The organism is Rhizobium sp. P40RR-XXII, from assembly GCF_012641405.1.
Classification (GTDB): Bacteria; Pseudomonadota; Alphaproteobacteria; order Rhizobiales; family Rhizobiaceae; genus Rhizobium.
Genome location: NZ_JABAII010000016.1, coordinates 1 through 56,188 on the forward strand (window position 1 = coordinate 1; position 56,188 = coordinate 56,188).

Here is a 56,188-nt window from a genome sequence, read left to right on the forward strand (position 1 = left end):
AACAATCCTTCCCGCGCCCAAAAATACCCGCTGGACAAGCATCTCTACGCCCAGCGCCACCTGATCGAGTGCTGCTTCTCGAGACGCAAGCAGTTCCGCAGGGTCGCTACGCGCTTCGAAAAAACCGCCGAAAACTACCTCGCAGTCGTCACTATCGCAGCAATCGTCCTATGGATCAGATAACTGTCCACACTTCCTAGCCCTTCTTGCCCAGCGCACCATGATTGGTGATGGTGATGAAATCGGTCGCGTTGCCGGTTTCCGGTCCTACGCCGGTGTCGGAAATCGTCAGCGAAGAACCTGCCGTCAGCAGATCCTCGATGCGGTGGCGGGCATCGTCTGGAATGGTGATGCGGGCAAGCGCCTGTCCGGCGGCATCGAGCGACTGCGACTGTTCCTCGCTGGTGATGCCGTACCGTTTCTTCGTCTGCTTGCTGAGATCTTCTTCCAGTGTCATGCCGAACCAGTCGGCCTTGCCGCTGATCCGGTCGATCGCGTTGGCGGTGAAGAAATGCACGCCGAGTGCCTCTTGCGGCTCGGCGATGATGGCGGGGCCTTCGAGGAGCGGCTTGAAGTTCTGGCGGACCATGATTGCGCCATTCGGCGGTTCGCCCTTGCCGGCGGCGGCATAAACAGCCTTTATCAGCGAGGGGCTGACGAGGCTGTCCGTCGCCGTGATGCCATGCGCCTTCTTGAAATCTTCGATCGCCTGCACCGTTGCCGGCCCGAGCATGCCGTCGGGCGTTCCGGTAATGAAGCCCATTCCATTCAAAATGGCCTGGAGGTCGCGCACATTTTCGCGCAGGCCACGTCGGGTGATGAGGATGCTGAGCGGTGCCGGATCGGCAGGCGGGGCAATGGTTTCCTGTGCCTTCGGTATCCGGATCGAGGTCACGTCATTCGTCGCGACCTGCAGGGATTGCCCCTGCGGCAGAAAGCTTGCGGTCATCGGGCGCAGTTCGATACCGGAAAGCAGCGCCGGTGGAGGTGCTGCCGGTGGCTGGAACAGCATTGCGCTCGCGAAAGGCTGCGGCACCAGGGGTTGATTGGCGATGACGACATGCACGCCGCGCTCGGTCATCTGGTAGAGCATCTTGGCAAAGGCTTTCGGCATGCGCACGCAGCCGTGGGAAGCCGGATAATTCGGAACCGAGTTGGATTCGTGCAGCGCAATGCCCGACCAGGTCAGCCTTTGCATGTAGGGCATCGGCGCGGCCGAATAGAGATTTGACTCGTGATAGACCTTCTTTTCCAGAATGGAGAAGATGCCGCTCGGTGTCGTATGCCCCCGCTTGCCGGTCGAAACCTTCGAGGTCGCGATCACTTGGTCGCCATCATAGACGGCAAGCGACTGCCTGTCCTTCGACACCACGATCTGCAGGGTGCGGGCATCCGGCGCGGCAAGAGAAGGGTGTGAGAGGGCAGTGGCCGACAACAGCCCGAGCCCAAGCAACAAAAACGGCTTCATATAGACACAAACCAAAACGCAATACTCGTAGCGCCAAGATTAGACTTCGAAGTTTAAGGAAGGCTTGCCGAAAAGAACTGTCCTTTCGTTCCGGCGAAATCTTGGGGTTTATCCATTCGAAGCCAGATTCAGCAACGCCGAAGCGAGGTGCGGCCCCGCCTCGGCGTTAAATCATCAGCGGAGATCGAATGGACGGTTAGTGAGCGCTGGAAGCCACCCAGTTGTGCCAGTCTTGCTCGCTGCCGTGGAAGGCGTTGAGATCGATCTTGCCGTCGACTCCATGGGAGACGCCGGAGCCGGAATATTGCCAGAACAGCCATTTCCGGCCCGGATAGACCTTGGATGGATGTTGGGCCACGGCGCGCAGCCAGAAGGGATAGTCGAGCAGTTCGCCGCTGAGATTGTCGCGATAGAAATCCGGCGCGGTATAGACGATCGGACGCTGGCCGTAATGCCTCTCCAGCTTGTCCATGAAGACCTGCATCTTGGCAAGCACCTGCTCGCGCGAAGGCCGGCGCTTGCAGCTCGACTCGCCGTTCCATTCCACATCGATGACGGGCGGCAGGGCGCCTGCTTCCTTCGGCACGTTGCGGATGAACCAGTCGGCCTGCTCCCCGGCAGTCCGGCACCAATAGAAGAAGTGATAGGCACCATGCTTCAGGCCGGCCTGTTGGGCGGCTCGCCAGTTCTTCTTGAACATCGGATCGAGATGATCGCCCCCATCCGTCGCCTTGATGTAGACGAAGTTCGCGCCCTGGGTGCGCAGCGTATCCCAGTCGATCTCGCCTTGCCAGCGCGAGACGTCGACGCCATGCACGGCGAGCTTCCGGGGCGAGGTGGAAGAGCCGAAGTTGATCGGCTTGGCATCGCGGAAGCGGTGGCCGTAGATCTGCATCGGTTGCTGCCGCATGGCGCGAGGCATGGGATTCGACGGCGCGAGCATTGCGAGCGGCCGCTGCAGCGGGACGGGCGTATCGTCGTCGCTCTGGTCGGAAGGCATGAGCCCCTCCGGACGGAGATTCGTCGGCATTGCGACTGCGAGCGCCTGCTGCTGCTCGACGCGTGATACCGTTTCACCGATTTCGACCGATGGCATCGGCCGGCTACTCTTTGTGATGGAGCTAGTCATTTCCTTGGAAGGCGGGCTGGCTTGCGCGGCTTCGCGCTCACCTCGGGCAGCGCAGCCTGAGATCGTCAGGCAGGCGAGAAGAATGGTCGATACAGCCGATACACGCATAGGAACCCGTACGCAAAACACAATCGACGGCGGATCCGCGCCGTTCGGAAGTCACAGAATCCAAGTCCTAATGGAAATTTACCAAAAAAGTTTGAATCCGAGCTTTTCATCGCAAAGAATCGCGTGTGTGACGCGATTATTCGCGAGGCATTCATATGTCTCTTGTCGGTGACTTTTCTTTAAGTCATTGTTATTTATGGCGCTTGCCGCCGAATGTGTAACCGGTCTCGACCGTCCTGTTGCCGAATTTTTCTTTGAGCTTGTCCATGGCGGCTTCCGCGGCGGCGCGGCGTGTCGCCTGCACGTCGATGAGATCGGGCGGGTCCGCGCGCCCCGCGTCGCCAAGATCGGTGACGCCTATGCCGATGAGGCGGAACTTCGTGCCGTCGGTCTCATGTTCGAGCAGGCGCAGGCCGGTGCGGAAGATCCGGTCGGCAAGCTGGGTCGGATCTTCTAGACGGCGGTTGCGCGTGCGGGTCTTGAAGTCGGCGGTCTTCAGCTTGAGCACCACGGTCTGCCCGGCAATGCCGCTGCGCTTCAGGCGCCGCGACACCTTCTCCGAGAGATCGCGCAGGATCGGCACGAGATCGTCATGGCGCGAAATGTCGTCAAAGAAAGTCGTTTCGGAAGACACGCTCTTTGCTGCCTCGTTCGGATGCACCGTGCGGTCGTCGATGCCGCGGGCGAGACGGAAAAGCCGCTGCCCGATGACGCCGTAGCGACGCATCAGGTCACCTTCCTCCATGGCCTGTAATTGGCCGATCGTGCGAATGCCGTGGCTCTCCAGCGTCGCCGCAAAGGCCTTGCCGACGCCCCAGATGGTGGTGACAGGGCGTGGCTCCAGGAAGGAGAGTGCCTCTTGCCGCCCGATGACGGAGAAGCCGCGTGGCTTCTGCAGGTCGGAGGCGACCTTGGCGAGGAACTTGCAATAGGAAAGGCCGACCGAGACGGTGATGCCGATTTCCTGTTCCACCCGCCGGGCAAACTTGGCGAGAATGCGGGCCGGCGGATCGTGATGAAGCCGCTGCGTGCCGTCGAGCTCCAGAAAGGCTTCATCGATCGAAAGCGGCTGCACCAAGGGCGTCAGCTCCTGCATCATGCCTCGAACCTCGCGGCCGACACGGACGTATTTTTCCATGTTCGGGCGGATGACGACTGCGTTCGGACAGGCTTCCAGTGCCTTGAACATCGGCATGGCGGAGCGCACCCCATGGATGCGGGCGATATAGCAGGCGGTGGAAACGACGCCGCGTTTGCCGCCGCCGATGATGACTGGCTTGTCGGCCAGCTCCGGATTGTCGCGCTTCTCGATCGAGGCATAAAAGGCGTCGCAGTCGATATGCGCCAGCGTCAGTCCGTAGAGTTCGCGGTGATAGACGAGGCGAGGGCTGCCGCAGCTGCGACAGCGCGTCCGTGCGACCGATTGCTCGCTCAAGCAATCGCGACAGAAACCTGAGATCTTGTCGGGCGCACTGGTCATTGAACGAGAACAAAAATTGAACATCGCCACTTTATGTTTTAAGCTTGTGAGTCTCAAGCCGGAAAACTGTCGGGGAGCGGGGAGTGCAGACTTTAAGCGTGCAACCACTAACGCCTGACCGTTGGGGCGATTTCGAGGTGCTCTTCGGGCCAAGCGGCGCCTGCTACGGCTGCTGGTGTACCTATTTTCGCGTCCCGACGTCGCAACGCAAGACGATGGATGCTGCGGCCAAGAAACGCTTCATACAGGCGCGCGTCGCGGCTGGGCCGCCACCCGGGCTCCTTGGTTATGTGGATGGGCAGCCGATTGCCTGGGTGCAGGTCGGTCCGCGCGCCGAACTGCCGCAATGGAATTCCCCCAAAACCGTATCGCGCCCGCTCGATCCGGCGGATGCGGAGGATGGCTCGATCTGGGCCGTCAGTTGCTTTTTCATGAATGCGCGCGATCGCGGCCAGGGACACAGCCATCGCATGCTTTCGGAGGCGGTCAACTTTGCCAAGGCATCCGGGGCGCGGCTGCTGGAGGGCTGTCCGATCGAGCGCACCAAGCAATCGAAATCCGTCGGCCTTTATGTGGGTTCGCAACGCATATTCGAAGCGGCCGGCTTCTGGGAGATCGCCAAACGCAAGGATGGCCGGCCGCTGATGCGCCTTATTCTCTGATATTGGGCTCTCAAATCGGGTTGGAGGCGTCAGCGCACGATATGAGCCTGGATCAGTGGCGCTGCCTGGCTCCATTCGTTTGCTTCGGGGATCCCTGCCGCGACGGCTGGCGCCATGCGGTGAACGACGGAATCCGGTTTGAGGTTGATCAGGAGGCATTCCGGAACATGGTCGCTGACCGAATGCAGATTGTGGGCCATGTCGTCGACGAAGGCGACGGGCATAGTGCGCTGTCGATGCAGGGATCGCACGATCGGCCCCTTCGGCTGCAGCGATGCCAGCAGGGGATAGGCAAGTTCGAGCCTGTCGAGCAGACGGCGTCTCTGGACCCAGAACTGCGGCGGCATGGCCGTGAGGAAGACGATATCGGCGTCTTTCGAGAATTCGCCGAGCGTATCGACAACGCGCTCCAAAGGGGTCTGCCATTGTTCCTGCGCCTCGAAGAAGACTTCGATCAGCCGGTGAACATCCTTTTCTTCCAAGGCGGAGCCATTGTCTTTGGAGACGATGTTGCCCGTCAACCGGAAAGAGCGGGGCAGGAATTCATAGCCTTCGCCGTCGATGAAGGTCAGGAAAGGGGCAAAGAAATGCAAGACGACGTCGTCGACATCGCAGACGATCAGCGGCCGCTCCTGCAGCCGGATATGCGATACGTCGAATTCAAGCGGGGCATCCATGGTCAATATTCTCCAGAGGCAAGGCCGGGCGGCGAAAAATGCGCCGACGCGGCGGCGACGGCCTCCGGTGGAATGCCGCTTGCCTCGCAAAAGGCCAGCAATGTCGGTTCATGGTTCATGAGGAAGTCGAGCATGCCGGCGAGAAAGGCGGGCTCGTTGATGGCGTTGCGCACCTGTGCAGGCTCCACGCCGGTCAGCGCCAGGAAACGGCCGAACATATCCGGTTCGTTGGCCAGCCAGCCGAGTACGGCAATCGCGGTCTCTTGCGGGGCGGCCGCATTCTTCTTTGGGTTCTTGAAGTTACTTTGCATTTCGAAGGGTAAGTTACCTATTTTTCAACCAAATGCCGGTAGTTTGCGATTCAAGTATTTCTGGAATCGGTTCCTCGCGACCCTATATTTCGAGAGAATGGATGCAATACCGGATGCAGGGACAGCTTTCCATGCCTAAACAGGTAATGATTGTAGAAGACAATGAGCTCAATATGAAGCTCTTTCGCGATCTGATCGAGGCTTCCGGCTATACGACGATCCAGACCCGTAACGGTATGGAAGCGCTCGATCTCGCTCGCAAGCATCGTCCGGACCTGATTCTCATGGATATCCAGCTTCCGGAGGTTTCCGGCCTGGAAGTCACCAAATGGCTGAAGGAAGACGATGATCTCCACGTCATCCCCGTAATTGCGGTTACGGCCTTCGCCATGAAGGGCGACGAGGAGCGCATTCGCCAGGGCGGATGCGAGGCCTATGTCTCGAAGCCGATTTCGGTGCCGAAATTCATTGAGACCATTAAGACCTATCTGGGCGATGCCTGATGATGGGGAAGAGCTGATGACCGCGCGCATCCTGGTAGTCGACGATATCCCCGCCAACGTAAAGCTTTTGGAAGCGCGGCTGCTTGCCGAATATTTCGAAGTGCTGACGGCGGAAGACGGTTTGAAGGCGCTCGCGGTTTGTGCGAACGCTCAGGTCGATCTCATCCTTCTCGACATCATGATGCCCGGCATGGACGGATTTGAAGTATGCGAGCGCCTGAAGTCGGATCCGCGTACGGCGCATATTCCCGTCGTCATGGTCACCGCGCTCGACCAGCCGGCCGACCGTGTGCGCGGCTTGAAGGCCGGTGCCGACGACTTCCTGACGAAGCCGGTCAACGACCTGCAGCTTATTTCCCGCGTCAAGAGCCTTCTTCGCTTGAAGACGCTGAGTGACGAATTGAATATGCGCAGCGAGACCGCGCGCAATTTCGGCATCGACGATCTGCTTCGGGCCGGCGATGGTCGCGCCGACGAAGCCGGACAGGTGCTTCTGGTCGATGGCCGCGCCAATTCGCAGGAGCGTATCATCCGTACGCTCAAGCCGATCGCCCAGGTCGTCGCAATGTCCGATCCGCAGGCCGCCTTGTTCGAAGCGGCCGAGCGGCCTTTCGAACTCGTCATCGTGAATTCGAATTTCGAAGACTACGATCCGCTGCGGCTTTGCTCGCAGCTTCGCTCGCTGGAGCGCACGCGCTTCCTGCCGGTGCTGCTGGTGACGGAGCAGGGGGCCGACGAGATGATCGTCCGTGCGCTCGACCTCGGCGTCAACGACTATATTGTCCGTCCGATCGATCCGAACGAGCTCGTCGCCCGCTGTCTCACCCAGATACGGCGCAAGCGCTATAATGACCGGTTACGCGCCAGCGTGCAGCAGACCATCGAGCTTGCCGTCACCGACGCGCTCACCGGCCTGCACAACAGGCGATACCTGGACAATCACCTCAAGGTGCTTTTCGATCGTTCCCTGGCGCGGGGACGGCCGCTTTCCGTCCTGATCACCGACATAGATCGTTTCAAGACCGTCAACGACACCTACGGTCACGATGCCGGCGACGAGGTGTTGAAGGAATTCGCGGCGCGCATCCGCTCAACGGTGCGCGGCGCCGATCTGGCCTGCCGCTACGGCGGCGAGGAATTTGTTGTCGTCATGCCGGATACAACAGCCGATATTGCGGCTGCGATCGCCGAACGTCTGCGCGCAGCGGTAGAAAATATGCCGGTGAAGCTGCGGGACGGCGGTGTCGCGCTTAACATTACCGCATCCTTCGGCATTTCGTCTCGTTTGGACACAATCGAGGCGCCGGAGCAATTGATGAAACAGGCTGATCTTGCGCTTTATGAAGCAAAAAGAGCAGGCCGCAACAGGGTCGTCGCCTCGGCCGCTTGACGGTAGCGGATCATTAAAGCGGGCACCACCTCCCAATATTGAGGGTGTTTTTCAAGTTTTGAACAATGGTCAAAAAAAATTGTTCTGTGCTCCTCCATGATGTACCGCTTCTGCATTGCTGAAAGAAAAGGCTCGTACTTTTATCTCGTCTCGAGATGAATACATGCGTATTTGGAGAAAGATTGGAATTTCGTCACAATTTTATTATATATATGAGAATTGTTTGAAATTTTGCTGCTATATAAAAGTCGAGAGGTGCGACTTTAACTGAAAATAATTTATATATTCAGATATTCATTGAATATATGTATTCGGTTTTTTCCTTCTCCGCAGGAATTAGATCTTTATTCTTTAGTCCTTCTTGACCTCGATTTGTTAAAACTATCGGACATTCTTTTTCTCAAAGTCATGAATTTTAACCATCCGAGCAGGCAGGTATTTTTTATCATTAAGAATTTGTTGATTTCCTTTCGATTTCGCGCGAATTTAGTCTCGTACACAGACAGCCCGCAAGGGTTTCCAAGATACCCCATGATGCTCAGGTCCGCCGCATCTCCTGGGTCGTGGGGTCGGTCGGCTGGCAGGCAGAAAGATAACGGTTCCTCGTGCCGTTTTGCAGGCTAGCCGGCCCCCAATTCAAAAACGCCGCTCTTCGTTCGTCGAAGGCGGCGTTTTTTCTTTTCCGTGAGGGCGGTCAGCTCTCAGCCCTGATGATGCGGAAAAATTGGACTTTGTCCCGGAAATCCTCAGCAAAAACAAAAAAAGGCGCGAACCCGTAGGTTGCGCCTTTTTGTAACCTGAGGTTTAGGAAGCTTACTTGATCTTCGTTTCCTTGAACTCGACGTGCTTCTTCGCAACCGGGTCGTACTTCGTCTTCGTCATCTTGTCCGTCATCGTACGGCTGTTCTTCGTCGTGACGTAAAAGAAACCAGTGTCGGCCGTCGACAGCAGCTTGATCTTGATGGTGGTAGCCTTGGCCATAGTCGTCCTGCCTTTAATAAAAATGAACGCCGTGGACGGCCAGTGCGGAGGTCCACGGCGAATTCTGGCGCGAAACTACAAATCGCGCCCGAAAAGTCAACCCCTGTTGCCCATGAAAAGCAGCCGTATCCCCGAAAGCAGGACATAAAGGCCGAAGAAAAAGGCCACGGCCCAGGCAAAGCCGCTGGGATTGGCGAAATCCATTGCCGTGCCGATCGTCGGCGGCCCGAGAACCATGCCGATGGCATAGCAGAAGACGAAGGCGGCATTGGCTGCCACAAGGTCCGCGCCGGTCAGCCGCGTGCCGAGATGGCTGAGTCCGACCGTATACATGCCCGAAACGCAGCCGCCCCAGAAGAGCAGGATGGTGGCCAGAATAATCCAGTTTGACGACAGCGACGGCAGCAGAAGCGCGCCGACAAAGCCGATCGTAGCCATGATCGACAACAGCGGCCGCTTGTCGCGCATGCGGTCGGCAAGCAGCCCGAGCGGAATTTGGAAGACGAAATTGCCCACGCCCATGACGGTCAGCAGCAATGCGGCCTGCGATTCGTTGAAGCCGAGGCGCGTCGCATAGCTGGTGAACAGCGAACCGCCGCCGACGGTTACCGCGCCGAACACGAAGACAGCCGCCGTCGCCGTCGGCACCAGGAAGATGTAACGGACGAAATGCAGTTCGGGCTTCTCGTCGACGATCGGGCTCTCATTGCGCGCAATGAAGATCGGAATGGCGGCGGCCAGGATGATGCAGGCGCCGACAACGAAGGGCATCAAGCCCTCGCTGCCGACCACGGAGAAGAGCAGGGGGCCGGCCGCAAAGCCGAGGGAGAACACCGTGGAGTAAAGGCCGAGCACGAAGCCGCGCTTGGAAGGCGGTGAGGCCGCGTTGATCCAGAATTCCGACAGGATGAAAAGGGTCGTTGTCGCTCCGTGGAACACGATGCGCAACGGAAACCACAACAGCAGGTTTTCTGCGTAATAGAAGCCGAGCGAGCTCAGCGCCGAGAGAAAGACCGCCCAGATCATCGTCTGCACGACGCCGAAGCGATGCGCGAGCTTGGTCGTGATGACCGCGGCCAGCATCGAGGCTACACCCATCATCGCCGTGTTGAGCCCGATCAGGCTCGAAGGAATGCCGCGCTTTTCGAGGATGATGCTGAGAAGCGGCAGGCCCAGCCCGATGGCGATGCCGACGGCGGACACGGAGGCAATGGCTGCAACGAGCGAAGGCCAGTGAATTTCTTCGACATGGCCGGCCTTGTCGTTCGTCGGTTCAAGCATAAACTAATTCCTGGAGCATGAGGCAGGCGAATCGATCCGGATGCGCAACATAGAAAGCCACGGCTCGGCCAAATTCAGGTGACGGGTCGGCTTTCATGAGATCGGTCAAACCCTCCGGAATAGTCCCCTTGACGCGCGGCATGTTCAGACAAGAAATGTTGCTGATGTCAAGCCGTTGCTGATGAACCATCTCGCGCAAATCGCGAATATGCGGCGAATCGATAGTGATTCCCGATAGAAGAGTGCAACGTTGCGAGACAACCTCGGCCCTTTGTCCGGGCCGGCTGCATAGGCGGGCGGGCATTGTCACGACCGGCCGTTCCCCTCATCCCATTCTTCCGGACTGTCGTCATGTCCGCCGAATCCATGCATCCGGAGCGCCCATTGCAGGCCGATGACACCGCCTTTGATCGGTTGAATGACGGCAAGCGCCGTGATGACGGTAATGGGTGCCCATATGGCGAGATGTGCCCAGAGCGGCAATTTGAAAGTCATGTCTGTCAGCATGTAGCCGCCAACGATGACGTGGCCGAGAACCAGGATCACCAGATAGGGCGGCAGATCGTCGGCGCGCTGATGAAAGATTTCCTCGCCGCATGCGGCACAATGATCCACCGGTTTCAGGAAGGCGCGGAAGAGCCTGCCGGTGCCGCAGCGCGGGCAGCGGTTCTGCATGCCGCGGGAAATCGATCGTCCAAGCGGACGCTCGCTTTCATCGGAGCCACCGAAGCGGGTGGGAGAGTCGGATGGGCTGCCCGTCATGAATGCGTTTCCTTCCTGCCGGTAGCCGCCTTTTACCTGCGTCCGCGCGGCGGTCTTGTGCCCGGCGCCTTGCGGGCCTGGCTCTTGTTGCGGCGGGCCGCCTTGTGGAAGGAACGCACCGCGGTCGGCATCGGCCTGCCTTCGCTCAGCATTTCGAAGCGCAGAGCTCCGGCAAGCGGCACGGCTTCGGCGAGCCTCACGCTGACGTCATCGCCGAGACGATAGCCGAGCCCCGTTCTCTCGCCTGTCAGTGCCTGATGCGCCTCATCGTAGATGAAATAATCGGAGCCCAGCGTGGATATAGGGATGAAACCGTCGGCGCCATAGTCCGGTAGGGTGACAAAAAGTCCCGACTTGGTGACACCGCCGACGCGCGCCTCGAATTCCGTACCGACCTTGCCAGCCAGATGATGGGCGATGAGCCGGTCCACGGTCTCGCGCTCGGCAGCCATGGCGCGGCGTTCGAAGGTCGAGATTTCGGCGGCGATATCGTCAAGCGATGCCTCTTCGTCCGGCGTAATTGCGCCTTCGCCGAGGCCGAGCGAGCCGACGAGCGCGCGATGCACGATCAGATCGGCGTAACGGCGGATCGGCGAGGTGAAGTGGGCGTATTTCATCAGGTTCAGGCCGAAGTGCCCGATGTTGTCGGGGCTGTAGATCGCCTGGCTCTGCGAGCGCAGCACCATCTCGTTGACCATCGTCTGATGCGGGGTGCCATCGGCTTTGGCGAGGATGCCGTTGAAACTGTTGGCCCGAACATTGCCGCCCTTGGGCAGTGATATGCCGAGGGTGGCCAGAAATTCGCGCAGGACCTCCTGCTTGGCGAGCGTCGGCCCGTCATGGATACGATAGACGAGCGCCTGCTTCCGTTTCTCCAGCGTCTCGGCGGCGGCGACGTTTGCCTGGATCATCATCTCTTCGATGAGCTTGTGCGCATCGAGGCGAGGCGGCACGACGACCCGGTCGACCGTACCATCGGGTGTCAGCAGGATCTTGCGTTCGGGCATGTCGAGCTCGAGCGGCTGGCGACGGTCACGGCCCTTTTTCAGGATGTCGTAGGCATGCCAGAGCGGTTTGAGGATCGGCTCCAGCATCGGTCCGGTCTTGTCGTCGGGCTTGCCGTCGATCGCCGCCTGGGCCTGCTGGTAGGAAAGCTTGGCCGCGCTCTTCATCATGACGCGATGAAAGGTGTGGCCGGCCTTCCGGCCCTCCCTGGAGAAGATCATTCGCACGGCGAGGGCAGGACGGTCGACGCCTTCCTTCAACGAGCAGAGATCGTTGGAGATGCGCTCAGGCAACATCGGCACGACACGATCGGGGAAATAGACCGAATTGCCGCGCTTCAGCGCTTCGCGGTCGAGCGGCGAGTTCGGCCGCACGTACCAGGAGACGTCCGCGATGGCGACGGTGACGATCACGCCATCCGGATTGTCCGGCGATGGGTCCATTTCGGCATAGACGGCGTCGTCATGATCCTTGGCGTCGGCCGGATCGATTGTTATCAGCGGCAGGCTGCGCCAATCCTCGCGATGCGACATGGTCGCGGGCTTGGCGGCATCGGCCTCCGCTATCGCGGCGGCGGGAAAGACATGCGGGATTCCATGCGCATGGATGGCGATCATGGAGATCGCCTTTTCCGAAGCGACCGAGCCGATGACCGACAGCACCTTGGCGCGCGGCAGGCCGAAGCGGCCGAGGCGGGCAATTTCCACCTCGACGAGATCGCCGTCCTTGGCGTCGCCGGTATAGCCCGGATCGACGACCATCTCCTCGCCGCGACGCTCGATCGGCATCAGCCGGCCGCCGCCGCCCGGTGTTTCGCGGAAGACGCCCATGGAGGCACCCTTCCGCTTGTCGAGGACCTTGATGATGCGAGCCGTATAGGCTGGGCCGCCGCGATCCACGGCCGGAAAGATCTTCGCGAGAATGCGGTCGCCCATGCCGGCGACCGGCGCCTTGCCCTTGCCATTGCGGCCGGCGGGCGAGGAGGACTGCTTGATCATCACGGCAGGTGCGACGCCGTTTTCGTCAGCCCATTCTGCGGGCCGGCCGATCAGTTCGCCATCCTTATCGCGCGTGGTGATGTCGAGAACGGCGATCGGCGGCAGTGCGCCAGGGCGGATGAGCGACTTGCGGCTCTTCTGCACCATGCCTTCTTCTTCGAGTTCGCGCAGCAGTTCCTTCAGCGCGACGCGGCTCTCGCCCTTCAGGCCGAAGGCTTTGGCCAGTTCGCGTTTGGAGGCCTGCTGCGGATGTTCGGCGATGAAGCGCAGGATGATCTCGCGCGGCGGCAGAATGCCGTGGACGATTGCCATCATCGGCTCGTCATCGCCTGCCTTGCCGGCGCGGCCGGGTTTGCCGGAACGTCGTTCCGACGATGGGTTCCTGCCGCGCGGTTCTCTGCTCACTCTGCACTCTTCTTTTTCGCTGCCGTCTTGGCCGCGGGCTTCTTTGCAGCAGCCTTCGGCTTGGCGGTGGTTTTCGTCGCTTTTGCGCCGGCTGCCGCAGCCTTTGCCCTGGCAGGCGCCTTCTTGGTGGTACCGCCGCTCTTGCCGGCCTTGGCTGCGATCAGAGCCAGGGCTTCCTCGACGGTGATCGCCTGCGGATCCGTGCCTTTCGGCAGCGTCGCATTGACCTTGCCCCAATTGACGTAGGGACCATACTTGCCATCGCGAACGGTGATTGCGCCGCCGCCATCCGGATGCGCGCCGAGATCCTTCAACGCCGCGGGCGTACCGCGCGCTCCGCCGCCGGCCTTGCTCTGCTTTTCTGCAAGAACGGTGACCGCGCGGTTCAGGCCGACGGTGAAGACATCCTCGACGCTTTCGAGATTGGCGTAGCTGCCGTCATGCAGAAGGAACGGACCATAGCGGCCGATGCCGGACGAGATCATCTTGCCGCTTTCCGGATGCTTGCCGATGTCACGCGGCAGCGAGATCAGTGCCATCGCCTTCTCGTAATCGATATCCTCCGGCTTCCAGCCTTTCGGCAACGAAGCACGTTTGGCATCTTTGCCATCACCGCGCTGAATATAGGGTCCGAAACGGCCGGAACGCAGCGTCAGCTCCTCGCCGGTGACCGGATCCGCGCCGAGTGCCTTCGGCTCGTTCAATCCGTTGGATTCGGCCTCCGCGCCGCCTTCCGACGAAAGCTGGCGCGTATAGTTGCATTCCGGATAGTTCGAGCAGCCGACGAAGGCGCCGTATTTGCCGAGCTTCAGCGAGAGATTGCCCGTGCCGCATACCTGGCAGATGCGCGGGTCGCTGCCGTCTTCACGCTTCGGGAAGACGAGCGGGGCGAGCGCCTCGTTCAAGGCGTCGAGAACGTTGGTGACGCGCAATTCCTTGGTGTCTTCGATCTGGGCAAAGAAATCGCGCCAGAAGTCGCGCAGCACGTCCTTCCAATTCAGCTCGCCGGCCGAAATGCGGTCGAGCTTCTCTTCCAGATCGGCCGTGAAATCATATTCCACATATTTGGTGAAGAAGCTTTCGAGGAAGGCCGTCACCAGCCGGCCCTTGGCCTGCGGCAGCAGCTTGCGCTTGTCGATGGTCACGTAATCGCGGTCGCGCAGCGTCGCGAGCGTCGCCGCATAGGTGGAGGGGCGGCCGATGCCGAGTTCTTCCATCTTCTTGATCAGCGACGCCTCAGAATAGCGCGGCGGCGGTTCGGTGAAATGCTGGGTCGAATTGATCTTCTGCTTGGCGAGGTTTTCGCGCGCATTGATCTCCGGCAGACGACCGCCTTCTTCGCTGTCGTCGCTCTGTTCACCGTCTTCCTTCTGGTCGGTATAGGCGGCGATGAAGCCGTCGAACCGGATAACGGAGCCGACGGCGCGCAGGCCTGCCTTCTTGCCGGCGTTGTCGGCCAGGATCTCGACCGTCGTGCGCTCGATTTCGGCCGATGCCATCTGGCTGGCAATGCCGCGTTTCCAGATCAGGTCGTAGAGCTTCAGCTGGTCGTCGTCGAGGAACTTGCGGATGCGGTCCGGCACGCGCTCGAAGTCGGTCGGGCGGATCGCTTCGTGTGCTTCCTGGGCATTCTTTGCCTTGGTGGAATAGAAGCGCGCCTTTTCCGGCAGGTAACGGTCGCCGAACTGATTGGCGATGGCGCTACGCGCGGCATCGATCGCTTCCGGGGCCATCTGAACGCCGTCGGTACGCATATAGGTGATGAGACCGACGGTCTCGCCGCCGATGTCGACGCCTTCATAAAGCTTTTGCGCCACCTGCATAGTGCGCGAAGCCGAGAAGCCGAGCTTGGAGGAAGCGGCCTGCTGCAGTGTCGAAGTGGTGAATGGCGGGCTCGGATTGCGCTTGACCGGCTTCGCCTCGACAGTGTCGACGACATAGGAGGCACCCTCCAGCAAAGCCTTCAGCCTGCCGGCGTCCTCGCCGTTGCCGATGGCGCGCGGCTGCAGGCGCTTGCCGTCCGCTGACACCAGCCGCGCTTCGAATTCGTCGCCGCGCGGAGTCTTCAGGATGGCCGACAGGTTCCAGTATTCTTCCGAGATGAAGCGCTCGATCTCGGACTCGCGATCACAGACGAGACGTAGCGCGACCGACTGCACGCGGCCAGCCGAGCGGGCGCCCGGAAGCTTGCGCCACAGGACCGGCGACAGGTTGAAGCCGACGAGATAGTCGAGGGCGCGGCGGGCGAGATAGGCATCCACCAGCGGCACATCGATGTCGCGCGGCTCGGCCATGGCGTCGAGCACGGCCTTCTTGGTGATGGCGTTGAAGACGACGCGCTTCACCGGCTTGCCGTTGATGACGCGCTTTTTGTTGAGCAGGTCTAGCACGTGCCAGGAAATGGCTTCACCCTCGCGATCCGGGTCGGTCGCGAGAAACAGGCCGTCGGAGGATTTCATCGCGTCGGCGATGTCCTTCATGCGCTTTTGCGACGCGGCATCGACTTCCCAGAGCATTTCGAAATCTTGATCCGGCAGTACCGAACCGTCTTTGGCGGGCAGGTCACGCACATGGCCGAAGGAAGCAAGAACCTTATATCCGGGTCCCAGATATTTGTTGATTGTCTTGGCCTTGGCAGGCGATTCCACCACTACAACGTTCATCATCAAGTCTCTGAATAAGAGGTCGCGCCGGTATAAGGCGCGGGAGATACCGGGTTTTTCCGGCTTCCCGGCCTTCCGACATGGACAGGGAATTCGTCGCGGTCAAGAGGCGAAGGCGATTTTTGCGCTTGGTGCGGCGATGCGATGCTTAGAATTGGTACGCGTGTCACACTTTTCAATCCAGCATGGAGATCGACACCAGTCCGCCGGGATGGCGATGCAGCCGGCCGGCCATGTCCAACTCGAGAAGGACGGAATGAATCGCCGCTATCGGCAGACCGGTGTGGCGGACGATGTCGTCGATCTCGACCGGTGTCGGCCCGAGCGCTTCGACGATATGGTCGCGCTCGGCATCATCGGGCGGGGCAGAAAGCGGCTTGCTCCTTTCGACGGGAGCCTCGGCCGGCCGGGGACGAAAGAGATCCGGCTCGGCGAGCGGCCGCAGCGCTTCGACAATATCGGCCGGCGTCGTCACGATCATCGCGCCGTCTTTCAGCAGACCGTTGGTGCCTTCGCAGCGCGGATCAAGCGGCGAGCCGGGAACGGCGAAGACAAGCCTGCCGAATTCCCCCGCAAGACGGGCGGTTATCAACGAGCCGGAGCGGGTTGCCGCTTCGATGACCACGACGCCGAGCGAGATGCCCGCGATGAGACGGTTGCGGCGCGGGAAATCGCGGGCGCGCGGCTCCCAGCCGAACGGCATTTCGCTGACGGCAAGCCCGTTGCCATCCCATATCTCGTTCAGCAGGCCGATATTCTCGGGCGGGTAGGGCTGGTCGAGCCCACCCGCTAAAGCGGTGATCGTACCCGTTTCGAGGCTGGCGCGATGGGCCGCCGTATCGATACCGCGCGCCAGACCGGAGACCACTGCATAACCTGCTTCGCCGCAGGTGCGCGCGATCATGGCCGTGAATTTGGCGCCGCTGATCGAGGCGTTTCGGGAGCCGACCACGCCGATTGCCGGATGTGTCGCTGTGGGCATGCTGCCTTTGACGGCAAGAAGCGGCGGCGCGCCGTCGATCTCCCGAAGGGCAGGGGGATAGTCCGGCTCGCCGATGCCGACGAAGCGCGCGCCGAAGCGATGTGCCGCCTCCAACTCCCGCAATGCGTCCCGTTCGGCGGCGATGCGGATGGCGCGCGTCGAGCCGCCGCGCTGCGAAAGCTCCGGCAGCATGGCAAGTGCTGCTTCGGCGGAACCGTAATGATGGATGAGATCGCGAAAGGTGGATGGCCCGACATTGTCGGAGCGGATGAGCCTGAGCCAGGCGATCCTTTGTTTTTCGGTCAGCGCAACTCCGGTCCGTCTTGCGCTGCCTGTGTCCATTACCCCTTCGCTCCGATCTTGCTTTCCGTTCCGGCGGTCAGCCGGGCAATGTTGGCCCTGTGCTTGTACCAGGAGATGATGGTCATCAGCGCCATGGCCGCGGCGATCTTGTCGGCGCCCAATATCCACAATACAACCGGTATGACAAGGGTTGCAACCAGCGCGGAAAGCGAGGAATAGCGGGTGGTGAAGGCAATGACCAGCCAGACGATGGCGAAAATCAGCGCCATCAGCGGCGCGAGGCCCAGCAGGATGCCGAGATAGGTCGCAACGCCCTTGCCGCCCTTGAAGCCGATCCAGACCGGAAAGATGTGGCCGATGAAGGCAGCGAAACCAGCAAGCACGCCGGCGTCGCCGCCGAAGAAATGCCCGACGACCAGGACGGCGGCCGTGCCCTTGAAGGCGTCGAGCAGCAGCGTGGCCGCAGCCAGCCCCTTATTGCCGGTGCGCAGCACGTTGGTCGCGCCGATATTGCCAGAGCCGATGCTGCGCACGTCGCCGAGGCCGGCCATGCGCGTCAGCAGCAGGCCGAAGGGGATCGAGCCGAGCAGGTAGCCGATGACGAGGCCGGCCAGCGCGGTCTGCGGGGTGAGCTGCCAAGTCCAGAAATCCGCCATCACGTCTTATTCTCCGTAAACCCTTGGCCCGTCCTAGAGACTATGAACCAGCTTGCCGGCGACATAAGTTGCAACCGCCCGGCCGCTCATTCTCGCATCTTCGAAGGGTGTATTCTTCGAGCGCGACAGAAGCATGTCTTTGGCGACAAGCCAAGGCTCGTCGAGATCGACAAGGGCGATATCGGCCTTGGCACCGGGCTTCAGCGTGCCGGCGGGGAGACCGAAGATTTGCGCCGGCCGCGTCGAGAGCGCATCGACGAGCCGCATCAGGCTCACTTGGCCGCTGTGATGGAGCCGGAGCGCAGCGGGAAGCAGCGTTTCGAGCCCGACGGCACCGTCTTCCGCCTCGCCGAACGGCAGGCGTTTCGTATCGACGTCCTGCGGATCATGCGAGGAAACGATAATGTCGATCGTGCCGTCGGCCAGCGCCTCGATCATGCCCGTGCGGTCGTCCTCGGAGCGCAGCGGCGGGTAGAGCTTGAAGAACGTGCGGTATTCGCCGATGTCGTTTTCGTTGAGCGCGAGATTGTTGATCGAGATGCCGCAGGTGACCTTGGCGCCGCGCGAGCGGGCGAGGCGGATCGCCTCTGCCGATTCCGGTACGGAGATCATCGCCGCATGATAGTGACTGCGCGTCAGCGTCGCGATGCGAAGGTCGCGCTCCAGCGGGATCAGCTCGGCTTCCTTCGGAATGCCTGATAGCCCGAGCCAGCTTGCAAACAGGCCTTCGTGCATGACGCCGTTCGCGCCGAGATATTTGTCGCGCGTCTCGCAGGAAATCACCGCGCCGAATTCGCGCGCATAGGTCATGATGCGACGCAGGACCTGGCTATCGTGGACACCGGAATGCGCGTCTGTGAAAACAACGGCCCCGGCTTCCCGCAGCAGGCCGATTTCCGTCATCTCCTCGCCGGCAAGACCCTTGGTGAGGGCTGCAGCCGGATAGACATTGACGACCGCCGTGTCGCGCGCCGTCTTCCTGACGAATTCGACCAAGGCGATATCATCGATAACCGGATCGGTGTCCGGCATCATGATGAAGGAAGTCACGCCGCCAGCCGCAGCCGCACGGCTTGCGGAGGCGATCGTTTCGCGATGCTCACCGCCAGGCTCGCCGACATGCACGCGCGCATCGACCAAGCCGGGAATAGCGACAAGTCCATTGCAATCGCGAACGGTCGCGCCTTTGGGAATGCCATGGTTCTTCGCATCCTTGCCCGACGCGACGATCACGCCGTCTTCGACGACAATCGTGCCGACCTCGTCGAGATCGCGGGAGGGGTCGATGATGCGGACGTTCTGGAGGACGATCGAATTGCTCATGCGTCCGCTCCCTCGCTGCGAGGTCCCTGGTTCTGCGAAACGAGCAGCGTCTCCATCACGGCCATGCGCACGGCGACGCCCATTTCCACCTGTTCGGCGATGACGCTTTGCGGACCGTCGGCCACTTCGGAAGCGATTTCGACCCCACGGTTCATCGGCCCGGGATGCATGACGAGCGCATCTTCCTTGGCAACCTTGAGGGTTTCGGCGTCGAGACCGTAGAAATGATAGTATTCGCGTACCGAAGGCACGAAAGCGCCGGACATGCGCTCGCGCTGCAGACGCAGCATCATGACAACGTCGGCATCCTTCAGCCCTTCCTTCATCGAATGGAAGACCTCGACGCCCATGTCAGCAATGCCGGCGGGCAGCAGCGTGGCGGGCGCGACGACCCGGACGCGGGCGCCCATGGCGTTCAGAAGCAGGATGTTGGAGCGCGCGACGCGCGAGTGCAGCACGTCGCCGCAGATCGCGACGATGATGCGCGAGAGCTTGCCCTTGGCGCGGCGGATCGTCAGCGCGTCGAGTAGGGCCTGGGTCGGATGCTCGTGCTGGCCGTCGCCGGCATTGACCACGGAGCAGGACACTTTCTGCGCCAGCAGCGCGGCGGCACCCGCGCTAGAATGGCGGATGACGAGCACATCGGGCCGCATGGCATTCAGCGTCATCGCCGTATCGATCAGCGTCTCGCCCTTTTTGACGGAGGAATTGCCGACCGACATGTTCATCACATCGGCGCCGAGCCGTTTGCCGGCCAGTTCGAAGGAGGATTGCGTGCGCGTCGACGCTTCGAAGAAGAGATTGATCTGCGTCAGCCCGCGAAGCGTAGACGTCTTTTTCTCGCGCTGGCGGCTGATCTTGACCGCCTCGTCGGCCTTGTCGAGAAGATAGGTGATATCCTGCTCGGTGAGACCCTTGATGCCGATGAGGTGGCGGTGGGGAAAGAAGACCATGAACCTGCCCTCTGGATTTCGTCAGGCGGTCTATAAAGAGGGAGCGCCCATGGGGCAAGCGGCGGTGTGCGCCGCGCCCGCTTGTTCCCCATGCAATTTCGCCCGAATCCCGCTACAGGACCTATGCCGGTGGGAGACGTAACTTCCGGTTTCCCTTGCAACCTTCTTGCTCTACAAGCGATTCATGACCCAACCGACCCGGACTGACGACCCCTTTGCCGACCTGAACCAGCCGAGCCTCTGGACCGGCATCAATGCCTATCGTTCCGATCCGCTGATCGTCGATCTCACGTCCGGCCTGCCGCGTTCGACGCGTGAAGAGCTGGAGCAGCACGGCCGGTTCGTCACGTCTCACGAGGCACAGGAACTGGCACGCATGGCGAACCAGGGCGCGCCGCAGCTGCGCACCCATGGTCCGCGCGGCGAGCGTCTGGATGTCGTCGAATTCCACCCGGCCTGGCATGCGCTGATGCGCCGCTCCATGGCGATGGGCCTGCATTCCTCCATCTGGGATGCGCAGGCCGATCCCGAGGCCAAGGGCCAGTCGCACAAGGTGCGTGCCGCCCGCTTCTATCTGACGGCTCAGCTCGAATGCGGTCATCTGTGCCCGCTGACGATGACCAGCGCCTCGGTGGCTGCCATGATGGCCTCGCCGGCGGTGCAGAAGGATTGGGCGCCGAAGATTCTCTCGCGCAAATACGATTCGTCCAACAAGCCCGCCATGCAGAAGAGCGCCGTCACCATCGGCATGGGCATGACGGAAAAGCAGGGCGGCACGGATGTGCGCGCCAACCGGACGAGCGCCGACAAGGTGAGCGAAGGCATCTACCGGCTTTCAGGCCATAAATGGTTCATGTCGGCGCCCATGAGCGATGCCTTCATCATGCTGGCCCAGACCAAGGACGGCATGGGCTGCTTCCTCGTGCCGCGGCTTTTGGAGGATGGCTCGGCCAACGGCCTGCACTTCCAGAGGTTGAAGGACAAGCTCGGCAACCGGTCGAATGCTTCCTCCGAAGTCGAATTTACCGATACGTTCGGCTTCCTGCTCGGAGGGCCGGATGCCGGCATTCGCACGATCCTCGACATGGTGACCCTGACGCGGCTCGATTGCGCGCTGGCCTCTGCCGGCATCATGCGCGCGTCGCTGGCCGAAGCCGTGCATCATGCGCGCGGACGCAGCGTTTTCGGCAAGATGCTGGTCAATCAGCCGATCATGACGCGCGTGCTCGCCGATATGGCGCTCGATGTCGCCGCCGCGACCGCGCTTGCCTTCCGCTTGGCCGAGGCCTTCGACAAGGCGAGCGGCAGCAGCGAAGAGGCGGCCTATGCCCGCGTCATGACTCCGGTCGCCAAATACTGGTGCTGCAAGATCGCCCCGGCGCTGATCTACGAGGCGATGGAGTGCATCGGCGGCAGCGGCTATATCGAGGAACGCCCGATCGCCCGCCATTACCGCGAAGCCCCCGTCAATGCGATTTGGGAAGGCTCCGGCAATGTCATGGCGCTTGATGTCCTGCGCGTATTGAACCGGGGCAGGGACCTGTTCGAGACCGTCTTTGCCGGCCTTGCCCGCGATCTCGGGCCAGCAGGCAAGAAGACCATCGAAGTCCTGCGCGCCGCCATGGCGCTTTGCGAGCAGGATGAGGGCGCTGCCCGCCTGCTGGTCGAGCAGATGGCGCTGGCAGCCGGTGCCGCCGAGCTTTATCGCCTCGGAGCCGGCAAGATCGCCGATGCCTTCATCGAAACCCGTCTCGCGGGCGGCTGGCGGGCGACCTACGGCATGCTCGATTCGCGTTTCGACGCCAGCTACATTGTCGACCTGCTTTATCCGCCGGCCACTTAGAATTCCCACTAGGTCTGGCGTCCGGGACCACGATATGTGGCTTGGTCAGTTTCTCTAATCTGTGGATTCGTGCGGTTTGACTGACCGCGGCCTGAAGGCTTTGTTGTTCAAGACGATCCGGCTTGTTATTCACCGCTCGGTGACAATTGGAGTCGAATCGATGGCCGTCGCAAACACTGCCGTTAAAATCCCCCTGGAAACGCCTGTCGTGGAAAAGCGCGTGCGCAATCGCGCCGCAACCGAGCAGGCGATCCTCGATGCCGCCAAGCGGCTTCTGGCGGAGGAGGGGTTCCAGAATTTCGGCATTAATGCGGTTGCCCGCGGCGCCGGCTGCGACAAGCAGCTGATCTACCGCTATTACGGCGGCCTCGATGGCCTCGTGGAAGCCATAGGCACCGATCTCGGCAGCTGGGTGAAGGATCGCATTCCCGATGATACCGGCGGCATGTTTCTTCTCACCTACGGCGACCTGATGGAGCGGCTCTCGCTCCTGTTTCTCGATGCGTTGCGCGCCGATCCGCTGATGCGCCGCATCGTCGCCTGGGAAGTCTCCGAAAGCAGCGAGCAGGTCCGCCGCCTGTCGGAGGCGCGCTCCAAGGCGCTCGCCGGCTGGATCGAGCGCATGCGCGGCTCGCTGGTGCCGCCCAAGGGCGTCGATGCCCAGGCCGTCAACGCCATGATCTTTGCCGCCATCCAGCACATCGTGCTGGCTTCAGCCGTCAGCGATCAATGCGCCGGTCTTGCCTTGAAAAACGGCAAGGATTGGGAGAAGGCGGCAACGGCTTTGAAGCGGATCGTGCGCGGCGTCTACGGCTGATGCAGGGGCTCAAGCGGGGGATATCCACAAGCCCGCTCCGTCGTTAACCTTAACAAATGGTTTACATTGCGCCACTGCGGTTAACTCGTCACTGTGAAAGGACGAATAGTTAACCATCAAGCGTGCAGCCATGGGGTTGAGATCCGCAAAATTAGTGTTTCTCGTCGCGGCGATGATGTTCTTCGCCGTGCTCGCACTAGATATAACGCTGCCCGCGATGGTGTTGAGCGCCATGGCGCTGTCGAACTGGCTCGTCCTTTCGGCTGGAACGACGCAATTTCAGCGTCGAAGGGGTACCGCATGAAGTGGTTGTTGATTTGCTGGGCAGGGCCGGTCTCGTTTCTAGGGGCATGGTATTATCTGTCGTACTACGACATGAGCTTTGGCATCTTCATGCTGACGCGGCAGATGCATGACCTGGTGTTCGATATCTACGGCAAGATCCTCGGCATCCCGCCGGAAACCATTCCGCCGCTGGTGGCGCGCGCCATCGCCTTCGACAGCGTGCTGGTCTTCGCGATCTTCGGCTTTCGCCGCCGCGCCGCGATCATGGAATGGTGGCGCGGCCGTCAGGCATCGAGATCGGGCAAGGTCACTCTTCCGAGCGCCGATAGCCTGTCCAAGGCTCCCTGAAGAATGAAGCTCGCCGCTGCCGAGTCGATACGCTCGGCGCGCTTGGCTCGCGAGACGTCCATTTCCAGAAGTGCCCGCTCGGCCGCCACGGTCGAAAGCCGCTCGTCCCAGAAAACGAAGGGCAGGGCGGTCTTTTCCGCCATGCCGCGCACGAAGGCGCGCGTCGCCTGTACACGCGGCCCCGAAGAGCCGTCCATGTTGACCGGTAGCCCTATGACGAAGGCCGCGACCTTTTCCTTGTCGGCGAAGGCGAGCAGCATCTCGGCATCCTGGGTGAACTTCACGCGTTTGATGACGGGGCGAGGCGTTGCAAAGCGCCGCCCGAGATCCGACATCGCAAGCCCGATCGTCTTCGTGCCCAGGTCGAGGCCGGCAATCGGCTGGCCGGGCAGGAGCGTCGCGGCTAGGTCTTCGATGGTCAGCGTCGTCATCAGGTCTCGCTCTCGTCAAAACAAATTGAAGCCAAAGCCGCTTTTCTTTGCTGCGGTTTGGGATATCTCCTAGAGCATTTCCAGCAAAAGCGCACAGCGGTTTTGCCTCCGGAGATGCGGAAGAACAAATGACAGGGCATTTCGATCGGAAATGCTCTGGACACCAGCCTTCCATTTCAAATCAAGTAATAAGGAGAAATCCAATGAAGATCACCTGGCTCGGCCATTCCGCTTTTCGCATCGAGACGGCCACGACAAAAATATTGATCGATCCTTTCCTGACCTACAATTCCTCCTTCGCCGCCGCCGGCCTCAACATCAAGGACGTTGCCGAAGGCGTGACCCATATCCTACTGACGCATGGACATGCAGACCACGTCGGCGACACGGTTCAGATCGCCAAGGATACCGGCGCCGTCGTTCTCGCCAATGCTGACCTCGCTTCCTGGCTCGGCACCAAGGGCGTCGAGAAGCTGGAAATGGGCAATACCGGCGGCACAGTCGGCCTCGGCGGTTTCTCGGCCACCTTCACCAATGCACTGCATTCCTCCGCCCAGATCACCGAGGACGGCGTTTCCCACGCGCTCGGCAATCCGAACGGCCTGATGCTGCATTTCGACGACGAGCCGACGCTGTTCCACATGGGCGATACGGATATCTTCTCGGATATGGCTCTCATCAACGAGCTGCATCAGCCCGATATCGGCATCCTGCCGATCGGCGACCGCTTCACCATGGGCGGTGCTGTTGCCGCGCTCGCCTGCCAGCGCTTCTTCAACTTCAAGACCGCCATTCCCTGCCACTACGGCACTTTCCCGATCATCGACCAGACCCCGGAAAAGTTCATCGCCGGCATGGAAGGTTCGAAGACCGCGGTTGCCGCGCCGAAGGTGGGCGAGAGCGTTTCCGCCTGACGATACCCGTTGCGTATGGCGGGCATGGCCTTTATAGCGATAGGAAAAATCCTATCCGGAGAATGCCATGTCCGTCGATCTCGCCACCGTCAAACGCGTCGCCCATCTTGCCCGCATCGCCGTCAATGAAGACGAAGCGCAGCGGATGATGGGCGAGCTGAACGGCATTCTGGGCTTCGTCGAGCAGCTCTCCGAAGTGAATGTCGACGGCGTCGAAGCCATGACCTCGGTGACGCCGATGGCAATGAAGAAGCGCACCGACGCGGTGACCGACGGCAACAAGGCCGCCGACATCGTCGCCAATGCACCGAATACCGATCAGAATTTCTTCCTGGTGCCCAAAGTCGTCGAATAGCGGCTCCCTTCAAGCCTTTTTCCGACCCGTTGCCCAATTCCAGATCTGAAGCGAAACAAAATGAGCGAACTGACCAGCCTGACCATTGCCGAAGCCCGCGACAAGCTGCGCGCCAAGCAGATTACAGCAACCGAATTGACCGAGGCCTATCTTTCGGCGATCGAGGCGGCCAATGCTCAGTTGAATGCCTATGTGAAGGTGACGCCGCAAAAGGCGCTTGCAATGGCCAAGGTGTCGGACACGCGCCTCGCGGAAGGCAAAGCCGGTGCGCTGGAAGGCATTCCGCTCGGCATCAAGGACCTGTTCGGCACGGAAGGCATCCACACCCAGGCCTGCAGCCACATTCTCGACGGCTTCAAGCCGCACTATGAATCGACAGTCACGCAGAACCTCTGGAACGACGGCGCCGTCATGTTGGGCAAGCTCAACATGGACGAGTTCGCCATGGGCTCCTCCAACGAGAGCTCCTATTACGGTCCGGTGATCAACCCCTGGCGTGCCGAGGGCTCGAACCAGCAGCTCGTTCCGGGCGGCTCATCCGGCGGTTCGGCTGCTGCCGTTGCCGCGCATCTCTGCGCCGGCGCAACCGCTACCGACACCGGTGGCTCCATCCGCCAGCCGGCCGCCTTCACTGGCACCGTCGGCATCAAGCCGACCTACGGCCGCTGCTCGCGCTGGGGTATCGTCGCCTTCGCCTCGTCGCTCGACCAGGCCGGCCCGATCGCCCGCGACGTGCGCGATGCCGCCATCCTCCTGAAGTCGATGGCAAGTGTCGATGCCAAGGACACGACCTCCGTCAACCTGCCGGTGCCGGATTACGAAGCCTCGCTCGGCCAGTCGCTGAAGGGCATGAAGATCGGCATCCCCAACGAATATCGCGTCGACGGCATGCCGGCAGAGATCGAGACGCTCTGGCAGCAGGGCATCGCCTGGCTGAAAGACGCCGGCGCCGAGATCGTCAACATCTCCCTGCCGCACACGAAATATGCGCTGCCGGCCTATTACATCGTGGCACCCGCCGAGGCGTCCTCGAACCTCGCCCGCTACGATGGCGTCCGCTACGGCCTGCGCATCGACGGCAAGGATATCGTCGACATGTATGAAAAGACGCGCGCTGCCGGCTTCGGCCAGGAAGTGAAGCGCCGCATCATGATCGGCACCTATGTGCTGTCGGCCGGCTACTACGACGCTTATTACCTTCGCGCCCAGAAGGTCCGCACGCTGATCAAGCGCGACTTCGAGCTTGCCTTCAACGCTGGCGTCGACGCCATCCTGACGCCCGCGACACCGTCCTCGGCCTTCGGCATCGCCGACGAGGACCTCGCTTCCGATCCGGTGAAGATGTACCTCAACGACATCTTCACGGTGACGGTCAACATGGCCGGCTTGCCCGGCATCGCCGTCCCCGCCGGCCTCGACCCGAAGGGCCTGCCGCTCGGCCTGCAGCTCATCGGCAAGCCGTTCGAAGAGGAGACCCTCTTCAAGACCGCCCACGTCATCGAACAGGCCGCCGGCAAGTTCACGCCGGCGAAGTGGTGGTAAGCAGCATCCTCTAAGATCTATGACTGCGCCGATCATGATATGGTCGGCGCGGTTTAATTTGCCGCTTAACTGAGCGGCGACGCGCTGGACGCAAGACTTAAAAATCCCAATATTCCGCCCAGTTGCCATCACATTTTGGACCGAAATACGATCATAAATTGCAGCGAGCCGCTTGGTCTCGTCCTCTGCAACCGAATCGGAAGGTCTCTTCATGCTCAAGCAAGTCTCGGCGATCCTGCTCCTCAGCGCGTCATGTCCAGCGATTGCGCTGGCGGCCGACAATGGGGCCATTCGATCCATTACCCTGTCCTCGGGTGGCCTGGCCGAGGTTTCCCGAGCAGCCGATGTCAATAGCGACGGCGTGATCCGGATCGAGGTTCCCCTTGATCAGGTCGACGATATCCTGAAGAGCCTTGTGGTCAACGGGTCCGCGGGCGCGGTGGCCGGCATGTCGCTGGCGGGGCCGCGGCCGTTGCAGGAAACGTTCAAGGGCCTGCCGTTCAGTCTGGAAGCGCTCTCATCCGTACCGTCGCTTCTGACATCGATGCAGGGCGCCAAAGTATCGGTAACCAGCGGTGGCAAGACCGTCGATGGAAACATCCTGGGAATCGAGACGAGGAAGGCCGACGAGAAAGCGACGGTTCATCTGCTGACTGTTATCGACAAGGATGGCGCCGTGGAGACGCTGGCGCTTGGCGAGGATGCGTCCGTCCGGCTTGACGATCCCGACATGAGAGCAAAGCTCGCCAAGGCGGCGGCAGCCATTGCCCGCGGCAAGAACGACCGCACGCGTGCCATCGACATCAAGGTGAACGGTGTAAAGAACAGCGGCGATGTCGGCCTGACCTATGTCGTCCCGTCTCCGATCTGGAAAACGGCCTATAAGGTCGTCATCGAGGGAAATGACAAGGCGCACTTGCAGGCATGGACAGTGCTGGAAAACGCCAGCGGCGAGGATTGGAAGGGCATCAAGCTGACGCTGACTTCGGCCGAGCCGGTGACGCTGAAACAGGGTCTGCACCAGCTTTATTGGAGAGAGCGGCAGGAGGTGCCGGTCAACACGGCGTCGAACAATGTCACTGATCCCGACAGCGGCGACCTGTCCAACAGGCGGCGTCTGCCGGAGGATGCCGAGCAGCGAGCCGCGCCCGCGCCTGCCAAGGCAATGATGGGCGGCGTCCGCAGAAAAGAATACGCGGCCGACGAGCTGGAAAGGCCTTTAGAGCCAATGCAAATTGCCGCGGCCAATCCCACCACCGCGACCGAAAGCGATATCTCTGCCACCTTCGAGCTTCCGGGGACTTACGATCTGGCCAATGGCGACACCTTGTCGGTGCCGATCATGGATGCGGAGGTGGAAGCCGACATGGTGGACATGTATCGGGCGGGCAGCACCCTTCGCAATCCCATCGCCGCCGTGATGCTCAAGAACACCACGGGGGTCAGCATGCCGGCGGGAATTCTGACGCTATATGATAGCAAGACCGGCTATATCGGCGATTCCCTGCTATCTGCCCTGCCCAAGGAGGACACCCGCCTTGCCAGTTTCGCAACCGATCGAAAGGTGTCGATCAGCGAGCAGCAGACGCCGACGGAGGAGATCGCCTCCCTGAAGGTTTCCGATGGCATGATGAATGCCGTCGTAAAATATCGTCAGGCAACGACATATACGGTTTCAGGCGCGCTTGACGGCGAAAGGACTGTCATCGTCGAGCACCCGATCAGGGATGGTTGGTCATTTTCGTCGGGCGAAAGCTTCGGCAAAACGGCAACGCACCAGCGGCTCAAGGCGGTTGTGCCGGCTGGCACGGAAAAGACATTGACCGCTGTCGATGAGCAGCTGCAGAGCAACAGCTATGCTCTGGTCGATGCAGAGCCGGACATGCTGCTTGGATGGTCGGCGTCGACACACGACAAGGCACTGACGGACAAGCTCGCAAACCTCGCGGAGGCGCGTAAGAAACAGGTCGCCTCCCAGAATGATCTCGCGAGCTTCGACAGCGAGATCGAGAAAATCACCAATGAACAACAGCGGATAAGACAGAATATCGGCGCCGTGCCTGAGAATAGCGATTTGAAGAAGCGCTATTTGAAGGATCTCGCGCATAGCGAAGATCAAATCGCTGCCGTCGGTGAAAAGCGCGCTGCGGTGCAAGAGGAAAGTGATCGGCTGGGCGATCAGGTGGCGGAACTCATCAGGACGTTCTAATCGCCGCGCACGTCTTCATCTCAACAGCATCAAATGGTGAGAGCCGCTCCGTGGGGCGGCTCTCGTGTTTAGCTTACCGATTGTTCAATTGCGCCCTCACCAGCCGCAATCCCTTTTCGCTGATGCGATAGGGATGGCCGTCGGTGGATTTGATGGCCTTTAGGCGCCTCAGTCGGCGGAAGAGCTCGAGGCCGAAATCAGGGTAGACCCAGCCGTCACGCGTAAAGCAATAAGCGGTCTCGATCTTCTTGTTGTCGCTGCGTTCGATTTCGATGCGGCCGCCCTGGGCGAGCAGGTGCAGGATGCGCTGTTCGGCGCGGGAAATGTCCATTGTTGTCAGAATCCGTATAGCGCCAAAGGGCGCACAAAAACGATCCGAGCCTTCCCTTGGGGAAGTCGGGGCTTCGTTTTTCAGGCCCGGCACGCAAGAAGACTTGCGAGCGGGGCCTTTACCGGGACTGACAAAAGTTAGACATGAAAACTCCGTTGATACACCTTTCTAAAGCAGGTTGCGCCCCGAGGTCAAGTTCAACTCAGCAGGCGTGTGCCGCCGTCGGCCATGCTGGCGAATCTCGCCGCTGGCAAAAGCTTTTGACTGATGCTTTACTGGTCCAAATGGCGGGGCCTGATGATCCATATTCGCAATGCCCGTGAAGGCGAAACCGAGGTGTTGGCAAGCATCGGCCTGCGCTCCTGGCAGCAGGCCATGGGCGCGATCGGCGGCACGGGCGAGCTGCTGGAAAGCGCAAGCGAGGCCTTCTCGAATTTCACCCGCAATCTCTGGCTGACGATCACCGTTATCGAGCTGAATGGGGAGGCGGTCGGCTGGGCCGCGCGCGAGGCGCTTGACGAGGCGATCTCCGATTTCTGGATCGATCCGGATTTCATTCGGCGAGGTCTCGGCTCCGCGCTCCTTGCGCGGATCGAAGAGGACGTGCGTGGGCAGGGGCTGGAAAAGGTTTCCCTGCAGAGCCACGCGGGGAATACGGATGCCATCGCCTTTTTCAGGGCGCGCGGCTATGCAATCCACTGGCTGTCGATCGTCTATTCCCCGAAGCTCGACAGCGACGTTCCCACGATCGGGCTTTCGAAATCGCTGGTCGAGGAAAGCCACGGCGCCTACGGACCGGGCATATAGCGCATCGCCATACGCCGAAAGCCTTGCGCCGCCTCGTCAATTGCTCTACCTCACCAAAGCAGAAAACAGCATTATACAAGAGCTTCCCATGACCATTGTCGACGTCCGTACGCCAGATCCGAAACGCTTCATTCCCGGTGCCACCGGCGATTGGGAAGTCGTTATCGGGATGGAAGTCCACGCCCAGGTGCTGAGCAAATCCAAGCTCTTCTCCGGTGCATCGACGGAGTTCGGCAAGCCGCAGAATTCCAATGTCTCACTGGTCGATGCCGCCATGCCCGGCATGCTGCCCGTGATCAACGAAGAATGCGTCAAGCAGGCTGTGCGCACCGGCCTTGGCCTGAAGGCGCAGATCAACAATCGTTCGATCTTCGACCGCAAGAACTATTTCTATCCCGACCTGCCGCAGGGCTATCAGATCTCGCAGTTCAAGGATCCGATCGTCGGTGAAGGCAAGATCGTCATTTCGCTTGGCCCGGATCGTCAGGGCCAGTTCGAGGATATCGAGATCGGCATCGAGCGCCTGCATCTGGAACAGGATGCCGGCAAGTCGATGCACGACCAGCACGCGACCATGTCTTATGTCGATCTCAACCGTTCCGGCGTTGCGCTGATGGAAATTGTCTCCAAGCCGGATATCCGCTCGTCCGACGAGGCGAAAGCCTATATGACGAAGCTGCGCTCGATCGTGCGCTACCTCGGCACCTGCGACGGCAACATGGACGAAGGCTCGATGCGCGCCGACGTCAACGTTTCGGTGCGCCGTCCGGGCGGTGAATTCGGCACGCGCTGCGAGATTAAGAACGTCAACTCCATCCGCTTCATCGGCCAGGCGATCGAATATGAAGCGCGCCGGCAGATCGGCATCCTTGAGGATGGCGGCACCATCGATCAGGAAACCCGCCTGTTCGATCCGAACAAGGGCGAGACGCGGTCGCTGCGCACGAAGGAAGATGCGCACGACTATCGCTATTTCCCCGATCCGGATCTGCTGCCGCTCGAATTCGACGATGCCTTCGTTGCCGAGCTTGCCGAGCATCTGCCTGAGCTGCCGGACGATAAGAAGGAACGTTTCGTCCGCGAACTCGGCCTCTCGATCTACGACGCTTCCGTGCTCGTCTCGGAAAAGGCCATCGCCGATTATTTCGAAGCGGTTGCCGCCGGCCGCGATGGCAAAATGGCTGCCAACTGGGTGATCAACGACCTCCTGGGCGCTCTGAACAGAATCGGCAAAGACATTGAAGAGACTCCGGTTTCGCCCGCCCAGCTCGGCGCGATCATCGACCTCATCAAGGCCGAAACCATTTCCGGCAAGATCGCCAAGGATCTGTTTGAAATCGTGCTCACCGAGGGCGGCGACCCCGCCGAGATCGTTGAAGCCCGTGGCATGAAGCAGGTCACCGATACCGGCGCCATCGAAAAGGCTGTCGACGAGATCATAGCCGCCAACCCGGATCAGGTTGCCAAGGTCAAGGCCAAGCCGACGCTCGCCGGCTGGTTCGTCGGCCAGGTGATGAAGTCGACGGGCGGCAAGGCGAACCCACAGGCGGTGCAGGCGCTGGTCAAGGCCAAGCTCGGCATCGAAGAGGAATAATCGGTGTTCTTCGTTCGCACCGCCAGCGAGCAGGACCTGGAAAAGGTCCGCGCTCTGCTCGGCGAGACTTGGCATGCGACCTATGACCGGATCTACGGGCCGGAAAAGGTCAGCGAGCTGCACGCCTCCTGGCATTCACCGGCTGCGCTGAAGGCGCGGCTGGCGAACAAGAACTCGGAATTCCTGGTGGCCGACGACGGCAAGACAATCGGCGGCATGGGCTATGCCGCCATGTCCAAAGAAATGACCAAGACCGTCATGCTCCACATGCTCTATGTCAGCCCCAGCCATCAGCGAGAGGGCATCGGCCGCGATATCTTCGCCGAACTGGAGACCTGTTTCCCGGATGCGGAGATCATGCGCCTGGAGGTCGAACCGCAAAACGAGCCCGCGATCGCCTTCTACAAGGCCCACGGCTTTGTCGAGGTCGGCCGCACGGAAAATTGCGGCAACGGCCAGTCGGCCATTCCGGCGCTGATATTCGAGAAGCCGCTGACGGGTCATTGAGAGAATAGACGAGATCGTTCATGGAAGACGCCCGCCTGGTGATCCGCGAAGCGGAAGAATCCGACCTTCCTTCCCTGATCGGCCTTTTCGCCGCCGACACCATGGGCGGCCACGGCGATACGACCGACCCTTCCGCTTATGACGATTATCTCCGCGCCTTTCGTGCTATCGCGATATCGCCGGATCAGACGCTGTATGTCGCCGAACTCGCCGGCGAGGTGGCCGGGACGTTTCAGACAATGATCACGACGACGCTGACCGGGCGGGGGTCGTCCGCGATGATCATCGAGGCGGTCCAGACGCGTGCGGATCTACGCGGGCAGGGGATCGGGGCGGCGATGATCGATTTCTGCATCGGCGAGGCAAGAGCCCGCGGCATGCGGATGGTGCAACTGACCTCCAATGCGGTGCGCAAGGACGCGCATCGCTTCTATGAGAGATTGGGTTTCAAGCCGACACATCTGGGCTTCAAGATGACATTGAAATGAGGCCGTTTGCCTGCTGGAATCACTGGACAAGCCAGTCCGGTGGCGGCATAAGCAAACTATCGAATTCTGGTATCGCTCGCCGCTTAGCGGGTATCGAGGAAAAGACATGTGGAATTTCATCGTACAGACATTTACCTGGTGGAACGGTCAGACCATGGGCACGCGCTTCGCGACCTGGCGGTTTGGCAAGCGTGTCGGCGAGGATGAATTCGGCAACGTCTATTACGAAGGCGGCATGTCCTCCTACGGCCTCCCGAAGCGCTGGGTGATCTACAAGGGCTATGCCGAAGCTTCGGCCATTCCTCCGGGCTGGCACGGCTGGATGCATCATCGTACCGATGTTGCCCCTTCCAAGGAAAACTACGTCGCCAAGGACTGGCAGAAAGAACATCGCGCCAACCCGACCGGCTCGCCGCAGGCTTACCGTCCGCCGGGTTCTCTGGCCGTTGCCGGCGAGCGTCCGCGCGTGACCGGCGACTACGACGCCTGGACCCCGGGCAACTGAGCGGACCGGGTAACCGAGTGGCCGGCTCGTCCTTTGGCCACAATTAGGCTTTAGGCGCGACATATGCTGGCTCATGCTCGGCGTCTTGACCGAGACCAAGCGGAGATTGGCGGATATGACGTTTTTCACGCGGAGCGCTTCTTTGCGTGCAGTGACTGTAGCGGGCGCAGCTCTCTTCATCGGCATCATGACAGCCCCCACCGCCGAGGCGGCCCGCATCGCCAATCCCGTCGCCGTTTTCTCCGGCCTCGACAAAATCACCGGCCGCATCACCACCTTCGATGTCTATATCAATGAGACCGTACAGTTCGGCGCGCTGCAGGTGACGCCCCGGGCCTGCTATTCGCGAGACGAAACCGAGCAGCAGAAGGTAGACGGTTTCGTCGAGGTGGACGAAATAACCCTCGACCGTCGCATCCGCCGCATCTTCACCGGCTGGATGTTTGCCGACAGTCCCGGCCTCAACGCCGTTGAGCATCCGATCTATGACGTCTGGCTGAAAGAGTGCAAGCAGAAGTCGGACCTTCCGCCGCCGGACACCGCCGGCACGAAATAATCGCCTTCAAGACATACGCCGCAGAATTGTACAGCCCGCAGAAGCCTTGCTCCTGCGGGCATAATTTTAGCGTCGTTCCGTATTGGTCGCCGCTTCGCCCATCGCTTGACGATCGGCGACTTCGGACAGGTCGAGGCTGATCCTCATCCCGCCTTTGGGCCTGTGGCGAAGAAAATCGCTGCGACCCGGATCAGCTTTCAATTTACCTCCGTCTCGGAGAGCTTCGAGCCGCGAACGCGAAATTGCCAGCTCCGATGCAAGCAGCCGATCGAGGCGGAGGTTCACCGGGAATTCGGCTGCTGTCTCGATGCCCAGCCCAGTCCAGTCGCTTGCGGCACGTATCATCTCCTTCCGAATAATGACATCCGGCGGTTCTTCGATGCGCTTGGCCCTTCGCTTTAGCCCGTCGAGGTCGAATTCCTGTGCTCGCACCCAATCCGGATCGCTGCGCTGCAGCGCCTCGAGAGTGGAGGGAGTGAGATCGTGAACGGTCCGGCGCTCGAAGAGCGTTCGGTTCCAGGTCTTCTCGCAATCGATGCATTTGTAGACGAGCCAGGCATCGAGTCTCTTGCCATTGGCATTGAGCCTGACCTTGCCGCTCGATCTGAAGGGTCTAGGAGATCCGCAGCCGCTGCAGGCGATCCATGGCTGAGGCGAAATTCGAGGTGAAATGGTCCAACGGACCTGAAGAATATTGCACATACCGTCTTGGTCTTCCGTCTGGAAGTCCACCAAGCTGGCGGTGAGACAGCCCGTCAGGGCACGGTATGGCGATGTTGCGGGACGGCTGAAGAGCTGAGACAGCAGTGGCTGCGTAGGGCGCGTTTTGACAATGCCAAACCGGTCTCAGGCCATCACCCGATGGACATGAACATGCATCGGACGGCGTTATGCCGCCCCGATGCAGTGGGTGATTTGGATGAGACCGGTATTTACGATGGCAAAGTGGAACCTCTATGCACCAACGCTCTTCGCTAGGAGGGATAGCAAATAACGACCAGAGTTTGAAGTCCGAAAGCTTGAGGCAAGGATTGCTTCAGGTGTCCGTCTTTCCCTTGCGGCGAAACACACTTAGAATCTTGCGGCCCGCCGCGACCACGCCTCCCAGGACGACAATCAACCCCTTCTTCAGTGCGAGAAGGGCGATCCCGAAACTCTTGAAGAAGCCGAGGACGATTGCCAGAAAGCCGAGCTTTGCAGCGATCTTGACGCCAGCACCGGCGGCGATCATTCCCGCCATGCTGTAGGCGGCGATCTTGTCGCCGTTGACGAAGTCGGCATAGCGTTTGCCGCTGTCGTACTGCACCGTGTTGATGACGCTCGGAATGGCGGCGTTGATCTCCTGCAACTGATCGAGCCCGGCGACGAAATCGAGTTCGGTGACACCCTCGCGTCCGAGCACGCGCACCGAATAATTCAGCGTATGGTCTGCCTGCTGATCCTTGCCGAAGATCAGATCGCGAGCCCAATGCAGGGCATGGGTCGCCTTGTCGTAGTGCGGTGGCTCAGCCCAGCCGACAAGCTTGATCGGATCGTAGCCCTGCTGCTCGCGCTCCGGATTCGCCTCGTTGATCGCATCCTGGATTTGCTTCAGCACCTCGTTGTAATCCGTCGAGGCGGCATCGTCGTCGGAGACGTGGCCGCTATTGTCATAGTCCATGACTGCGCCCCATGAATGTGGGTCGGTCGGCGGATATTTTGCGGGAAAGATCATGCCGAGCGTGGTGCCGGCGGCACTCTCTGGATTACCCCAGAGCTTCACCAACACCGTTCTCGCATCGTCCGGAGTGAGATAGTAGAACTGATCCGAAACATTCAGCGTCGCATTTGCCGCCGAAAGCGTGATCGCTCCTTGCTTGAAATCGAGTTGTTTCAGCACTGCGCCTTCCGGCCCGGTCGGCGGTTCGGCACCGAACATATCGTGAAAGGATTTGGCGTCGGCCTGTGTTGCAGCTGCCAATGCGGCGATAAAAACGATTGCAAGGTGATTCTTCAATATACTACCCCCGGCTGTCGAGTTGACCTTAGGGCATTCTTGATTAGAATCAATGCGATTAGAGCGTGATGCCGAAAAGTGTAGGCGGTTTTCGAACGGCATCACGCTCTACTTCTTTGATCCTAGAGCGGATTCAGATTTTAGGTCGAACAGACCTAAAATCGTCCGGCTCTAGTGAAAATATCAGCCGTTCGAGAAGCTCAGATTGGGTGATTCCATCGCCTTTTCCAGCATCGTGGCATAGGCGTCCTTCGGGACGTCGATGGCGCCGAATGTCTTCAGGTGCTCGGTGGTGAACTGCGTGTCGAGCAGGGTGAAGCCGCGTTCGCGCAGGCGCTCCACCAGGTAGACGAGGCAGATCTTGGAAGCGTCCGTGCGGCGGGAAAACATGCTTTCCCCGAAGAAGGCGGAGCCCAGCGAAACGCCGTAAAGACCGCCGACCAGCTGATCGCCTTCCCAGGCCTCCACGGAATGGGCATGGCCGATCTGGTGCAGGGTGGAATAGAGCGAGCGGATCGTCTCGTTGATCCAGGTGCTCGGGCGGCCGCTGGTCTGTTCGGCGCACGCCGCGATAACACCCTCGAAATCCATGTCGAAGCTGATAGCGAAGGGATTTTGACGGATCTTCTTGGCGAGGCTCTTGGAGACGTGAAACGTATCCAGAGGGATGATGCCCCGCAATTCCGGCTCGACCCAGAAGATTTCCGGATCGTCAGCCGATTCCGCCATCGGGAATAGCCCGATGGAATAGGCGCGCAGCAAGATCTCCGGGGTAACACCGGGACGTTTGCCGCGCGCTCCGGGCATGGCTCAAGCCGAGGTCTTGGCCAGGTAGTCTTCCAGCCAATGGATATCGTAATCGCCATTGGCGATATCCTGGTTGGAAACCAGATCCTGGAACAGCGGCAGAGTGGTCTTGATGCCATCGACGACGAATTCGTCGAGTGCGCGGCGCAGACGCATCATGCATTCGACGCGGGTCCGACCGTGCACGATCAGCTTGCCGATCAGGCTGTCGTAATAAGGCGGGATCCGGTAGCCCTGATAAGCGCCGGAATCGATACGGACGCCAAGGCCGCCGGGCGCATGGAAATGCGTGATCGTGCCGGGCGAGGGGACGAAAGTGCGTGCGTCTTCGGCATTGATGCGGCATTCGATGGCATGGCCATGGAAATGCACTTCATCCTGCGTCACCGAGAGACCGCCGCCGGAGGCGACGCGGATCTGCTCGTGCACGAGGTCGATGCCGGTGATGGCTTCCGTCACCGGATGCTCCACCTGCAGGCGGGTGTTCATTTCGATGAAATAAAACTCGCCGTTCTCGTAGAGAAACTCGATGGTGCCGGCGCCGCGATACTTCAGCTTCTTCATCGCGTCGGCGCAGATCTTGCCGATCTTCATGCGCTGTTCGACGTTGAGTGCCGGAGAATTGGCTTCCTCCCAGACCTTCTGGTGGCGGCGCTGCAGCGAGCAGTCACGCTCGCCGAGATGCACGGCATTGCCTTCGCCATCGCCGAATACCTGGATTTCGATGTGGCGCGGCTTGCCGAGATACTTTTCCATATAGACGGATTCATTGCCGAAGGCGGCTGCGGCCTCCGTGCGTGCCGTCGACCAGGCCTCGATCAGGTCGTCTTCCGTGCGGGCAACCTTCATGCCGCGGCCGCCGCCGCCGGCGGTTGCCTTGATGAGAACCGGATAGCCGATCTCGCGCGCCGTCGTCAGCGCTTCCGCCTCGGTCTTCACTTCGCCATCGGAACCCGGAACGACGGGAATGCCGAGCTGCTGCGCCGTGGTCTTGGCGGTGATCTTGTCGCCCATCAGGCGGATATGTTCCGCCGTCGGACCGATGAAGGTGATGCCATGCGCCTCGAGAATATCGGCGAACTTGGCATTTTCCGAGAGAAACCCGTAGCCTGGATGCACGGCGTCCGCGCCGGTGATCTCGCAGGCGGCGACGATCTGATGGATATTGAGATAGCTTTCTCGCGACGGCGGCGGGCCGATGCAAACGCTCTCATCCGCAAGCCGTACATGCATCGCATCCGCATCGGCGGTGGAATGCACCGCAACGCTCGCGATGCCGAGTTCCTTGCAGGCGCGCAGCACACGCAGGGCGATCTCTCCGCGATTGGCTATGAGAATCTTCGAAATCATGGGCATGGCGCTTACTCGATGACGACCAGGGCTTCGCCGTACTCGACCGGCCGTCCATCCTGAACGAGGATTTCGGTTACCGTACCGGACTTTGGCGCGGGAATCTGGTTCATCGTCTTCATGGCTTCGATGATCAGCAGGGTCTGGCCTTCCTTGATGGTCGAGCCGACCTGAATGAAGGCAGCCGAGCCCGGCGCCGGCGCCAGGTAAGCAGTGCCGACCATCGGTGCGCTGACGACGTTATCGGGATTGCGGGTCTTGCCTGCGGGTGCTGCAGCGGCCGGGGCGGCGGCTGCAGCAGCCGGAGCGGCAAAAGCGGCCTGGCCGGCGATCGGCGCCTGAACATATTGCATCGTGCCGGCGCGCGACACGCGGATACGCAGATCTTCCTGCTCGACTTCGATCTCGGTCAGATCCGTGTCGTTGAGAATGTTGGCGAGATCGCGAATCAGCGCCTGGTCGATACCCGATTTCTTTTCAGCCATAGGATTTCTTGCCCTGTATTTTTGTTATTGGGTGATGGATTTAAGCGCATGAAGCGCCAGGATGTAGCCATAAGGTCCGAAACCGCAGATCATGCCCTTTGCAGCGGGCGCGATCATCGATTTGTGCCGGAATTCTTCGCGTGCGTGGATGTTGGAGATATGCACCTCCACCACGGGAATGGAAATGGCGCGGATCGCATCGTGTAGCGCGATCGAAGTGTGACCATAGGCGCCGGGATTGATCGCGATGCCAACGGCCTTGTCGTCGGCTTCGTGCATCCAGTCGACCAGCACGCCTTCGTGATTGCTCTGGCGGAAATCGACAACGAAGCCCAGGCTTTCGCCCGCGGACTTGCAGTCGGCTTCGATATCCTTCAGCGTCTTGCCGCCATAGATGCCCGGCTCGCGCTTGCCCAAGGCATTCAAATTGGGTCCGTTGAGGACAAAAATAGTTTGCGCCATCAGATGTTCCGTCAAAGTGCAGCGCAACCTATAGACTCCCGAGGCCCTGTAGGAAAGCCCCGGAGCGAAGGTTGCATGTCTCTAGGTGTGGAAACGCCGCGATTTTGGCATTTTTGCGCCGCGCGGGGACGCGGCACCGTTTCGAAGCCGTCAAAATGCGGGTGGGCTATCTGCTTTCCCGTTGTAAGACCGGCGCTTACACCGATCAGCAGCTGGTTTTGCCGCAGCTGCGGACATTGGCGATCTTCTGCTTGATGGCGTCGAGGCCGATCGCGCCGGAAATCATCTCGTTGCCGATCACATAGGCGGGCGTGCCTGTGACGTTGAGATCCGAAGCAAGCTGGTAGGTCGCCTTGATCATGTCGGTGTTCGGTGCCTTTGCCATTTCGGCACGGATGGCGGATTCGCTGACGCCGAGCGAAGTGGCGACCTCGATGGCGGTATCTTCGGAGGCGCGGCCGTCGCTGCCCAGCAGCTTGCGGTGGAACTGCTCGTATTTTTCAGGCGCAAGCTCGCGAAAAGCGCTGGAGACGCGGGAAGCGGCAACCGAATCCTGACCGAGGATCGGGAATTCCTTCAACACGAAGCGCACGTCCTTGTCCTGCTTCAGCAGCGTGTCCATGTCGCCGAGCGCATGCCGGCAGTAGGTGCAATTATAGTCGAAGAATTCCACGACGGTGATGCTGCCCTTCGGATTGCCGATGGCCACATCGTCCTTGGAATTGAAGATCGCGTCCTTGTTCTGGGTGATCACCTGGGACGACTGCGCAACGCGGGCGTCGTCCTGCTTCTTTTCGAGCGCTGCCTGCGCATCCAGCAGCACCTCCGGATGCTCGACGAGATATTCCTTGATGAAATCCCCGATTTCCTTCTTCTGCTGGTCATCCAGCGCGGCGGCCGGCTGGATTGTGGCGAAGGACGCTGTCAGGGCAATCGCCGAAACCGTCAGCAGGCTTTTGAGAGAAAAGGTCATTGGGTCCTCGTTTGGATCTGAGCGGAGACGTCATTCTCGGATGCGCCATAGCATCGTCGGGTTAACATCCGCAAACATGCATCGACAATTTACGGTGCGTCCTTATTTCCAGAAACAGGAATTTTCACGACAAAGCCGCAATCGCAGGATTGTGAACGAGCCGATATTGCGGCAAATGTCGCATGCCGATCCGATCCAAGAGAGAATTGACCTTGTTTTCCCTATCCAAGCGCAGCGATGTCGAACCCTTCCACGCCATGGATGTGCTGGCGGAGGCGACGCGACGCCGCCAGGCCGGGCACCCGGTCATTTCCATGGCGGTCGGGCAACCCTCGCATCCCGCGCCGCAGGCGGCATTGGAGGCAGCGCGCGCGGCCCTTGGCCATGGCCGCATCGGCTATACGGATGCGCTGGGAACACTTGCCGTGCGGCGGGCACTTTCCGCTCACTATCAGGCACGCCATGGCTTGAGCATCGATCCCAAGCGGATTGCCGTCACCACCGGCTCGTCGGCCGGCTTCAATCTCGCCTTCCTGACCTTATTCGATGCCGGCGACAGCCTGGCTATCGCCCGGCCAGGCTATCCGGCCTATCGCAATATCCTCGCAGCGCTCGGCCTCGATGTCATCGAAGTGCCGGTCACCGAGGAAACGCGGTTCACATTGACGCCTGAGAGCTTGGAGGCCGCACAGGCAGCCAGTGGCAAACGGCTGAAGGGCGTGCTGTTGGCGAGCCCCGCTAATCCCACCGGCACGGTGACGGGCAGGGCGGCGCTGAAGGCGCTTGCCGACTATTGCGCCGACCGTTCCATCGCCTTCATCTCTGACGAGATCTATCACGGGCTGACCTTCGTCGGCGAGGAGACGAGTGCGCTGGAGCTGACCGACGAGGCGATCGTCATCAATTCCTTCTCGAAATATTATTGCATGACCGGCTGGCGTATCGGCTGGATGGTCTTGCCGGAGCGGCTGGTGCGGCCCATCGAGCGCGTGGCTCAGAGCCTTTATATCTCCGCGCCTGAACTGTCGCAGATCGCCGCCGAGGCCGCCCTCGGCGCGGGCGCCGAACTCGATATCTATCGCGAAAGCTATGGCCGCAACCGTGATTTCCTGATGCGCCGACTGCCTGAGATCGGCTTTCGCATCGCCTCGCCGATGGATGGTGCCTTCTACGCCTACGTCGACGTCAGCCGCTTCACCAATGACAGCATGGCCTTTGCCCGTAAGATGCTGGCGGAAATCAACGTCGCCGCCACGCCCGGCCTCGATTTCGATCCCGTGGAAGGACATCGCGCAATGCGGTTCTCCTATGCCGGCTCGAATGCCGAAATCGAGGAAGCCACAGAACGTATGGCCGCCTGGCTGAAATAATTTAGGAAATCAATGAATTGCAGGAGCTTGCGGATGTACTTTCGCATATCGCGGAGCCGCGCGCATGCCTGGCTGGAGTATGTTAATCGGCTTGCGGAAATAGAAAATCCGGCTGTGTCGCCACGGCCGGATTTTCGTCGGTTCATTCTAAATCGGTCTTCTTAAAAGAATCCCCGGCGCTGCCACCAGCCAGCCTTCTTCGGCTTGGTCGGCTCACCTTCGCCGTCACCGCCTTCATTGGGGCGGTTGGAGGTTACCACCGGCGCCGACGAGGAAACATTGGATTCGCGGTTGGCGCGTGCCGGTTTGGCCGCATCCTCGATTGTTTCGGGTGCCGCAACATTGTCGAGAGCTTCGGCAATCTCGGCAGCCACTTCGGGTTCGCCCTCGGTCGCGAATGCTTCCTCGACAACAGGCGCCTCGACCGGCGATGCATCGGCAGCCTTTGCCTTCCGGCGGCCGCGGCCCTTGGCAGGCTTCACATCTTCGGTGACGATGGCGGCCGTTTCCACAGCTGCCATGGCCGGCTGGCCCTCGACAGCGGCTTCGCCTTCGGCAACGGCAATCTCCGCTACAGTTGCCTCTTCTTCGCGATCAGCGTCGTCGCCCGCATCGGCCTCGAAGGCCTCACCGGCTTCGGATTCGCTGCCTTCGTCCTGTTCGCCACCCTGGTTTTCGCGGTTGCGACGGCCGCCGCGCTTGCCGCGCCGGCGGCGCTTGCGCTTCTGCTGTGCGTCGTCTTCATCGCCGGCGGATGCGGCGCTCTCGTCGCCGGCATCGCCCTCATCCTCGTCGCCCTCTTCACCGTCTGCGTCCTCGGCAGCATCGGCCGCGGAGATATCATCGGAAGCCGGTGCTGCCTGGCCGTCATTGCCACGGCCACGACGGCGGCGGCGGCGCTTGCGTTTGCGGCCGCTTTCACTGCTTTCGGAGCGGGCAGGCTGCTGCTCGGTGCTCGCAGCCTTTTCTTCGAGTTCTTCTTCTTCGTCCTCATCTGCCTCGATGACGATATCGTCGTCATCATCGTCAGGGATAGCCGCGAAGTTGAACAGGCTTTCGATCTTCACCGGATTGGCGACAGGCTCGCCGCGGTCGATCGCGAAATGCTGCGTGCCGACCGCGTTGTCGGCGTCGATGACGATCGCGACACCGAAGCGGGCTTCATAGTCGATGATCGTCTGGCGCTTGTGATTGAGCAGGTAGAGCGCGATATCAGGCGTCGTGCGCACGGTGATGTCGTGCGTCGTGTTCTTGAGCAGGTATTCCTCGATGCCGCGCAGGACATGCAGCGCGACGGAGGATTGCGAGCGCACGTGGCCGGTACCGCCGCAATGCGAGCAGATCTGCGTCGTGCTTTCCAGAACCGAGGCGCGGATGCGCTGGCGCGACATTTCCAGAAGGCCGAAATGCGAGATGCGGCCGACCTGAATGCGGGCGCGATCGTTCTTCAGGCATTCCTTCAGCTTCTTCTCGACGGCGCGGTTGTTGCGCTTTTCTTCCATGTCGATGAAGTCGATGACGATCAGGCCGGCAAGATCGCGCAGGCGGAGCTGGCGGGCCACTTCATCGGCAGCCTCAAGGTTCGTCTGAAGCGCGGTGTCCTCGATCGAATGTTCGCGGGTCGAACGGCCGGAGTTGACGTCGATCGAAACCAGCGCTTCCGTCTGATTCATGATCAGGTAGCCGCCGGATTTCAGCGTCACCTGCGGCTGCAGCATGCGGTCGAGCTGCGCCTCGATGCCCGAGCGCGAGAAGATCGGATGGATGTCGCGATAAGGTTGAACTACCTTGGCATGGCTCGGCATCAGCATCTTCATGAAGTCTTTCGCTTCACGATAGCCTTCTTCGCCGGAGACGATGACTTCGCTGATATCCTTGTTGTAGAGGTCGCGGATGGAGCGCTTGATCAGGCTGCCTTCTTCATAGACCAGGCAGGGAGCGGTCGATGCGAGCGTCAGCGTGCGGACGTTTTCCCACAGGCGCATCAGATATTCGAAGTCGCGCTTGACCTCGACCTTGGTGCGGTTGGCACCGGCGGTGCGCAGGATGACGCCCATGCCCTGCGGCACTTCGAGCAGCTTGGCGATTTCCTTCAGGCGTTTGCGGTCCTGCGGATTGGTGATCTTACGGGAGATGCCGCCGCCGCGCGCCGTATTCGGCATCAGAACCGAGTAGCGGCCTGCGAGCGAGAGATAGGTGGTAAGGGCCGCGCCCTTGTTGCCGCGCTCTTCCTTGGCAACCTGCACCAGCAGGATCTGCCGGCGCTTGATGACTTCCTGGATGCGATACTGCTTGCGCGGCCTGCGCTGGGTACGGTCGGGAACTTCTTCCATCGCATCTTCGGCGCCGACGGATTCGATCACTTCCTCTTCATGGTCGTGATCGTCATCGTCGTCGTCATCATGGCGACGCTTGGAGGAGCGGACGTCTTCGGAGATCGAATCGGTTTCGACCATGGCGGCCATTTCGCCCGACGGACCGTCCTCGTCCTCGCTCGGCGCATCGATGGCTGCCGTCGCTTCCGGGGCGGCTGCCTCTTCGGCGGCCGCCTCCGCTACCACCTTCTTGCGGCTGCGGCGCGGCTTCGCCTTCTTGGCTGGAGCTGTTTCCTCGGCGGGTGCCGCTGCCTCAGGGGAAGAGGCCTCTTCCGCGATCGCGGCCGGCACTTCGGCTTCTTCGCTTCCCTTGGGAAGGATGCCGATATCGGGCTGTTCCTGCTGCGAAAGGTCGAGCGCGGTTTCCACGTGCTCGACGTCATCGTCACGGCGATGCTCTTCGGCCTCGGCCTTCAGAAGCGCCTGACGATCGGCGAGGGGGATCTGATAGTAGTCGGGATGGATTTCGGCAAAGGCCAGGAAACCGTGCCGGTTGCCGCCGTAATCCACGAAAGCGGCCTGGAGCGAAGGTTCGACCCTCGTCACTTTTGCGAGATAGATGTTGCCGCGGATTTGCTTCTTGTGCTGAGACTCGAAGTCAAATTCTTCTATGCGGTTCCCGCGAACGACAACGACGCGCGTCTCTTCCTCGTGAGACGCGTCGATAAGCATTTTGTCTGCCATGAAAGCTGTGCTCCTCGGCGCCGGCAACCGGATGGGGGCCTGCCTGTCACTGGGACAAGCCGGACACGGTCCGCCGTTGCTGCACCGGATAATGAAAGTCGCAAGTGGTTCGGAGATGACAGCATCCAGACGGCAGCCGGGGCATCAGTTCCCTGGGGTCTGTTGACTTTCTTGAAAAGCTGCTGCGGTAGCATCCGTAACCAAGCGAGATCGACTATGCCTTAGACCCAAATGGGTCCGATGAATGTGCTCTCTAAAGAGCGTTTGGTGGCTCTCCACCGATGAATTTCCCGTCTGAAACCGGAAATTCAGATATCCACTGTTCGGAGCGGAAGTACTGCAGACGGCGGATGACTGCCGCTTATGGCGCCTGGTACTCGAGGCGGCTGCCTTTGCGGCGACTCTATCCCGTCGACACTTCTACCCTAATATGCGTTGTATGTTTTATCTGTCGCAATAGCAAGGGAAAAGCCAAGTATGCCATAATATTGATGGATTCCTCGGATGATGAGGACACGGGAGCGGCTGTCAACGATTCGTCTCCCGGCGCATCACCGGATGCGGCCCTCACGTCAAACCTGGTTCCCGCTATTGGGACTTCAAAAACAACGCCGAAACCAACATGGGGCGCGTTGGACACTTGGTAAAGGGATTGCGGCATGTGGCGGAGATTGGCGTGAGGGCTTTGCGATTTGCGGCAGCGGCCCTTGCCCTTGTGGTTCTCGTGATGTTTTCGGCATTTGCGCCTGCGGCGGCGGCGGATGGTCCGTTGCTAGCCTATGGCGCGCGCATAGCCGGCGACGATGCCCGCACGCGCATCGTCATCGACATGGACCGAGAGCCGGTCTTCACGGTCCATTATCTCGACAATCCCGCCCGCGTGGTGGTCGATCTGCCGGCGACGGCATTCGGCTTTCCGGCCGCCGATCTCAAACCGACCGGTCTCTTCAAGGATATCCGCTACGGTACGATGGATGCAGACAGCGCCCGCATCGTGCTGACGGCAAAAAAGCCGGTGAAGCTGGTCATGGCCAAGGTGCAGGCCGATGAAGCAGGCAAGGGGCAGCGGCTCGTGCTCGATGCCGAGATGGTGCCGGCCGAACAATTTGCCGAACTGGTGAAGGAGCAGAGCTGGACGAGCGATGATACCACCAGGGATGTCGGTCCCGTCGAGCCGACGCAAAAGGCCGATCCGAATATCTTCCTCGTCGCCGTTGACGCCGGTCACGGCGGCATTGATGCGGGTGCGACCGGCACCGACGGCGTCACGCAGGAAAAGGACATCACGCTCGCCTTCGCGAAGATGTTTGCCGACAAGCTGAACGCCCAGCCCGGCATCAAGGCCTTCCTCACCCGTGACAAGGATCAATATTTATCGCTGTCGGAGCGCGTGACCATCGCGCGTCAGAATCGCGCCTCGCTGTTCATCTCGCTGCACGCCGATACGCTGAAGCAGAAGGATATTCGCGGCTCGACCGTCTATACGATCTCGGACAAGGCTTCGGACCGGCTTGCCGGCGAGGTCGCCGACCGTGAAAACAATTCCGATCGGATCGCCGGGACCGACGCTCAGGCGCAGCCGGCCGCCGTCAACGACATTTTGATGGACCTGACCCGCCGCGAGACGCAGGCCTTCTCCATTTCGCTGGCGCAGGATGTGCTGTCCTCGTTCAACGGCCAGATATCCATGATCAACAACCCGCACCGCCACGCCGGTTTCCAGGTCCTGACAGCGCCGGATGTGCCCTCGATCCTGCTGGAACTCGGCTTTCTCTCCAATAAGGAAGACGAGAAGCTGTTGCTCGATCAAGATTGGCGGCAAAAGGTCGCCGACAGGCTGACCGAGGCGGTGAAGAAGTATCGCGTGTCGATCATCGCGAACGGCGGCTAACGACGCCAAATGCTATGATCGGTCGTGGCTTCCATGTCACAGCTTTAAATATTAGAATTAAATGAAACTGGGAATACCGAGGCAAGCCCTATTTTGCTCACATTCCCGCCTTTACAGCGAACTATCATCCGCTCGCGAGTGAAGCACGGCTTTGTTTCATTGCCGTCTTGCATTAACACCGGGAGCATGCAAAACGCCCGTGGTTATGCGATGACCTCACGCACATGCCGCATGAAGAACAAGCACCGGTAGTATCATATGATCAGACTGATTGGATATTTCTTTGGGCTGGGCTGCCTCCTGTTTCTGGGTTTGGCGGCTGCGGCGGCCATCTATCTGAGCGTGGTCTCCAAGGAACTTCCCGACTATGAGGTGCTTGCGAAATATGCGCCGCCGGTGACGACGCGCATTCATGCCGGCAACGGCGCCTTGATGAAGGAATATTCGCGGGAGAACCGGCTTTTCGTGCCGATCCAGGCCATTCCAGATCGCGTCAAGGCAGCGTTCCTTTCCGCCGAAGACAAGAATTTCTACAACCATCCCGGCGTCGACGTCGGTGGCCTGGCACGCGCCATCGTGGTGAACCTGCAGAATATCGGTTCCGGCCGCCGCTTCGTCGGCGCATCGACCATCACGCAGCAGGTCGCCAAGAACTTCCTGCTTTCCGCCGATCAGACCTTCGACCGCAAGATCAAGGAAGCCATTCTCTCCTTCCGCATCGAACAGGCCTACAGCAAGGACAAGATCCTCGAACTCTACCTGAACGAGATCTATTTCGGCCTGAATTCCTACGGTATCGCCGGCGCCGCGCTCACCTATTTCGACAAATCGGTCAATGAGCTGACGATTGCCGAATCGGCCTATCTGGCTTCGCTTCCCAAGGGGCCGTCCAACTACAATCCGTTCCGCCGTGCCGAGGCAGCGCTGACGCGCCGCAATTGGGTGATCGACCGCATGGTGGAGAACGGCTATGTCATCCAGAGCGACGGCGAAGAGGCAAAGAAGCAGCCGCTCGGCGTCGTGCCGCCGAAGAGCGGTCCGTCACTCTTCGCCTCGGATTATTTCGCCGAAGAAGTCCGCCGCCAGCTGATCGACCAATACGGTGAAAAGACCCTTTATGAAGGTGGTCTTTCCGTCCGCACGTCGCTTGACCCGCAGATGCAGCTCGAAGCGCGCAAGGCCCTGCAGGACGGCCTGGTCGATTATGATGAGCGTCGCGGTTATCGTGGCCCGCTCAAGCAGATCGCGACTTCGCAGGATTGGGGTGCCGAGCTTGCCAAGGTTCCCGCGCTGAGCGACGTGCCGGAATGGCAGGTCGCCGTCGTCCTCTCCGCCTCCGATCAGGGTGTCGACATTGGATTGCAGCCGAGCGTCGATGCGTCAGGCAAGGTTTCGGCCGAGCGCAAGCGTGGTACGATCGCCGCTGTCGATATGCGCTGGGCCTACCGGTCGGCAGGCGGCAAGTCGGTGAAATCGCCGAGTGGTGTGCTGAGCGCTGGCGACGTGGTTTACGTGCAGAAGACCGGCAACGCCGATTCGAGCAGCTATCGCCTACGCCAGCCGCCGAAGGTGCAGGGCGGTCTGGTCGTCATGGATCCGCATACCGGCCGCGTGCTCGCCATGGTCGGCGGCTTCTCCTATGCACAGTCCGAATTCAACCGCGCGACCCAGGCCAAGCGTCAGCCGGGTTCGTCGTTCAAGCCCTTCGTCTACGCCGCCGCGATGGATAACGGCTATACGCCGGCCTCCGTCATTCTCGACGATCCGCTGCAGATCACGCTCAGCAACGGCGATGTGTGGAAGCCGACGAACTACGAAGGCGAGGGCGGCGGCGTGCACACGCTGCGCTTCGCCATCGAACACTCCCGCAACCTGATGACGGTCCGTCTCGCCTCGGACATGGGCATGCCGCTGGTGGCCGAATATGCCGAGCGCTTCGGCATCTACGACCATATGAACCCGGTTCTCGCCATGTCGCTGGGCGCAGGCGAAACGACAGTGCTGCGCATGGTTTCGGCCTATTCGGTCATGGCCAACGGCGGCAAGCAGATCAAGCCAACCTTGATCGACCGCATCCAGGACCGCTACGGCAAGACGATCTTCAGGCATGAGGAGCGCGTCTGCGACAACTGCAATGTGAATGCCTGGCAGAATCAGGACGAGCCGGTCATCGCCGATAATCGCGAGCAGGTGCTCGATCCGATGACGGCCTATCAGGTCACGTCGATGATGCAGGGCGTCATCATTCGCGGTACGGCCGCCGGCAAGATCAAGCTCAACACCGATGTCGCCGGCAAGACCGGCACCACCAACGATGAAAAGGATGCGTGGTTCGTCGGCTTCACGCCGAGCCTCGTCGCCGGCCTCTACGTCGGCTACGACACGCCGATCACGCTCGGCCGGGGCGGCACGGGTGGCGCGCTCGCCGCGCCGGTCTTCAACGAATTCATGCAGGCGGCGACGAAGGATCAACCACCGGAGAAGTTCCAGGTTCCGGCTGGCATGACAATGGTCGCAGTCAATCGTGCGACCGGCATGGCCGCGCAGCAGGGCGACCCGAATGCCATCATGGAAGCCTTCAAGCCCGGCACCGGCCCGGCAACGAGCCTCCAGGTCATTGGCGGCGGCGATGCTGCCGCGCAGGTGGCGCCGGAGGAAATTCTAAGGACTTCGCCGCAGGCGAACCAGGCGGTTACGTCCGGGGCGGGCGGTCTCTTCTGATCCCATCCTATTTGTCAGATCGCCATGCCGTGGGGGCTTTACAGCCGCGGCCTGTGTATTTATGTCACCAGCACTCTTTGAATTGGATGGCCGTTCGTCTCGAGCGGCGAAATGAAGAAGCAGGATCATGAGAGCCGAAATCGAGAAAATAGTCGATGAAACCAAGCAGGCCATCACCCTGCTGAGGAGGCATCTTTGACTGGGATCAGGCGGTAAGACGACTGGACTGGTTGAATAACAAGTCGGAGGATCCGACCCTCTGGAACGATGCTTCCGAAGCACAGAAACTGATGCGCGAGCGCCAGCAGCTCGACGACGGCATCAGCGGCGTGCGCGCCCTCGAACAGCAGCTTGCCGACAATATCGAGCTGATCGAGCTCGGCGAGGAAGAGGGCGATGCCGACGTCGTGCGTGACGCGGAAGAAACCCTGAAGGCCCTCAAGGCCGAAGCTGCCCGCCGGCAGGTGGAAGCCATGCTCTCGGGCGAGGCCGATTCCAACGATACCTATCTCGAAGTCCATTCCGGCGCCGGCGGCACCGAGAGCCAGGACTGGGCGAACATGCTGCTGCGCATGTATACCCGCTGGGCCGAGCGCCAGCGCTTCAAGGTGGAGCTGCTGGAAGTCCATGACGGTGAAGAAGCCGGCATCAAGTCCGCGACCCTGCTCGTCAAGGGACACAATGCCTATGGCTGGCTGAAGACCGAATCGGGCGTGCATCGCCTCGTTCGCATCTCGCCCTATGACAGCAATGCGCGTCGCCACACCTCGTTCTCATCGATCTGGGTCTACCCGGTCGTCGACGACTCGATCCAGATCGAGATCAACGAAAGCGATTGCCGTATCGACACCTATCGCTCGTCGGGCGCCGGCGGCCAGCACGTCAACACCACTGATTCGGCCGTGCGCATCACGCATATCCCGACCGGGATCGTCGTGCAGTGCCAGCAGGAACGCTCGCAGCACAAGAACCGCGCCAAGGCCTGGGATATGCTGCGCGCCCGCATGTACGAGGCGGAGTTGATGAAGCGGGAAGAAGCCGCCAACGCCGAAGCCGCTTCCAAGACGGATATCGGCTGGGGTCACCAGATCCGCTCCTATGTGCTGCAGCCCTACCAGCTGGTCAAGGATCTCCGCACCGGCGTTGCGAGCACGGCTCCCGGCGACGTGCTGGACGGTGATCTCAACGAATTCATGGAAGCCGCACTCGCGCATCGCATCAGCGGTGCTGCCGATGCGGTCGTCGACGACGTCGAGTAAGTTCGAACATATCAGCACCAATAAAAAAGCCCCGGAGACGGGGCTTTTTTATTGGCAGGTGCGCTGTTGAATCCAGCGTCAATCCGAAAACTGTTCCGCGAGAATCCGATCCGACCACGATCTGTCCGGATCGGAAAGAATGCGGGCCGTCGTATCTTCGCTTTGGCGGATCTGGATGCCGAGGACGGATTTGACCTCGGCATTGTCGGCGGCGGCGTTGACCGGCCGCTTGTCCGCTTCAAGCACGGTGATGTCGACCGTGACCTTGTTTGGCAGCAGCGCGCCGCGCCAGCGTCGGGGACGGAAGGCGCTGACCGGCGTCATGGCCAGCAGCGGCGCCTCCAGCGGCAGGATAGGGCCATGGGCGGAGAGATTATAGGCCGTGGAGCCCGCCGGCGTCGTTACCATCAGGCCATCGCAGATCAGCTCCGGCAGGCGGACCCGGCCGTCGATCTCGACCCTCAGCTTCGCCGTCTGATAGGATTGGCGAAACAGCGACACCTCGTTGATGGCGAGCGCGACACGGGAGCTGCCATCGGCATTGCGCGTGGTCATCTGCAGCGGATGGAATGCGTTTTCGACAGCCGCCTCGATGCGTTCGGCTAGGCAATCCGTTCGATAGTCATTCATCAGGAAGCCGATCGAACCGCGGTTCATACCATAGACGCACTTGCCGGAATTCATGGTGCTATGCAGCGTCTGCAGCATGAAGCCGTCGCCACCGAGTGCCACGACGACATCCGCACTCTCCTGCGGCGTCTGGCCGTAGAGGCGAATCAATTCTTGCTGCGCAGCCTGTGCCTCCGGCGCGGTGGAGGCGAGAAAGCAAACGGATTGAAGATTGCGTGACATGCAATGTCCTTTAAGTGGCCATACTAGGTAGTGTTATTCCTCTCCTGCGACAAGACGTTTCACTCGGACTGGTAAATCGCTGAAGCTGCGTATCGATCCCCAGCTTTAAGGTCGAACGAGTGATTTTCGCTTTACAGGATTTCAAAATCTGTTAGTTGGCATCCCCATATGCCCTTGTAGCTCAGTTGGTAGAGCACCTGATTTGTAATCAGGGGGTCGCGGGTTCGAACCCTGCCGGGGGCACCAGATTTTTCCAAGACTTGGTTGCCTTGTTGATCGCTGGTATGGAAAATCGGTGGCGACAAGATAATTTATGGATGCCGAAATCTTCAGCATGTCGGCGAAGTCGTCAACGCAACATCCCGTCCCTGGAAACATATGACCAGCAAGCCCAAGAAGCCCAAGCTAGAGCATTCCGAACTTTCAGGTGAATTCACCGATGACGGTGTAACCGTCTTGGTGGATATCTTTCGTCCGGCCGGCACCAATGCCGATTGGCGGATGGAAGTCATTACGCCGGAAGAGGATCTGATCGAATGGGAAGAGCCCTTTGCGACCGATCGCGAGGCGTTCGACGAATTCCTGGCGACGATCGCGCGCGACGGCATCAGATCGTTCTTCGACGACGCGGATCCCGTGATTCACTGAGCCTGTCGACACGTCTTGGCGAGTTGCATCAAATAGCCCTTCAGTTCTGCATGCATGCATTTGCCTGCATGCCCGGAATCGTAGGCGCATTTACAATGTCCAAAATAGGCATAGACTTCATCCGTCAATGGCGGGGAGGATACGTTCATGCGCGAGATATCGCGGCATGTCGCCTTGGGATTGCCGCTTGTCGTGATCACGGCGATCATAGGCGCACCAGCATTAGCCGGTGAAAACTGCTACTGTAAAAATACGGATGGAAAGCAGCATGCGGTCGGCGAGGTCGCTTGCATGACCGTCGGTGACCGGAGCTATCTCGCGCAATGCGAGATGAACCTCAATGTCACCTCCTGGGCGAAGCTGCAGGACGGATGCCCGGTCACCGAGAGAGTGCTTTGGCGCCAATCGGCCTGGCACCCGGCGCCGATGATCGTGCGATGAGCATTGGGGACTTGATTTTGCGCTGGTGGTGAGCGTGCTTCGATATGCTTCAGCCGCCTTATTTGCGGACCAGCAGGAGCGGTTCGCCTTCCTCTTCTTCGGACTTCTGGAAACTGCCATCGGGCTTCATGTCGAAGGAGAGCGAGGAGCCATCGCTGCCCAGCATCACCAGCCCGAAACCTTCGGCCGCCCAGAGTGAAAGCTTGAGCTCGCCGATCTCGGCGATGCAGTTTCCGCTTGGTGACATTTTGGCGGTGCCGTCCTGATCCTTGTCGGTGGTCAGCGTGATATCGCAGACCGGCTTTCCATCCAGCTGCTGGATGCGCCATGCGCCGGCAAGACTTGCGACCGTCGGCACGTGATCGACATCGCCCAGCGCCGGCAACAGCCATTTAGGATCGCCTCCTTCGCTTTCCCACGGGGAGCCTTCCTCCTGCTGGAAGCGCATCAACGGCTTGCCCTCGGCATCGGCAATGGCGAGAGCACCGTCGTCCGTGAAGTTCCAGGCGCGGGCTTTGGCGAGAGCGGGCAGGGGTGTCGCGCAGCCATCGGCACCGGTGATTTCGTGACCGCCAGGGACTGCGTTCGTCCCGAAGGTGAGACGGCAGCCCTTGGCGCCGCTTTCAGGCGCGACCAGCCAGGTACCGGTTTGTGCCTGAACGACTTCGTCGTCGGCGGCTGGAGCGGGCTGGGCCACTGTCAAAGCAAGGGTGGCGGAAACCGCCGCTAGACCGAAAGCACGGATCAAGGCAAATTCTCCCAACATGCCGCGGCTGCCAGGGGCGCCGCTAGAGCCGGATGATTTTAGGTCGATTCGACCTAAAATCTGAATCCGCTCTAGGATCAAAGAAGTAGAGTATGATGTCGTCCGAAAACCGCTCACACTTTTCGGCATCATGCTCTATGATTTGAGATAGGATCGCGTCGCATATAGCGCGATCGCGGCTGCGTTCGAGACATTGAGCGATTTGATGGCGCCCGGCATGTCGAGCCGAGCCAGTGCAGTCACCGTTTCCCGGGTCTTCTGGCGTAGCCCCTTGCCCTCTGAACCGAGAACGAGCGCGATCTTGTCGCCGGTGAATGTGCCTTCCAGCGGCGTCGGCCCTTCCGAATCAAGGCCGATCGTCGTGAAGCCGAGCCGATGCAGTTCCTCGAGCGCGTCCGCGAGATTGGTGATCTGTATATAAGGTATGAGCTCGAGCGCGCCGGAGGCCGATTTGGCGAGCACGCCTGATTCGGTCGGGCTGTGGCGCTGCGTCGTGATCACGGCGCCAGCATCGAAGGCCACGGCCGAGCGCATGATGGCGCCGACATTGTGCGGATCCGTCACCTGATCGAGAACGAGCAGCAGCGGGCTGTTCTTCAGCGCCTCGAGGCGACGCACGGGCAGGGGCCGCGTTTCCAGCATGACCCCCTGATGGATGGCCTCTGGCCCCAGCACCTTGTCGATATCCTGTGGCGAGACGATCTCGACGGGAATGCCAAGTGCGTCAGCCGGGCCGATTTCCAGCCGCACAAGCGCATTCTGCGTCGTCGACAGCTTGATGTTCTTGCGCTCGGGATTGCCGAGAGCGGCGCGAACCGTGTGCAGTCCATAGAGAAAGACCTGATCGGGCGCGATCGCCGGCGGTTTCCAGTCGTCCGCACCGGCCCGCTTTCGCTTCTGCGGCGCCGGCGTCGGGATTTCGCCACGCTCACGCTTGGCGTCGCGATGCGCGCGCCGCAGGGTGGCGTAATGCGTGTCCTTGGCCGATTTGTCGTCGGCGGTGTTTTCAGGGCCGGAATGGCCGGATGTTTTGTCTTTGCTCATGCGGCTTTATAACCAGCGCCTTCCGGGGCGCATAGCCCTCTTTCGGCCGCGAGCTTTTCCCACAGGCTGAATTTTTCGTCATTTTTGCCAATTCCTTGTGTTGACAGACGGAAATCGTCCGGTCATATACGCGGCGCAGATGACGGCGGCGACGCCAACATCGAGCAACTTGGTCGCAAGATCCAGTCGGAATACTGGAGGGATGCCCGAGTGGTTAAAGGGGACGGACTGTAAATCCGTTGGCTCAGCCTACGTTGGTTCAAATCCAACTCCCTCCACCATTCCGGACCGGATCTTGACCACCCGCGCGGGTATAGCTCAATGGTAGAGCAGCAGCCTTCCAAGCTGAATACGCGGGTTCGATTCCCGCTACCCGCTCCAAGAATTTCAACCACTTAGCTATATCCCGTGTCACTTCATGTCACCGCGTGTCAGTCGGCCTTTTTGGCCCGCTGTTCTATGCGAGCTTCCGCAATTCTGCGACTGCTCTCCAATCCATCGCCGCGGCTATAGCGGCGAGTAGTTTTCGTCGTGGTATGGGTCGCAAGATCACGGGCGTCCTCAAGCGAGCCCGTTGCCTCGACTGTCTCGGAAACGGCTCCGGCTCTCGAATCCATCGACCAAACATTTGATGGAACGCCGGCAGCATCCCGCACTTTGCGGAATTTTTCTGTATAGCGATTCTCCCAATATGGCTTTCCATGGTCCTCGTCGATGACAACGGGGCCGATATCAGGAATACGAAATGCCTTCAGCGCCTCCGCCACCAGAGGATAGCTGTTCAGATCCCGCGCCACCGCAGCGCCGGTCTTACTGGTCTTGAGCGTCAAGATCAGGTCTTTCGAGATCGACTTGGCCATCAAGCCGCTCCAGCGGAATTCCCCACCTTCAGGCGGCGGCGCCCATTCCCCGATAATATCAATTCGGCGCAGGGCCGTTTCGAACTTCAATGCTTCGACGAATCCGATCGATGGGCATTTCAGTTCCGCGCTTTTCTTCACGATCGCCAAGCATTGATCATAGGTCATAGCGATTTCGCGTCCTGCTGGCTGCTCGAAACGAATATCCGATAGGATTGCGCGGGCCTGTTTGCACCCCTGAAGGCGTTCGCCGGCTCCGTAGCTCAACACAAGCCGCAGGAGCTTAATAGCGCCTGATGCTCTCCTATGGCCTTTTTTGCGCCATTGCTTGAACCAATCCTTGAAATCTGACGCCTTAAGGGCATCGACCCGGCGTTTCCCCACGTTCTTTTCCAAGACGCGGAGGCTTGGCTCGTAGTCGCGGATCCTGGTCGAGTGCTTCACGGTGTGGAGAGAGCTTGTCGTATCGTGCTTGTAGCAATCGATCAGTGACTTGATCGTGCCATCGTAGCTAGGAGCAGCATCCTTGCCCCGCAGATCGTCTTGGAGCGTTCTGGTGCGCCTCTGACACTCTTCGGCGATCTGCTCGTCTGAGAGGCAGTCATCGAGCCGTATCACGTCCAGATAGTCCGGAGCGCCTTTGACGGCTCGCTTCGGGTCCCAATAATGGACGCGGGTCCCACTCTTGTTGTCCCGGTATTTGTAACCGGGTCGGTCAGTCCTCATCCCATTCTTCCTTTCCATCGGGGGCTAGATTGCCCGATGGAAGCATGCCGGCCGTTCGGGTCGTATCGTCAACCACGGCGTTCTTGTGGAAACCGGGGATAACGGTGACAACCAGTGAACGGATATCGATCTTGACTGCGGCACCTTGGCGATTGGCGGCGCGGATAATTCTTTCGATATCGGCTTGGCGGAAAGCGGCTCTGGTCATTCGTCCTTCCCCTCCTTGCCTATGTTGGCCTTTTGTTCTTGCAACGGAGAAGGGGTGGAGTCGAAGATGGAGTTGTACGGAGGAAGCTCACACTCTGGGCATGGCTCGTCATGGTATTCGGCCCACTCGCGACGCTTACGAGAGCGCTCCTCTTCGATTTCGGAACAACTCGGGCAAAAATCGTAGCCCCATTCCCAGTGATCGAATCCGACACCATCGCCGCAGTATTTGCACTTTCCGCTAGCCATTACTTCCACCCCTCCTCGTTCAGAGCGGCGCGGCCCGCATCGGTGATCTTGATGCCAGGATATCCGCCAAGGCGCATGAATTCGATCAGCTTGGCTTTGATCATGGGCTTGCACTGAGCCTCTGCCGCCTTCTCCCATGTCTGCAAGGGCCAGCCGATGCGGCCTAACCCATTGTCAGCGCACATGCGCAAAATTTCACGTTGCGTGCTATTCAGCTTCATCACCGCCTCCAAGCTTAGAGAGGAGGGCGCGGAGCGCGATCAGGCCATCAACGAACGAACGCGATCCGTCAAGATCTTCAAATGTGGCCTTCACATACGGGTTACCGTCGCCCGTGGTAATCGCAAGAAAGGCCTTGTGCCCCACGGTCAGTTCAGCCGCCTTTCTGGCTTCCTCTATAAGGTCAGAGGTGCGCTGGCGTTCGGAGAGGAGGGCCTTCGCGATGGCATT

At 60.3% G+C, this 56,188-nt stretch carries 54 protein-coding genes, 3 tRNA genes and 1 pseudogene (1 of these 58 cut by a window edge); 26 read left to right on the top strand and 32 right to left on the bottom strand.

All coding sequences use genetic code 11. The annotated features are described in order from the left end of the window. Nucleotides 1-183: pseudogene (locus HGP16_RS24960) on the top strand (IS5/IS1182 family transposase); the annotation flags it as partial. Nucleotides 184-196: 13 nt separating this feature from the next. On the opposite strand, the gene HGP16_RS24965 reads toward HGP16_RS24960, so the two are convergent. The 3 genes from HGP16_RS24965 to HGP16_RS24975 form a co-directional block, all read right to left on the bottom strand. Next, complete coding sequence (locus tag HGP16_RS24965) at nt 197-1,468, bottom strand: L,D-transpeptidase family protein (RefSeq protein ID WP_168842687.1); 1,272 nt, start codon at nt 1,466-1,468, stop codon at nt 197-199. A 196-nt stretch (nt 1,469-1,664) separates the two neighbouring features. After that, on the bottom strand, nt 1,665-2,705 hold the full coding sequence (locus HGP16_RS24970) for a GH25 family lysozyme (RefSeq protein ID WP_168842688.1): 1,041 nt from the start codon (nt 2,703-2,705) through the stop codon (nt 1,665-1,667). A 190-nt stretch (nt 2,706-2,895) separates the two neighbouring features. Continuing rightward, nucleotides 2,896-4,185, bottom strand: coding sequence for a DNA polymerase IV (locus HGP16_RS24975; RefSeq protein WP_168842689.1), 1,290 nt, complete (start codon nt 4,183-4,185; stop codon nt 2,896-2,898). A gap of 83 nt (nt 4,186-4,268) precedes the next feature. Between HGP16_RS24975 and HGP16_RS24980 the strand changes: the two genes are divergently transcribed. Continuing rightward, a complete protein-coding gene (locus HGP16_RS24980; protein WP_168842690.1) occupies nt 4,269-4,847 on the top strand; it encodes a GNAT family N-acetyltransferase in 579 nt (192 codons plus the stop codon). 29 nt (nt 4,848-4,876) lie between these two features. Here HGP16_RS24980 and HGP16_RS24985 read toward each other — a convergent pair whose 3' ends face one another. Both HGP16_RS24985 and HGP16_RS24990 read right to left on the bottom strand, forming a co-directional pair. Then, nucleotides 4,877-5,524 (bottom strand): hypothetical protein, encoded by a 648-nt coding sequence (locus HGP16_RS24985; protein WP_168842691.1) that lies wholly within the window; start codon nt 5,522-5,524, stop codon nt 4,877-4,879. 2 nt (nt 5,525-5,526) lie between these two features. Then, nucleotides 5,527-5,835 carry a DUF3572 domain-containing protein gene (locus HGP16_RS24990; protein ID WP_168842692.1) on the bottom strand — a complete coding sequence of 103 codons (309 nt, stop codon included), beginning with the start codon at nt 5,833-5,835 and terminating at the stop codon, nt 5,527-5,529. A 131-nt stretch (nt 5,836-5,966) separates the two neighbouring features. Between HGP16_RS24990 and HGP16_RS24995 the strand changes: the two genes are divergently transcribed. Further along, nucleotides 5,967-6,338: a response regulator gene (locus tag HGP16_RS24995; protein WP_028754034.1), complete on the top strand. Its 372-nt coding sequence runs from the start codon at nt 5,967-5,969 to the stop codon at nt 6,336-6,338. A gap of 16 nt (nt 6,339-6,354) precedes the next feature. Continuing rightward, entirely contained in the window at nt 6,355-7,728 is a 1,374-nt protein-coding gene (locus HGP16_RS25000; RefSeq protein ID WP_168842693.1) for a PleD family two-component system response regulator, read from the top strand. Between the two features lie 813 nt (nt 7,729-8,541). Here HGP16_RS25000 and rpmG read toward each other — a convergent pair. From rpmG to HGP16_RS25045, 9 genes are all read right to left on the bottom strand, one after another. Further along, on the bottom strand, nt 8,542-8,709 hold the full coding sequence (rpmG, locus tag HGP16_RS25005; RefSeq protein WP_003547442.1) for a 50S ribosomal protein L33: 168 nt from the start codon (nt 8,707-8,709) through the stop codon (nt 8,542-8,544). 96 nt (nt 8,710-8,805) lie between these two features. Further along, nucleotides 8,806-9,990 carry an MFS transporter gene (locus tag HGP16_RS25010; protein ID WP_168842694.1) on the bottom strand — a complete coding sequence of 395 codons (1,185 nt, stop codon included), beginning with the start codon at nt 9,988-9,990 and terminating at the stop codon, nt 8,806-8,808. Between the two features lie 306 nt (nt 9,991-10,296). Next, entirely contained in the window at nt 10,297-10,752 is a 456-nt protein-coding gene (locus HGP16_RS25015) for a DUF983 domain-containing protein (RefSeq protein WP_168842695.1), read from the bottom strand. Nucleotides 10,753-10,784: 32 nt separating this feature from the next. Beyond that, nucleotides 10,785-13,160 (bottom strand): ribonuclease R, encoded by a 2,376-nt coding sequence (gene rnr / locus HGP16_RS25020; protein ID WP_168842696.1) that lies wholly within the window; start codon nt 13,158-13,160, stop codon nt 10,785-10,787. Then, nucleotides 13,157-15,823 (bottom strand): type I DNA topoisomerase, encoded by a 2,667-nt coding sequence (gene topA / locus HGP16_RS25025; RefSeq protein ID WP_168842833.1) that lies wholly within the window; start codon nt 15,821-15,823, stop codon nt 13,157-13,159. The genes rnr and topA overlap by 4 nt, the downstream gene beginning before the upstream one ends. 175 nt (nt 15,824-15,998) lie before the next feature. Continuing rightward, nucleotides 15,999-17,147 (bottom strand): DNA-processing protein DprA, encoded by a 1,149-nt coding sequence (gene dprA, locus HGP16_RS25030; protein ID WP_168842697.1) that lies wholly within the window; start codon nt 17,145-17,147, stop codon nt 15,999-16,001. After that, a complete protein-coding gene (gene plsY, locus HGP16_RS25035) occupies nt 17,147-17,764 on the bottom strand; it encodes a glycerol-3-phosphate 1-O-acyltransferase PlsY (protein ID WP_205926697.1) in 618 nt (205 codons plus the stop codon). The genes dprA and plsY overlap by 1 nt, the downstream gene beginning before the upstream one ends. 33 nt (nt 17,765-17,797) lie before the next feature. Further along, the gene (locus tag HGP16_RS25040) at nt 17,798-19,087 is read right to left on the bottom strand and encodes a dihydroorotase (RefSeq protein ID WP_168842699.1); all 1,290 of its coding nucleotides are present in this window, start codon (nt 19,085-19,087) and stop codon (nt 17,798-17,800) included. Then, complete coding sequence (locus tag HGP16_RS25045) at nt 19,084-20,040, bottom strand: aspartate carbamoyltransferase catalytic subunit (RefSeq protein WP_168842700.1); 957 nt, start codon at nt 20,038-20,040, stop codon at nt 19,084-19,086. The genes HGP16_RS25040 and HGP16_RS25045 overlap by 4 nt, the downstream gene beginning before the upstream one ends. A 184-nt stretch (nt 20,041-20,224) precedes the next feature. Between HGP16_RS25045 and HGP16_RS25050 the strand changes: the two genes are divergently transcribed. Both HGP16_RS25050 and HGP16_RS25055 read left to right on the top strand, forming a co-directional pair. Continuing rightward, entirely contained in the window at nt 20,225-21,883 is a 1,659-nt protein-coding gene (locus HGP16_RS25050) for an acyl-CoA dehydrogenase family protein (protein WP_168842701.1), read from the top strand. 160 nt (nt 21,884-22,043) lie between these two features. Next, complete coding sequence (locus HGP16_RS25055) at nt 22,044-22,700, top strand: TetR/AcrR family transcriptional regulator (protein WP_168842702.1); 657 nt, start codon at nt 22,044-22,046, stop codon at nt 22,698-22,700. Nucleotides 22,701-22,709: 9 nt separating this feature from the next. Here the strand turns inward: HGP16_RS25055 and HGP16_RS33800 are convergent, their stop codons facing one another. Continuing rightward, entirely contained in the window at nt 22,710-22,934 is a 225-nt protein-coding gene (locus tag HGP16_RS33800) for a hypothetical protein (protein ID WP_168879984.1), read from the bottom strand. Nucleotides 22,935-23,000: 66 nt separating this feature from the next. Between HGP16_RS33800 and HGP16_RS25060 the strand changes: the two genes are divergently transcribed. After that, nucleotides 23,001-23,333: a DUF6105 family protein gene (locus HGP16_RS25060; protein WP_168842703.1), complete on the top strand. Its 333-nt coding sequence runs from the start codon at nt 23,001-23,003 to the stop codon at nt 23,331-23,333. On the opposite strand, the gene ruvX is transcribed toward HGP16_RS25060, so the two are convergent. Further along, nucleotides 23,270-23,764 carry a Holliday junction resolvase RuvX gene (ruvX, locus tag HGP16_RS25065; RefSeq protein WP_168842704.1) on the bottom strand — a complete coding sequence of 165 codons (495 nt, stop codon included), beginning with the start codon at nt 23,762-23,764 and terminating at the stop codon, nt 23,270-23,272. The two genes, HGP16_RS25060 and ruvX, sit on opposite strands and share 64 nt — an antisense overlap. Nucleotides 23,765-23,967: 203 nt before the next feature. Between ruvX and HGP16_RS25070 the strand changes: the two genes are divergently transcribed. The 4 genes from HGP16_RS25070 (at nt 23,968) to HGP16_RS25085 (ending at nt 28,784) form a co-directional block, all read left to right on the top strand. Then, nucleotides 23,968-24,678 (top strand): metal-dependent hydrolase, encoded by a 711-nt coding sequence (locus HGP16_RS25070; protein ID WP_168842705.1) that lies wholly within the window; start codon nt 23,968-23,970, stop codon nt 24,676-24,678. A gap of 67 nt (nt 24,679-24,745) precedes the next feature. Then, entirely contained in the window at nt 24,746-25,033 is a 288-nt protein-coding gene (gatC, locus tag HGP16_RS25075; protein WP_168842706.1) for an Asp-tRNA(Asn)/Glu-tRNA(Gln) amidotransferase subunit GatC, read from the top strand. A gap of 60 nt (nt 25,034-25,093) precedes the next feature. Then, nucleotides 25,094-26,575: an Asp-tRNA(Asn)/Glu-tRNA(Gln) amidotransferase subunit GatA gene (gene gatA, locus HGP16_RS25080; RefSeq protein WP_168842707.1), complete on the top strand. Its 1,482-nt coding sequence runs from the start codon at nt 25,094-25,096 to the stop codon at nt 26,573-26,575. A gap of 211 nt (nt 26,576-26,786) precedes the next feature. After that, a complete protein-coding gene (locus HGP16_RS25085; protein ID WP_168842708.1) occupies nt 26,787-28,784 on the top strand; it encodes a DUF4139 domain-containing protein in 1,998 nt (665 codons plus the stop codon). A gap of 73 nt (nt 28,785-28,857) precedes the next feature. Here the strand turns inward: HGP16_RS25085 and HGP16_RS25090 are convergent, their stop codons facing one another. Then, complete coding sequence (locus HGP16_RS25090; RefSeq protein WP_168842709.1) at nt 28,858-29,115, bottom strand: YjhX family toxin; 258 nt, start codon at nt 29,113-29,115, stop codon at nt 28,858-28,860. 297 nt (nt 29,116-29,412) lie between these two features. Here HGP16_RS25090 and HGP16_RS25095 point away from each other — a divergent pair, with 297 nt between their 5' ends. The 6 genes from HGP16_RS25095 to HGP16_RS25120 all read left to right on the top strand — a co-directional run bounded on the left by HGP16_RS25095 (nt 29,413) and on the right by HGP16_RS25120 (nt 33,572). Then, complete coding sequence (locus tag HGP16_RS25095) at nt 29,413-29,922, top strand: GNAT family N-acetyltransferase (protein ID WP_168842710.1); 510 nt, start codon at nt 29,413-29,415, stop codon at nt 29,920-29,922. An 88-nt stretch (nt 29,923-30,010) separates the two neighbouring features. Further along, nucleotides 30,011-31,516 carry an Asp-tRNA(Asn)/Glu-tRNA(Gln) amidotransferase subunit GatB gene (gatB, locus tag HGP16_RS25100; RefSeq protein ID WP_168842711.1) on the top strand — a complete coding sequence of 502 codons (1,506 nt, stop codon included), beginning with the start codon at nt 30,011-30,013 and terminating at the stop codon, nt 31,514-31,516. Nucleotides 31,517-31,519: 3 nt separating this feature from the next. Further along, a complete protein-coding gene (locus HGP16_RS25105; RefSeq protein WP_168842712.1) occupies nt 31,520-32,023 on the top strand; it encodes a GNAT family N-acetyltransferase in 504 nt (167 codons plus the stop codon). 20 nt (nt 32,024-32,043) lie between these two features. Then, nucleotides 32,044-32,511, top strand: coding sequence for a GNAT family N-acetyltransferase (locus HGP16_RS25110; protein ID WP_168842713.1), 468 nt, complete (start codon nt 32,044-32,046; stop codon nt 32,509-32,511). Between the two features lie 106 nt (nt 32,512-32,617). Beyond that, entirely contained in the window at nt 32,618-33,016 is a 399-nt protein-coding gene (locus HGP16_RS25115) for an NADH:ubiquinone oxidoreductase subunit NDUFA12 (RefSeq protein ID WP_168842714.1), read from the top strand. A gap of 115 nt (nt 33,017-33,131) precedes the next feature. Then, entirely contained in the window at nt 33,132-33,572 is a 441-nt protein-coding gene (locus HGP16_RS25120; protein ID WP_168842715.1) for a DUF2155 domain-containing protein, read from the top strand. A 66-nt stretch (nt 33,573-33,638) separates the two neighbouring features. Here HGP16_RS25120 and HGP16_RS25125 read toward each other — a convergent pair whose 3' ends face one another. From HGP16_RS25125 to HGP16_RS25155, 7 genes are all read right to left on the bottom strand, one after another. Next, nucleotides 33,639-34,274, bottom strand: coding sequence for a DUF1062 domain-containing protein (locus tag HGP16_RS25125; RefSeq protein WP_168842716.1), 636 nt, complete (start codon nt 34,272-34,274; stop codon nt 33,639-33,641). A gap of 334 nt (nt 34,275-34,608) precedes the next feature. Continuing rightward, nucleotides 34,609-35,568 (bottom strand): DUF2167 domain-containing protein, encoded by a 960-nt coding sequence (locus HGP16_RS25130; protein WP_246703576.1) that lies wholly within the window; start codon nt 35,566-35,568, stop codon nt 34,609-34,611. Between the two features lie 183 nt (nt 35,569-35,751). Beyond that, nucleotides 35,752-36,375, bottom strand: a complete 624-nt coding sequence (aat, locus tag HGP16_RS25135; RefSeq protein ID WP_168842717.1) for a leucyl/phenylalanyl-tRNA--protein transferase — start codon at nt 36,373-36,375, stop codon at nt 35,752-35,754. 3 nt (nt 36,376-36,378) lie between these two features. After that, nucleotides 36,379-37,731, bottom strand: a complete 1,353-nt coding sequence (accC, locus tag HGP16_RS25140) for an acetyl-CoA carboxylase biotin carboxylase subunit (RefSeq protein ID WP_205926694.1) — start codon at nt 37,729-37,731, stop codon at nt 36,379-36,381. A 5-nt stretch (nt 37,732-37,736) separates the two neighbouring features. Then, a complete protein-coding gene (gene accB / locus HGP16_RS25145) occupies nt 37,737-38,210 on the bottom strand; it encodes an acetyl-CoA carboxylase biotin carboxyl carrier protein (RefSeq protein WP_168842718.1) in 474 nt (157 codons plus the stop codon). 24 nt (nt 38,211-38,234) lie between these two features. Beyond that, nucleotides 38,235-38,672, bottom strand: coding sequence for a type II 3-dehydroquinate dehydratase (gene aroQ / locus HGP16_RS25150; protein WP_168842719.1), 438 nt, complete (start codon nt 38,670-38,672; stop codon nt 38,235-38,237). 205 nt (nt 38,673-38,877) lie between these two features. Next, nucleotides 38,878-39,645 (bottom strand): DsbA family protein, encoded by a 768-nt coding sequence (locus HGP16_RS25155; protein ID WP_168842720.1) that lies wholly within the window; start codon nt 39,643-39,645, stop codon nt 38,878-38,880. Between the two features lie 212 nt (nt 39,646-39,857). Between HGP16_RS25155 and HGP16_RS25160 the strand changes: the two genes are divergently transcribed. Further along, entirely contained in the window at nt 39,858-41,015 is a 1,158-nt protein-coding gene (locus HGP16_RS25160; RefSeq protein ID WP_168842721.1) for a pyridoxal phosphate-dependent aminotransferase, read from the top strand. A gap of 161 nt (nt 41,016-41,176) precedes the next feature. On the opposite strand, the gene HGP16_RS25165 is transcribed toward HGP16_RS25160, so the two are convergent. Further along, a complete protein-coding gene (locus tag HGP16_RS25165; RefSeq protein WP_168842722.1) occupies nt 41,177-44,074 on the bottom strand; it encodes a ribonuclease E/G in 2,898 nt (965 codons plus the stop codon). Nucleotides 44,075-44,714: 640 nt separating this feature from the next. Between HGP16_RS25165 and HGP16_RS25170 the strand changes: the two genes are divergently transcribed. The 3 genes from HGP16_RS25170 to prfB all read left to right on the top strand — a co-directional run bounded on the left by HGP16_RS25170 (nt 44,715) and on the right by prfB (nt 49,945). Continuing rightward, the gene (locus HGP16_RS25170; protein WP_409526864.1) at nt 44,715-45,965 is read left to right on the top strand and encodes an N-acetylmuramoyl-L-alanine amidase; all 1,251 of its coding nucleotides are present in this window, start codon (nt 44,715-44,717) and stop codon (nt 45,963-45,965) included. Between the two features lie 258 nt (nt 45,966-46,223). Next, on the top strand, nt 46,224-48,686 hold the full coding sequence (locus tag HGP16_RS25175; RefSeq protein ID WP_168842724.1) for a penicillin-binding protein 1A: 2,463 nt from the start codon (nt 46,224-46,226) through the stop codon (nt 48,684-48,686). A 127-nt stretch (nt 48,687-48,813) separates the two neighbouring features. Next, nucleotides 48,814-49,945, top strand: a protein-coding gene (gene prfB / locus HGP16_RS25180; RefSeq protein ID WP_168842725.1) for a peptide chain release factor 2 whose coding sequence is annotated in 2 segments (ribosomal slippage) — nt 48,814-48,882 and nt 48,884-49,945 — 1,131 coding nt in all. Because the reading frame shifts where the segments join, the coding sequence is not laid out codon by codon here. 78 nt (nt 49,946-50,023) lie between these two features. Here the strand turns inward: prfB and HGP16_RS25185 are convergent. Then, on the bottom strand, nt 50,024-50,797 hold the full coding sequence (locus HGP16_RS25185; RefSeq protein WP_168842726.1) for an NAD kinase: 774 nt from the start codon (nt 50,795-50,797) through the stop codon (nt 50,024-50,026). Between the two features lie 170 nt (nt 50,798-50,967). On the opposite strand from HGP16_RS25185, the gene HGP16_RS25190 reads away from it, so the two are divergent. From HGP16_RS25190 to HGP16_RS25200, 3 genes are all read left to right on the top strand, one after another. After that, nucleotides 50,968-51,043 (top strand) — tRNA-Thr (locus tag HGP16_RS25190). A 132-nt stretch (nt 51,044-51,175) separates the two neighbouring features. Next, nucleotides 51,176-51,445, top strand: a complete 270-nt coding sequence (locus tag HGP16_RS25195) for a hypothetical protein (RefSeq protein ID WP_112511217.1) — start codon at nt 51,176-51,178, stop codon at nt 51,443-51,445. 147 nt (nt 51,446-51,592) lie between these two features. Further along, nucleotides 51,593-51,886 carry a hypothetical protein gene (locus HGP16_RS25200; RefSeq protein WP_168842727.1) on the top strand — a complete coding sequence of 98 codons (294 nt, stop codon included), beginning with the start codon at nt 51,593-51,595 and terminating at the stop codon, nt 51,884-51,886. A 58-nt stretch (nt 51,887-51,944) separates the two neighbouring features. Here the strand turns inward: HGP16_RS25200 and HGP16_RS25205 are convergent, their stop codons facing one another. Both HGP16_RS25205 and rlmB read right to left on the bottom strand, forming a co-directional pair. Next, nucleotides 51,945-52,634: an AprI/Inh family metalloprotease inhibitor gene (locus tag HGP16_RS25205; RefSeq protein WP_168842728.1), complete on the bottom strand. Its 690-nt coding sequence runs from the start codon at nt 52,632-52,634 to the stop codon at nt 51,945-51,947. Nucleotides 52,635-52,787: 153 nt separating this feature from the next. Next, entirely contained in the window at nt 52,788-53,696 is a 909-nt protein-coding gene (rlmB, locus tag HGP16_RS25210) for a 23S rRNA (guanosine(2251)-2'-O)-methyltransferase RlmB (protein WP_168842729.1), read from the bottom strand. A 196-nt stretch (nt 53,697-53,892) separates the two neighbouring features. Here rlmB and HGP16_RS25215 point away from each other — a divergent pair. Beyond that, nucleotides 53,893-53,977, top strand: a tRNA-Tyr gene (locus HGP16_RS25215). Nucleotides 53,978-54,003: 26 nt separating this feature from the next. Continuing rightward, nucleotides 54,004-54,077: transfer RNA gene (locus HGP16_RS25220), tRNA-Gly, on the top strand. A 50-nt stretch (nt 54,078-54,127) separates the two neighbouring features. Here HGP16_RS25220 and HGP16_RS25225 read toward each other — a convergent pair. The 4 genes from HGP16_RS25225 to HGP16_RS25240 all read right to left on the bottom strand — a co-directional run. Next, nucleotides 54,128-55,174 carry a hypothetical protein gene (locus tag HGP16_RS25225; protein ID WP_205927556.1) on the bottom strand — a complete coding sequence of 349 codons (1,047 nt, stop codon included), beginning with the start codon at nt 55,172-55,174 and terminating at the stop codon, nt 54,128-54,130. A 97-nt stretch (nt 55,175-55,271) separates the two neighbouring features. Then, a complete protein-coding gene (locus HGP16_RS25230) occupies nt 55,272-55,490 on the bottom strand; it encodes a hypothetical protein (protein WP_168842731.1) in 219 nt (72 codons plus the stop codon). A gap of 247 nt (nt 55,491-55,737) precedes the next feature. Further along, nucleotides 55,738-55,959 carry a hypothetical protein gene (locus tag HGP16_RS25235; RefSeq protein ID WP_168842732.1) on the bottom strand — a complete coding sequence of 74 codons (222 nt, stop codon included), beginning with the start codon at nt 55,957-55,959 and terminating at the stop codon, nt 55,738-55,740. Next, on the bottom strand, nt 55,946-56,188 hold the 3' portion of the coding sequence (locus tag HGP16_RS25240) for a hypothetical protein (protein ID WP_168842733.1). 105 nt of this gene lie beyond the right edge of the window; only the last 243 of its 348 coding nucleotides appear in the window; its start codon lies off the right edge, out of view; its stop codon occupies nt 55,946-55,948. The genes HGP16_RS25235 and HGP16_RS25240 overlap by 14 nt, the downstream gene beginning before the upstream one ends.

Bases quoted from the DNA above. Each gene is read 5' to 3' on its own strand.
- HGP16_RS24965 (WP_168842687.1), bottom strand. From the start codon at position 1,468: ATGAAGCCGTTTTTGTTGCTTGGGCTCGGGCTGTTGTCGGCCACTGCC.
- HGP16_RS24970 (WP_168842688.1), bottom strand. From the start codon at position 2,705: ATGCGTGTATCGGCTGTATCGACCATTCTTCTCGCCTGCCTGACGATC.
- HGP16_RS24975 (WP_168842689.1), bottom strand. From the start codon at position 4,185: ATGACCAGTGCGCCCGACAAGATCTCAGGTTTCTGTCGCGATTGCTTG.
- HGP16_RS24985 (WP_168842691.1), bottom strand. From the start codon at position 5,524: ATGGATGCCCCGCTTGAATTCGACGTATCGCATATCCGGCTGCAGGAG.
- HGP16_RS24990 (WP_168842692.1), bottom strand. From the start codon at position 5,835: ATGCAAAGTAACTTCAAGAACCCAAAGAAGAATGCGGCCGCCCCGCAA.
- HGP16_RS24995 (WP_028754034.1), top strand. From the start codon at position 5,967: ATGCCTAAACAGGTAATGATTGTAGAAGACAATGAGCTCAATATGAAG.
- HGP16_RS25000 (WP_168842693.1), top strand. From the start codon at position 6,355: ATGACCGCGCGCATCCTGGTAGTCGACGATATCCCCGCCAACGTAAAG.
- rpmG (WP_003547442.1), bottom strand. From the start codon at position 8,709: ATGGCCAAGGCTACCACCATCAAGATCAAGCTGCTGTCGACGGCCGAC.
- HGP16_RS25010 (WP_168842694.1), bottom strand. From the start codon at position 9,990: ATGCTTGAACCGACGAACGACAAGGCCGGCCATGTCGAAGAAATTCAC.
- HGP16_RS25015 (WP_168842695.1), bottom strand. From the start codon at position 10,752: ATGACGGGCAGCCCATCCGACTCTCCCACCCGCTTCGGTGGCTCCGAT.
- topA (WP_168842833.1), bottom strand. From the start codon at position 15,823: ATGAACGTTGTAGTGGTGGAATCGCCTGCCAAGGCCAAGACAATCAAC.
- dprA (WP_168842697.1), bottom strand. From the start codon at position 17,147: ATGGACACAGGCAGCGCAAGACGGACCGGAGTTGCGCTGACCGAAAAA.
- plsY (WP_205926697.1), bottom strand. From the start codon at position 17,764: ATGGCGGATTTCTGGACTTGGCAGCTCACCCCGCAGACCGCGCTGGCC.
- HGP16_RS25040 (WP_168842699.1), bottom strand. From the start codon at position 19,087: ATGAGCAATTCGATCGTCCTCCAGAACGTCCGCATCATCGACCCCTCC.
- HGP16_RS25045 (WP_168842700.1), bottom strand. From the start codon at position 20,040: ATGGTCTTCTTTCCCCACCGCCACCTCATCGGCATCAAGGGTCTCACC.
- HGP16_RS25050 (WP_168842701.1), top strand. From the start codon at position 20,225: ATGACCCAACCGACCCGGACTGACGACCCCTTTGCCGACCTGAACCAG.
- HGP16_RS25055 (WP_168842702.1), top strand. From the start codon at position 22,044: ATGGCCGTCGCAAACACTGCCGTTAAAATCCCCCTGGAAACGCCTGTC.
- HGP16_RS33800 (WP_168879984.1), bottom strand. From the start codon at position 22,934: ATGGCGCTCAACACCATCGCGGGCAGCGTTATATCTAGTGCGAGCACG.
- HGP16_RS25060 (WP_168842703.1), top strand. From the start codon at position 23,001: ATGAAGTGGTTGTTGATTTGCTGGGCAGGGCCGGTCTCGTTTCTAGGG.
- ruvX (WP_168842704.1), bottom strand. From the start codon at position 23,764: ATGACGACGCTGACCATCGAAGACCTAGCCGCGACGCTCCTGCCCGGC.
- HGP16_RS25070 (WP_168842705.1), top strand. From the start codon at position 23,968: ATGAAGATCACCTGGCTCGGCCATTCCGCTTTTCGCATCGAGACGGCC.
- gatC (WP_168842706.1), top strand. From the start codon at position 24,746: ATGTCCGTCGATCTCGCCACCGTCAAACGCGTCGCCCATCTTGCCCGC.
- gatA (WP_168842707.1), top strand. From the start codon at position 25,094: ATGAGCGAACTGACCAGCCTGACCATTGCCGAAGCCCGCGACAAGCTG.
- HGP16_RS25085 (WP_168842708.1), top strand. From the start codon at position 26,787: ATGCTCAAGCAAGTCTCGGCGATCCTGCTCCTCAGCGCGTCATGTCCA.
- HGP16_RS25090 (WP_168842709.1), bottom strand. From the start codon at position 29,115: ATGGACATTTCCCGCGCCGAACAGCGCATCCTGCACCTGCTCGCCCAG.
- HGP16_RS25095 (WP_168842710.1), top strand. From the start codon at position 29,413: ATGATCCATATTCGCAATGCCCGTGAAGGCGAAACCGAGGTGTTGGCA.
- gatB (WP_168842711.1), top strand. From the start codon at position 30,011: ATGACCATTGTCGACGTCCGTACGCCAGATCCGAAACGCTTCATTCCC.
- HGP16_RS25110 (WP_168842713.1), top strand. From the start codon at position 32,044: ATGGAAGACGCCCGCCTGGTGATCCGCGAAGCGGAAGAATCCGACCTT.
- HGP16_RS25115 (WP_168842714.1), top strand. From the start codon at position 32,618: ATGTGGAATTTCATCGTACAGACATTTACCTGGTGGAACGGTCAGACC.
- HGP16_RS25120 (WP_168842715.1), top strand. From the start codon at position 33,132: ATGACGTTTTTCACGCGGAGCGCTTCTTTGCGTGCAGTGACTGTAGCG.
- HGP16_RS25125 (WP_168842716.1), bottom strand. From the start codon at position 34,274: ATGTGCAATATTCTTCAGGTCCGTTGGACCATTTCACCTCGAATTTCG.
- aat (WP_168842717.1), bottom strand. From the start codon at position 36,375: ATGCCCGGAGCGCGCGGCAAACGTCCCGGTGTTACCCCGGAGATCTTG.
- accC (WP_205926694.1), bottom strand. From the start codon at position 37,731: ATGCCCATGATTTCGAAGATTCTCATAGCCAATCGCGGAGAGATCGCC.
- accB (WP_168842718.1), bottom strand. From the start codon at position 38,210: ATGGCTGAAAAGAAATCGGGTATCGACCAGGCGCTGATTCGCGATCTC.
- aroQ (WP_168842719.1), bottom strand. From the start codon at position 38,672: ATGGCGCAAACTATTTTTGTCCTCAACGGACCCAATTTGAATGCCTTG.
- HGP16_RS25155 (WP_168842720.1), bottom strand. From the start codon at position 39,645: ATGACCTTTTCTCTCAAAAGCCTGCTGACGGTTTCGGCGATTGCCCTG.
- HGP16_RS25165 (WP_168842722.1), bottom strand. From the start codon at position 44,074: ATGGCAGACAAAATGCTTATCGACGCGTCTCACGAGGAAGAGACGCGC.
- HGP16_RS25175 (WP_168842724.1), top strand. From the start codon at position 46,224: ATGATCAGACTGATTGGATATTTCTTTGGGCTGGGCTGCCTCCTGTTT.
- HGP16_RS25185 (WP_168842726.1), bottom strand. From the start codon at position 50,797: ATGTCACGCAATCTTCAATCCGTTTGCTTTCTCGCCTCCACCGCGCCG.
- HGP16_RS25195 (WP_112511217.1), top strand. From the start codon at position 51,176: ATGACCAGCAAGCCCAAGAAGCCCAAGCTAGAGCATTCCGAACTTTCA.
- HGP16_RS25200 (WP_168842727.1), top strand. From the start codon at position 51,593: ATGCGCGAGATATCGCGGCATGTCGCCTTGGGATTGCCGCTTGTCGTG.
- rlmB (WP_168842729.1), bottom strand. From the start codon at position 53,696: ATGAGCAAAGACAAAACATCCGGCCATTCCGGCCCTGAAAACACCGCC.
- HGP16_RS25230 (WP_168842731.1), bottom strand. From the start codon at position 55,490: ATGACCAGAGCCGCTTTCCGCCAAGCCGATATCGAAAGAATTATCCGC.
- HGP16_RS25235 (WP_168842732.1), bottom strand. From the start codon at position 55,959: ATGAAGCTGAATAGCACGCAACGTGAAATTTTGCGCATGTGCGCTGAC.